The 57,161-nt window shown below is 69.9% G+C and carries 51 protein-coding genes, 1 tRNA gene and 3 pseudogenes (1 of these 55 cut by a window edge); 24 read left to right on the top strand and 31 right to left on the bottom strand.

What is annotated here, in order from left to right; all coding sequences use genetic code 11:
* The 3 genes and pseudogenes from M878_RS67925 to fxlM form a co-directional block, all read left to right on the top strand.
* Positions 1-701 (top strand): annotated as a pseudogene (locus tag M878_RS67925) (lantibiotic dehydratase) (it extends 2,350 nt beyond the left edge of the window).
* On the top strand, positions 701-1,876 hold the full coding sequence (locus tag M878_RS67920; protein ID WP_063750654.1) for a lanthionine synthetase C family protein: 1,176 nt from the start codon (positions 701-703) through the stop codon (positions 1,874-1,876). The pseudogene M878_RS67925 and the gene M878_RS67920 overlap by 1 nt, the downstream one beginning before the upstream one ends.
* 87 nt (positions 1,877-1,963) lie before the next feature.
* Entirely contained in the window at positions 1,964-3,187 is a 1,224-nt protein-coding gene (fxlM, locus tag M878_RS67915; protein ID WP_023547806.1) for a methyltransferase, FxLD system, read from the top strand.
* Positions 3,188-3,654: 467 nt separating this feature from the next.
* Here fxlM and haaN read toward each other — a convergent pair whose 3' ends face one another.
* The 4 genes from haaN to haaT form a co-directional block, all read right to left on the bottom strand.
* On the bottom strand, positions 3,655-4,134 hold the full coding sequence (gene haaN / locus M878_RS67910; RefSeq protein ID WP_023547805.1) for a cyclophane-containing RiPP N-acetyltransferase HaaN: 480 nt from the start codon (positions 4,132-4,134) through the stop codon (positions 3,655-3,657).
* Positions 4,135-4,226: 92 nt separating this feature from the next.
* Complete coding sequence (locus tag M878_RS67905) at positions 4,227-5,387, bottom strand: FxsB family cyclophane-forming radical SAM/SPASM peptide maturase (RefSeq protein WP_023547804.1); 1,161 nt, start codon at positions 5,385-5,387, stop codon at positions 4,227-4,229.
* A gap of 13 nt (positions 5,388-5,400) precedes the next feature.
* Positions 5,401-5,604, bottom strand: a complete 204-nt coding sequence (gene haaA / locus M878_RS67900) for a HaaA family cyclophane-containing RiPP peptide (RefSeq protein ID WP_023547803.1) — start codon at positions 5,602-5,604, stop codon at positions 5,401-5,403.
* A gap of 127 nt (positions 5,605-5,731) precedes the next feature.
* Positions 5,732-8,497 carry a cyclophane-containing RiPP biosynthesis TPR protein HaaT gene (gene haaT / locus M878_RS67895; RefSeq protein ID WP_023547802.1) on the bottom strand — a complete coding sequence of 922 codons (2,766 nt, stop codon included), beginning with the start codon at positions 8,495-8,497 and terminating at the stop codon, positions 5,732-5,734.
* A gap of 234 nt (positions 8,498-8,731) precedes the next feature.
* Between haaT and M878_RS98390 the strand changes: the two genes are divergently transcribed.
* Together M878_RS98390 and M878_RS000000101845 are read left to right on the top strand one after the other, a co-directional pair.
* Entirely contained in the window at positions 8,732-8,923 is a 192-nt protein-coding gene (locus M878_RS98390) for a hypothetical protein (RefSeq protein WP_023547801.1), read from the top strand.
* Positions 8,924-8,937: 14 nt separating this feature from the next.
* Positions 8,938-9,069: pseudogene (locus tag M878_RS000000101845) on the top strand (DUF317 domain-containing protein); the annotation flags it as partial.
* A gap of 133 nt (positions 9,070-9,202) precedes the next feature.
* Here M878_RS000000101845 and M878_RS67885 read toward each other — a convergent pair.
* The 6 genes and pseudogenes from M878_RS67885 to M878_RS67865 all read right to left on the bottom strand — a co-directional run bounded on the left by M878_RS67885 (position 9,203) and on the right by M878_RS67865 (position 15,257).
* Positions 9,203-9,589, bottom strand: coding sequence for a hypothetical protein (locus tag M878_RS67885; protein ID WP_023547800.1), 387 nt, complete (start codon positions 9,587-9,589; stop codon positions 9,203-9,205).
* Positions 9,590-9,694: 105 nt separating this feature from the next.
* Complete coding sequence (locus tag M878_RS67880) at positions 9,695-11,431, bottom strand: relaxase/mobilization nuclease domain-containing protein (RefSeq protein ID WP_023547799.1); 1,737 nt, start codon at positions 11,429-11,431, stop codon at positions 9,695-9,697.
* Complete coding sequence (locus M878_RS67875) at positions 11,428-12,054, bottom strand: mobilization protein (RefSeq protein WP_245238123.1); 627 nt, start codon at positions 12,052-12,054, stop codon at positions 11,428-11,430. Before M878_RS67875 ends, M878_RS67880 begins: the two co-directional genes overlap by 4 nt.
* Positions 12,055-12,101: 47 nt before the next feature.
* Complete coding sequence (locus M878_RS67870; protein WP_031225203.1) at positions 12,102-13,391, bottom strand: hypothetical protein; 1,290 nt, start codon at positions 13,389-13,391, stop codon at positions 12,102-12,104.
* A gap of 229 nt (positions 13,392-13,620) precedes the next feature.
* A complete protein-coding gene (locus M878_RS48160; RefSeq protein WP_031225202.1) occupies positions 13,621-14,319 on the bottom strand; it encodes an ATP-binding protein in 699 nt (232 codons plus the stop codon).
* Positions 14,316-15,257 (bottom strand): annotated as a pseudogene (locus M878_RS67865) (hypothetical protein). Before M878_RS67865 ends, M878_RS48160 begins: the two are co-directional and overlap by 4 nt.
* Positions 15,258-15,761: 504 nt before the next feature.
* Here M878_RS67865 and M878_RS67860 point away from each other — a divergent pair.
* The 7 genes from M878_RS67860 (at position 15,762) to M878_RS67835 (ending at position 21,758) form a co-directional block, all read left to right on the top strand.
* On the top strand, positions 15,762-16,019 hold the full coding sequence (locus tag M878_RS67860; protein WP_031225201.1) for a helix-turn-helix domain-containing protein: 258 nt from the start codon (positions 15,762-15,764) through the stop codon (positions 16,017-16,019).
* 72 nt (positions 16,020-16,091) lie between these two features.
* A complete protein-coding gene (locus tag M878_RS99950; protein ID WP_078630311.1) occupies positions 16,092-16,469 on the top strand; it encodes a helix-turn-helix domain-containing protein in 378 nt (125 codons plus the stop codon).
* Between the two features lie 39 nt (positions 16,470-16,508).
* Positions 16,509-18,026 carry a LacI family DNA-binding transcriptional regulator gene (locus M878_RS67855; RefSeq protein WP_023547792.1) on the top strand — a complete coding sequence of 506 codons (1,518 nt, stop codon included), beginning with the start codon at positions 16,509-16,511 and terminating at the stop codon, positions 18,024-18,026.
* Between the two features lie 119 nt (positions 18,027-18,145).
* Complete coding sequence (locus tag M878_RS67850; RefSeq protein ID WP_023547791.1) at positions 18,146-18,787, top strand: DUF433 domain-containing protein; 642 nt, start codon at positions 18,146-18,148, stop codon at positions 18,785-18,787.
* Positions 18,784-19,236: a DUF5615 family PIN-like protein gene (locus tag M878_RS67845; protein ID WP_031225200.1), complete on the top strand. Its 453-nt coding sequence runs from the start codon at positions 18,784-18,786 to the stop codon at positions 19,234-19,236. The genes M878_RS67850 and M878_RS67845 overlap by 4 nt, the downstream gene beginning before the upstream one ends.
* Before the next feature lie 125 nt (positions 19,237-19,361).
* Entirely contained in the window at positions 19,362-20,504 is a 1,143-nt protein-coding gene (locus tag M878_RS67840; RefSeq protein ID WP_031225199.1) for a hypothetical protein, read from the top strand.
* Positions 20,505-20,759: 255 nt separating this feature from the next.
* Positions 20,760-21,758: a DUF4238 domain-containing protein gene (locus M878_RS67835; RefSeq protein ID WP_023547788.1), complete on the top strand. Its 999-nt coding sequence runs from the start codon at positions 20,760-20,762 to the stop codon at positions 21,756-21,758.
* Positions 21,759-21,966: 208 nt separating this feature from the next.
* Here the strand turns inward: M878_RS67835 and M878_RS67830 are convergent, their stop codons facing one another.
* The 5 genes from M878_RS67830 to M878_RS67810 form a co-directional block, all read right to left on the bottom strand.
* Entirely contained in the window at positions 21,967-22,752 is a 786-nt protein-coding gene (locus tag M878_RS67830; RefSeq protein ID WP_023547787.1) for a hypothetical protein, read from the bottom strand.
* Positions 22,753-22,871: 119 nt separating this feature from the next.
* Complete coding sequence (locus tag M878_RS67825) at positions 22,872-23,561, bottom strand: DUF488 family protein, N3 subclade (protein ID WP_023547786.1); 690 nt, start codon at positions 23,559-23,561, stop codon at positions 22,872-22,874.
* Positions 23,562-23,804: 243 nt separating this feature from the next.
* Positions 23,805-23,878 (bottom strand) — tRNA-Pro (locus tag M878_RS67820).
* Positions 23,879-23,944: 66 nt separating this feature from the next.
* The gene (locus tag M878_RS67815) at positions 23,945-24,706 is read right to left on the bottom strand and encodes a Pr6Pr family membrane protein (protein WP_023547785.1); all 762 of its coding nucleotides are present in this window, start codon (positions 24,704-24,706) and stop codon (positions 23,945-23,947) included.
* 79 nt (positions 24,707-24,785) lie between these two features.
* Positions 24,786-25,709: a metallophosphoesterase gene (locus M878_RS67810; protein WP_031225197.1), complete on the bottom strand. Its 924-nt coding sequence runs from the start codon at positions 25,707-25,709 to the stop codon at positions 24,786-24,788.
* A 150-nt stretch (positions 25,710-25,859) separates the two neighbouring features.
* Between M878_RS67810 and M878_RS67805 the strand changes: the two genes are divergently transcribed.
* Positions 25,860-26,327, top strand: a complete 468-nt coding sequence (locus tag M878_RS67805) for a GatB/YqeY domain-containing protein (protein WP_023547783.1) — start codon at positions 25,860-25,862, stop codon at positions 26,325-26,327.
* Positions 26,328-26,539: 212 nt separating this feature from the next.
* Here M878_RS67805 and M878_RS67800 read toward each other — a convergent pair whose 3' ends face one another.
* The gene (locus M878_RS67800; RefSeq protein ID WP_023547782.1) at positions 26,540-28,858 is read right to left on the bottom strand and encodes a transglycosylase domain-containing protein; all 2,319 of its coding nucleotides are present in this window, start codon (positions 28,856-28,858) and stop codon (positions 26,540-26,542) included.
* Positions 28,859-29,376: 518 nt separating this feature from the next.
* Between M878_RS67800 and wblA the strand changes: the two genes are divergently transcribed.
* Positions 29,377-29,715 carry a transcriptional regulator WblA gene (gene wblA, locus M878_RS67795; protein WP_023547781.1) on the top strand — a complete coding sequence of 113 codons (339 nt, stop codon included), beginning with the start codon at positions 29,377-29,379 and terminating at the stop codon, positions 29,713-29,715.
* Positions 29,716-30,019: 304 nt separating this feature from the next.
* Here the strand turns inward: wblA and bagB are convergent, their stop codons facing one another.
* Together bagB and bagA are read right to left on the bottom strand one after the other, a co-directional pair.
* Positions 30,020-31,480, bottom strand: coding sequence for an ATPase BagB (bagB, locus tag M878_RS67790; protein ID WP_023547780.1), 1,461 nt, complete (start codon positions 31,478-31,480; stop codon positions 30,020-30,022).
* The gene (gene bagA / locus M878_RS67785; RefSeq protein ID WP_023547779.1) at positions 31,477-32,454 is read right to left on the bottom strand and encodes an ATPase BagA; all 978 of its coding nucleotides are present in this window, start codon (positions 32,452-32,454) and stop codon (positions 31,477-31,479) included. The genes bagB and bagA overlap by 4 nt, the downstream gene beginning before the upstream one ends.
* Positions 32,455-32,597: 143 nt before the next feature.
* Between bagA and sp36 the strand changes: the two genes are divergently transcribed.
* The 4 genes from sp36 to M878_RS67770 all read left to right on the top strand — a co-directional run bounded on the left by sp36 (position 32,598) and on the right by M878_RS67770 (position 35,182).
* Positions 32,598-32,759, top strand: a complete 162-nt coding sequence (gene sp36, locus M878_RS96450; RefSeq protein ID WP_003975360.1) for a Sp36 family protein — start codon at positions 32,598-32,600, stop codon at positions 32,757-32,759.
* Positions 32,756-33,220 (top strand): RidA family protein, encoded by a 465-nt coding sequence (locus M878_RS67780; protein WP_023547778.1) that lies wholly within the window; start codon positions 32,756-32,758, stop codon positions 33,218-33,220. The genes sp36 and M878_RS67780 overlap by 4 nt, the downstream gene beginning before the upstream one ends.
* 136 nt (positions 33,221-33,356) lie before the next feature.
* Complete coding sequence (locus M878_RS67775) at positions 33,357-34,346, top strand: NUDIX hydrolase (RefSeq protein WP_023547777.1); 990 nt, start codon at positions 33,357-33,359, stop codon at positions 34,344-34,346.
* Complete coding sequence (locus M878_RS67770; protein ID WP_023547776.1) at positions 34,343-35,182, top strand: MBL fold metallo-hydrolase; 840 nt, start codon at positions 34,343-34,345, stop codon at positions 35,180-35,182. Before M878_RS67775 ends, M878_RS67770 begins: the two co-directional genes overlap by 4 nt.
* Before the next feature lie 3 nt (positions 35,183-35,185).
* Here the strand turns inward: M878_RS67770 and M878_RS67765 are convergent, their stop codons facing one another.
* The 5 genes from M878_RS67765 to M878_RS67745 form a co-directional block, all read right to left on the bottom strand.
* A complete protein-coding gene (locus M878_RS67765; protein WP_023547775.1) occupies positions 35,186-35,671 on the bottom strand; it encodes an SRPBCC family protein in 486 nt (161 codons plus the stop codon).
* Between the two features lie 14 nt (positions 35,672-35,685).
* The gene (locus tag M878_RS67760) at positions 35,686-36,573 is read right to left on the bottom strand and encodes an RNA polymerase sigma-70 factor (RefSeq protein WP_023547774.1); all 888 of its coding nucleotides are present in this window, start codon (positions 36,571-36,573) and stop codon (positions 35,686-35,688) included.
* A 116-nt stretch (positions 36,574-36,689) separates the two neighbouring features.
* A complete protein-coding gene (locus M878_RS67755) occupies positions 36,690-38,126 on the bottom strand; it encodes an alpha/beta hydrolase (protein WP_023547773.1) in 1,437 nt (478 codons plus the stop codon).
* A 162-nt stretch (positions 38,127-38,288) separates the two neighbouring features.
* Positions 38,289-39,113, bottom strand: coding sequence for a nucleotidyltransferase (locus M878_RS67750; protein WP_023547772.1), 825 nt, complete (start codon positions 39,111-39,113; stop codon positions 38,289-38,291).
* Between the two features lie 87 nt (positions 39,114-39,200).
* On the bottom strand, positions 39,201-39,875 hold the full coding sequence (locus tag M878_RS67745; RefSeq protein WP_023547771.1) for a Crp/Fnr family transcriptional regulator: 675 nt from the start codon (positions 39,873-39,875) through the stop codon (positions 39,201-39,203).
* A 336-nt stretch (positions 39,876-40,211) separates the two neighbouring features.
* Here M878_RS67745 and nth point away from each other — a divergent pair, with 336 nt between their 5' ends.
* The 3 genes from nth to M878_RS67730 all read left to right on the top strand — a co-directional run bounded on the left by nth (position 40,212) and on the right by M878_RS67730 (position 43,233).
* Complete coding sequence (nth, locus tag M878_RS67740) at positions 40,212-41,189, top strand: endonuclease III (RefSeq protein WP_023547770.1); 978 nt, start codon at positions 40,212-40,214, stop codon at positions 41,187-41,189.
* Between the two features lie 54 nt (positions 41,190-41,243).
* Positions 41,244-41,939: an NUDIX hydrolase gene (locus M878_RS67735; protein WP_031225193.1), complete on the top strand. Its 696-nt coding sequence runs from the start codon at positions 41,244-41,246 to the stop codon at positions 41,937-41,939.
* 94 nt (positions 41,940-42,033) lie between these two features.
* The gene (locus tag M878_RS67730; RefSeq protein WP_023547768.1) at positions 42,034-43,233 is read left to right on the top strand and encodes a MarP family serine protease; all 1,200 of its coding nucleotides are present in this window, start codon (positions 42,034-42,036) and stop codon (positions 43,231-43,233) included.
* 37 nt (positions 43,234-43,270) lie between these two features.
* On the opposite strand, the gene M878_RS99945 is transcribed toward M878_RS67730, so the two are convergent.
* From M878_RS99945 to M878_RS67705, 6 genes are all read right to left on the bottom strand, one after another.
* Positions 43,271-43,450, bottom strand: a complete 180-nt coding sequence (locus M878_RS99945; protein WP_078630310.1) for a hypothetical protein — start codon at positions 43,448-43,450, stop codon at positions 43,271-43,273.
* Between the two features lie 138 nt (positions 43,451-43,588).
* A complete protein-coding gene (locus M878_RS67725; protein WP_031225192.1) occupies positions 43,589-44,524 on the bottom strand; it encodes an alpha/beta fold hydrolase in 936 nt (311 codons plus the stop codon).
* Complete coding sequence (locus M878_RS67720) at positions 44,521-45,009, bottom strand: phage holin family protein (protein WP_023547766.1); 489 nt, start codon at positions 45,007-45,009, stop codon at positions 44,521-44,523. The genes M878_RS67725 and M878_RS67720 overlap by 4 nt, the downstream gene beginning before the upstream one ends.
* Positions 45,010-45,113: 104 nt before the next feature.
* Positions 45,114-46,547, bottom strand: coding sequence for a Na+/H+ antiporter NhaA (gene nhaA, locus M878_RS67715; protein WP_023547765.1), 1,434 nt, complete (start codon positions 46,545-46,547; stop codon positions 45,114-45,116).
* 219 nt (positions 46,548-46,766) lie between these two features.
* The gene (gene acs, locus M878_RS67710; RefSeq protein ID WP_023547764.1) at positions 46,767-48,722 is read right to left on the bottom strand and encodes an acetate--CoA ligase; all 1,956 of its coding nucleotides are present in this window, start codon (positions 48,720-48,722) and stop codon (positions 46,767-46,769) included.
* Positions 48,723-48,853: 131 nt separating this feature from the next.
* Positions 48,854-51,187, bottom strand: a complete 2,334-nt coding sequence (locus M878_RS67705; protein WP_023547763.1) for a SulP family inorganic anion transporter — start codon at positions 51,185-51,187, stop codon at positions 48,854-48,856.
* 280 nt (positions 51,188-51,467) lie between these two features.
* On the opposite strand from M878_RS67705, the gene M878_RS67700 reads away from it, so the two are divergent.
* Entirely contained in the window at positions 51,468-52,733 is a 1,266-nt protein-coding gene (locus M878_RS67700) for a polysaccharide deacetylase family protein (protein ID WP_023547762.1), read from the top strand.
* A 72-nt stretch (positions 52,734-52,805) separates the two neighbouring features.
* Here the strand turns inward: M878_RS67700 and M878_RS67695 are convergent, their stop codons facing one another.
* On the bottom strand, positions 52,806-53,798 hold the full coding sequence (locus M878_RS67695) for an ATP-binding protein (RefSeq protein ID WP_023547761.1): 993 nt from the start codon (positions 53,796-53,798) through the stop codon (positions 52,806-52,808).
* A 101-nt stretch (positions 53,799-53,899) separates the two neighbouring features.
* Here M878_RS67695 and M878_RS67690 point away from each other — a divergent pair, with 101 nt between their 5' ends.
* A complete protein-coding gene (locus M878_RS67690; RefSeq protein WP_023547760.1) occupies positions 53,900-54,724 on the top strand; it encodes a Fic family protein in 825 nt (274 codons plus the stop codon).
* A gap of 369 nt (positions 54,725-55,093) precedes the next feature.
* Here M878_RS67690 and M878_RS67685 read toward each other — a convergent pair whose 3' ends face one another.
* Positions 55,094-55,924, bottom strand: a complete 831-nt coding sequence (locus M878_RS67685; RefSeq protein ID WP_023547759.1) for an HAD family hydrolase — start codon at positions 55,922-55,924, stop codon at positions 55,094-55,096.
* Positions 55,925-56,517: 593 nt separating this feature from the next.
* Between M878_RS67685 and ssd the strand changes: the two genes are divergently transcribed.
* Positions 56,518-57,161: septum site-determining protein Ssd (gene ssd, locus M878_RS67680; protein ID WP_023547758.1), on the top strand; the 644-nt coding region annotated here is incomplete at its 3' end.

Here is a 57,161-nt window from a genome sequence, read left to right as displayed (position 1 = left end):
AACTCCCAGGTACACCCGAGTGGTGGTTCGTCCGCTACCGCACCCCGCACGACCTCGACCACGTCCGCTTGCGCATCCGCACCCGCAGTCCCGGACAGTACGCCGCCTGCGCCGAGCTCGTCGCCGGATGGGCCGCCGGGCTGCGCCGCTAGGGGCTCAGCAGCAGGCTCGTGTTCGACACATACACCCCGGAGATCGGCCGCTACGGCCCAGGCGCCGCCCTACGCTGTGCTGAGGCGGTGTTCACGGCCGACTCGGCCTACGCCCTCGCTGCCCTGCAGGGCCCCGGAGTCGACGGCGTCGACGGACGCGCGCTGGCCGCGGTCGGCATGGTGGACATCGCCTGCGGCTTACTCGGCCCCGACGAGGGAATGCGGTGGCTGGCGAACCGCCCCGCAGCTCCGGCTCGCGTCGAGCGAGGCATCAGCGACCAGGCCATCGAACTCGTTCGCCGCGCTACGCCTCGTGCCCGGGGCTGGGGCGAAGAGCTCGCCCAAGCGTGGCACCGTCGCGCCGTGGCCCTGGCGCTGTATCGCGAGGGCCTCGCCGAGAGCATGGACCTCGACTCCGTCCTGGAATCCTTGCTGCACATGCACGACAACCGCCTGCGTGGCCTGGACCGGGAGGACGAGAGGATCTGCCGCCGCCTTGCCCGTCAGTCCGCCGTCGCATGGGCCGCCTGGCCGGGGGAGAGCCGCTGATGAACTACGACGCGCCACCCACACCCACCGGGCCCGGCTGGGGGCAGTCGCTGCACTCCGGCGCGGCGGGAGTCGCGCTGCTGCACGCAGTCAGGGCGCACACCGGTGAAGACGACCGGGACGCGCTCCGGCCGTGGGCCGCCGCCATGCTCAAGGGCCCGATCCAGGCCGCCGCCGAAGCATGCGGTCTGTACGAGGGTGCCCCGGCCGTCGCGTACGTCCTCAGCTTCACGCACACGAACACCGCTACTCGCGCCCTGGCGACCCTGGACACACACATCGCCGACGTCACACGCCAACGACTCAAGCGTGCATATGCCCGCATCGATCGCGGCGCGTTGCCCACCCTGGGCGAGTTCGACCTCATCAGCGGACTGACCGGGCTGGGCGTGTACCACCTGCACCGTGGCCACAAGACGGAACTTCAGGACGTCCTCGCCTATCTGGTGCGGCTGACGGAACCGATCACCTTCGAAGCGCAACGTCTGCCCGGCTGGTGGACGGGAGACAGCCCCGATCTGCGACCGACGCCGCGATGGCCCGGCGGACACGGCAACTTCGGCCTCGCCCACGGCATCACCGGACCGCTGGCGCTGCTGGCCACGGCCCTGCGACACGGCAAGACGGTGCCCGGACAGACGCAAGCCATCACCCAGATCTGCGACTGGCTCGACCGGTGGCGCAACGGCACCGGCTCGCGCGCCTGGTGGCCGGACCTGATCACCCGAGCCGAACACCGACGCGGCGAACTCCAGCGCCCAGGACCGAGACGCCCGTCCTGGTGCTACGGCACCCCCGGCATCGCCCGCGCCCAGCAACTCGCCGGCATTGCCCTCGGCGACCGTGACCGGCAACGCCAAGCCGAGCAGGCCCTGGCCGGATGCCTGGCCGACGACCAACAGCTCGCCCAGCTCACCGACGCATCCCTTTGCCACGGCTGGGCGGGGCTCATACAGACCGTCTCCCGTGCCGCTGCCGACGCCCTCGACGACGAACTCGCGTCGCATCTACGCCGCCTGAACGTCCGGCTCAACAAGCACCTGGACCACCACGGACTACCGGACGGCGCCGGCCTGATGGACGGCACGGCAGGCATCCACCTGGTCCGTCTCACCGACCCCGTCAACACGGCGATCACCGCCCCCTGGGACCGCTGCCTGCTCCTGACAGGGTGACGCCGCGAACCGCATCCGCACACCAGAACAAATGAGAACGATCTACCCCTGTCGTACGCACAGCCGGGCACCTTCCGAAAGGACGCGATGAACACCACCACTGGCGCCTCCCCCGAGGACCTGCGCAACCGCCTGGTCGACGCCATCCTGAAAGAGGACCTCTCCGGCCTCCGCGACGCACACGTCGAAAGCACCATGCGGACCGTACCCCGCCACGCCTTCCTCCCCGACGCACCCATCGAGGAGGCGTACGCCAACAAGAGCGTGACGATCAAGGAGAACCCCGACGAGGACGCACTCCCGCTGAGCTGCGCCTCCCAGCCCGACATCGTGCACTTCATGCTGGTCCAGCTCGCTGTCCGCGAAGGCGACAACGTCTTCGAGATCGGGGCCGGCACCGGCTACAACGCCGCCCTGCTCAAGCACCTCACCGGGAAGTCCGGACAGGTCACCACATGCGACATCGACCCCGACGTGACCGCCTACGCCCGCCGGACGCTGGACGCGAACGGATACGAAGACGTTCGCGTCGTCACGAGGGACGGCGCCCTCGGCGCCCCGGAGTTCAGCCCGTACGACCGAATGATCGCCACGGTTGGCATGTGGGACCTCCCCGGCGCCTGGTGGGACCAGCTCGCCGTCGGCGGACGCCTCGTGGTCCCGCTGCGATGGCGCGGGCTCTCCAGGGCCGTGGCCTTCCAACGCGAGGAGGGGCGGATGCGGTCCGACTCCGTCAAGATGTGCGGCTTCCTCCCGGTGATCGGCCAGGACGGAGAGCGGAACGATTACATCGACGACGACCGGCTCGTCAGGCTCTACTGGGACGAGGACCAGTCCATCGCCCCGGAACTTCTTCGCGACGCGCTCACCCGACCGAAGTCGGTCGTCTGGACCGATGTGACGGTCGGCCCCGTCGAGTCGTTCGACGGCGTCTGGCTGCGGTTGAGCGCCACCGAGCGAGTGACCTGCCGCATCACCGCGAAGCCCGCAGCGGTGGAGGCCGGCCTCCACCGGCCCGCCTCACCCGCGCTGAGCCCCGCCCTCGTCGAGGGGGACTCCATCGCATACCTCACTCTGGAGCGGACCGCCGAAGACCCGGGGGCAGAACCCCGGTTCCGGCTCGGAGCCGTCGGCTACGGCCCCGCCGGCGCCGATCTCGCCGAGCGGATCTGCGCGCAGATCCGCGCCTGGAGCCCGGCCCGAACCGCCGAACCCCTGGTAACGGCCTACCCCGCGGACACACCGGACAGCGACCTCGCCGACGGAGCCGTGATCGACCGGCCCTCCGTGCGGCTCGTCATCGCCTACTGATCCCGACGCAGGCGGGCGTGGCCGTTGGCAGGTGCGGCCGCGCCCACCGAAACGAGAACAGCGCGGCGTCGGAGCACGGTGGTCAGCCCTGCGCGAGGTTCGCCTAACAGTCGGTGCACCGCCGCACAGCCCGTCGCCTCGGATTGCCCGCGGTGGCGGTCGCCGGAGAAGCACTGCTCAACCGCTCCCAGAGCCCAGGTGGAGGATTCGGGATCCACCCCCACCGCGGGGGTCGTACATCGTCCTCGGTCATGTGGTCGCACCAGCCGGGCCTGTGCGCGCACTGCGTCGGGGAGATCAGGATCGTGTCATCCGGGTGAGTACGCCACCTCCTCTTCACGAACGTGCCTACCGAACGCGGGGGCGCCGACGCCGACGAGCCCGGCGGACACTCGCATCCGAGCCCGATGACTATCTTGCCGCCGCACTCGTCGCAGCGCTCTACTTCCACTGGCCTCGTACCACCCTCACGCCGTGCCGGAGTCGACCCGGTAGACGATCTTCCCTTCGGACTCGGTGAACCCGCGCGACTCGTAGAAGGCCCGTGCGCCTGGGTTGTCGCGGTCAGCCATCCATTCCACCCGGCTGCACCCGGGGCGCGCGGCGGCCAAGGCGCGGAGTTCGTCCATGAGGCGAGCACCGATGCCCTGCCGACGCAGGGTGTCGCGGACGTAGAGCTCCTTCAGGAACAGGGAGTGCGAGGAACCGGCGGCCGGCCAGAGGAAGGAATAGGCGGCGAGGCCCAAAATGTCCCCGGTCTCGTCCTCGACGAGCAGGGCGGAAGCCAGCGGTGGCACGCCGAAGAGGGCTTCTTCCACCTGGAGGCGGCGCTCCTCGATCGGCTGGATATCTGTGTCGGTCGCCCCGTAGAACCGCTCGATCTCCTCGATCAGTTCGGCCACGGCCGGGACGTCCCGCTTCTCCGCGGGACGGATCGTCACGGTCATCGGCGCCTCCTGTCCTTCCTCGATTGCTTCGGTCGCTGCTGCACTCGTTCGTTCCAACGCGTGATCCCCTCCTGGCGGTACGGCACACGCGTCTACGGCGACGAGGCGGCCTGCGCATACGGGTTCCAGCCGTGCTGCCGCAGGGAGCCCTGGACGTGTCGGATGAGGTACTCCAGGTCCGCGCAGTAGACAGACGGATTCTGGTAGCCCTGGGCTTCGCTGAAGCGGTGTGGGAGGTAGCCACCGCCGCACACGTCCACAAGTGGGCAGGCGCGGCACTGCTCGGCGAGCGCTTCCTTGCCGTGTTGCCGGTGCAGCAGCTTTGGATGGGACAGAGCTTCGTCGAAGGAGTGGCGGAGGACGTCGAGCCCGAGCCAGGTGGCACCCTCCTCGACCGACCGCAGGGTGTCCACGGCCTCGATGGAGCCGTCGGACTCGATCACGACGCTTGTCGGCGGGGCCAGGCCGAGCGTCTCCACCGAGCCGCGCACGCCAGAGCTGAGGGCCACGATGTCCTCCAGCATCCGGACGCTGTGCCGGTACTCGGGCCGGTCGAGCCAGGCGTCGTACACCCTGCTCATCCACAGCCCGTACTCGGGCACGCTCGGGTCGGAGCGGTGCGGCGGGTCGTCGTGGGTCGCGTGCGGCAGGCCGAAGTCGATCACCGGCGGTTCGAACGCCGCCAGGTAGTCGTGGACCTCCACGGGGTCGTTGGCCAGGTCCACGACGGCGAGCAGCCCCGCGAACAGGTGTGGCCGCGACCGCAGGAGTTCGATGCCGCGCACGGCGGAGGCGGCGCTCGACCGCCCGGCGTGCGTCAGCCGGTGCCGGTCATTGGCAAGCGGCGGCCCGTCGAGGCTGACGCCGACCGCAACCTCGTACCGTTCGAAGAGGTCCAGCCACGCATCGGACAGAAGAGTCCCGTTGGTCTGGAGCTCGAAAAGGACCCGGGTCCCGGCCGGCACGCTGTCCCGGACGGCCTGGAACAGACCGGCCATGTGCCCGACGCCGACGAGAAGCGGCTCCCCGCCATGCAGGACGACGTGGATGGCCCGAAGGCGGTGTGCGGAGGCGTGCTCACCTATCCGCCGGGCCGCAGCCCGGGCCACAGCGAGGTCCATTCGGGCGGGCAGGCGCCGCGCCGCCTGGTCCCTGGAGTTGAAGACGAAGCAGTAGTCGCAGTCGATGTTGCAGCGGTTGGCGACCTTGAGGATGAACGTCCGGAAAGGAACGGGGCCTTCGGGTTCTGTCATCGAGCGGACGTGCTCACAGCGGCCAGGGCCAGATGAGCGAGGCCGCGTGGGCACCGTCACCGACCCGGCCCGTCGCGCCCTCCTCGGCCTCCAGCCGCTGCCGGACGCGGGCGGTCACGCGGTCCAGGACGGCGGTGCCGGCCGCCGTCGGCTCCGCGGACGCCGGGCCGACGGGCGTGATGGTGCGTGGCTCGGTGACGGACGTGGGTGACGGCATCCAACGCTCCTCGTGAGGTACGTGCCGGAGGTGGCACGGTGCGACGGGGGTGAAGCGACAGATTAGCCGGAAACGTAGCATCCTCAACCACCCACCTGGCACAGGAAATTCGGCCACATGGTCGGCGTCAGCCGGACCGCGACACCAGCAACCGTTCGATGTCGTCCACGGCCGCGCTCACTCCCAAACGCCGGTACACGGTCACGGCGGCTCGCAGCGAGCTCACGCCGTGACCAGGCCCGTCAACCGTCCAGTCGCAGCGGCCGATGCCCTCCAGCGCCCTCGCCTCCTCCAGCGGGCAGCGGATGTCCCGCGCGAGCGTGAGCGCCTGACCAAAGTGCCGACGGGCGGCTGTCGGTTCATCGGAGGTGAGCAGCAGCATCCCCCAGTGGCTCAGTGCCTCCGCCTCGCCGCACCGGTCGCCCAGGCCCCTCAGGATCTCCAAACCGCGTTGGAACGCCTCGATCGCGCCGTCGCGCTCACCGACGATGCCGCGCGCCACGCCCAGCTCGCTCAGAGAGGCGGCCTCACCCCCTCGGCTGCCGAGCTCGCGGTAGGCGCCCAGGGCCTCCTCCAGAAGCCGGATCGCCTCTGCCGCATCCCCGGTCACACGCTCCACGACGCCAAGGTGACGGATGCTGTTCGCGCGGCCGAACCGTTCACCGAGCTCGGTGAAGTGCGTCAGGGCCTGGCTGTGTGCCGTCCGCGCTGCCTCGATGTCTCCGGTCAGCCGTCGGACGACGCCCAACTCGTTCAGCGCGTAAGCCTGGTGCACACGGTCGTCCAGCTCCAGGTAGATGTCGAACGCTTCCTGGTGATGCCGCGCGGCCAGGTCGTACGCGCCCATGAGGCTGTGCACGACGCCCAGGTCGCGCAGGGAGTTCGCCTCTCCGTATCGGTCACCGAGTTCTCGGTAGATCGACAGGGCCTCGGTCTGGGCCTCCACCGCGGCGTCGAACCGGCTCATCTGCCGGTGTGTCATGCCGAGATCCGCGAGCGCATTCGCCTGCCCGAGCCGGTACCCCAGCTCTCGATAGAGGGCGAGGGCCTCGGTCTGGGCGCGGGCCGCGTCCTCGTTGTCCGCGGTCAGGTACCAGACGATGCCGAGCTGGTTCAGTGCCTCGGCCTTGCCACGCCGATCGTCGACCGCTTCGTACGCCGTCACGGCGTCGTTGAGGGCCTCGATCGCCTGTGGGTAGGCGGCCATGAAACGGCGTACGACACCCAGCTCGGCGAGGGCATCACCCCGCGCCCGCTGGTCGCCGGTATGGCGGGCGGCTTCGGCGGCGGTCCGATGGAGCGCGACGGCCTGGTCCCAGGGGCCGGCCTGGCGCAGGAAGGGCGCCATGGCTGCGGCGAGTCGGGCCACGAGGGCGTACAGGGCAAGGCCGTTCGCCCGACGGACGCAGGCCAGGATGGTGGCCCGCTCGGTCTCCAGCCAGCTCAGGGCATCCGTCCGCGACTCCAGGACCGGGGTCTCCACCCGCGAGGCACCGTCCGGCGCCGGTGGCACCGCGGCTCCGCTGCGCACGATGTGCTCGTTCGCGACGGCGAGAGCGGCCAGGTAGTAGGTGCACACACGCTGGACGGCCTGTGCGTGGTCCATGCTGTCTCCCTCAGCGGCGAGACCGCGAGCGTAGTCGCGCAAGAGATCGTGCAGCCGGTAGCGACTCCCCGGGTGCTCGTCGATCAGGTGGTCGTCGTAGAGCGCCTCAAGGTGCAGACGAGCCACCACGACCGAGACCTCACCAAGTGCCGCACCGACGTGCGCGTCGAGATCGGTGCCCGGAAAGAAGCCGAGCTGTCGAAAGAAGCGCTGCCGTTCCGGTGCGAGATCCCGGTAGGAGAGACCGAACGTCGCGGTGACGGCGCGTTCCCCGGCGCGCAGCTCTCCCAGGCGGTCCTGTGCCGTCACCAGCCGCCCGCGCAGGTCCTCGGCGGTCCAGGACGGATGGTGCCGCAGCCGTGCCGCGAGAAGCGACACCCCCAGCGGCAGACACCCGCACAGCCGCACCAACTCGTCCACCACATCCCGGTCGAGAGCGTCGGCCGGCCGCCCACTGAGCCGTACGAAGAGTTCGACCGCGTGATCCGGCGGCAGTGCGTCCACCGACATGACCACCTCCTCGTTCGCCACCAGCCGCTTGCGACTGGTCACCAACACCAGACACCCGCTCCCACCGGGGAGCAGTGGCTCCAACTGTCGGTAGCTGGCCGCGTTGTCGAGAATCAGCAGCGCCTTCTTGCCCGCGAGCCTGCTCCGCCACATGGCGGCCCGAGCCTCCGTGACCGCTCCGACGCCGTCACCGACGGGAATCTGCTGCGTCGGCACGCCGGCGGCCGTGAGAAGCGAGGCGAGCGCCTCGCTGGCCTGTACCGGAGTACGCCCCGGCGTGTACCCGTTGAGGTTCACGAAGAGCTGTCCGTCGGGGAACCGCTCGGAGAGCAGGTGGCCGGCGTGCACAGCGAAGGTGGTCTTCCCGACGCCGGGCATGCCGTCGATCACGTGAACGGGCACCCCCTCGCCACGCTCCTGTGAGGCCCGCACCGAGCCCACCAGCCGCTCCAGCTCCGCGGCACGGTCGGTGAACGCGGCGGTGTCGCGTGGCAACGAACGCAGCACCTGGGCGGCCCCTGGCCCTGCTCCATCCTCCGGTCGCCCTGGCGGGCTGGGAGGCCGCGTCTCGGAGAGCCCGGCGAGCAGGGCCGTCAGCCCAGCCATTGCCACGCCCAACACGACGAACGAGAACCAGGCGTGCTCCTGTAACCACCCCAGCCAGCCGGGCCACCGCGACTTGTTGGACACGGCGTTCGTGACGAGTCCGACCAGCAGCGTGGTCACAGCGCCGCCTCCGGCGACGACGGCGATCGCGATCCCGCGCCGGAGTCTCATGCGGAGGCCCCAGCAGCCGAGGGAACGGCCGATTCCTGCCTGGTGCCGCTAATGACGCACCACGCACTGCCAACCGACCTGGTCACGAAGGCAACCCCCGAGTAGAACGCCCCAACTTCCCTAACGGAACAGTCCTCGTAGACCTTGGTCAAGGGCGCGTCTGAGCCACGGCGTGCACCAGCTTCCGCAAGGCGCGGTGGCCGCTTCCCCACCGGCCCAACGTGGGTACGGCAGGTGACGGCGGCCCCCGACCTGGGCGACGAGCGGTGGAGTCAGCTGCTCACCTACTCCGTTCGTGGGCAGCGCAGCATCGTCAAGCAGACGGCGATCCGCACCGGCAAGGTCCTGGTGATCGTCTCCGGCTCGCCGGGGCTCGTGGACGCCAACCTGGCCAAGGCGCTCGACAAGACCCAGGCCGCCTTCTGATCACCCTGCCAGTCTCGTTCAGCGGCAGCGTGCCGCACGACCTCGTCGCCGCGTTCGCCGACTCCCTCAGTGGCAGCGCACCGGTGCTGCGTCGGGTGCTGTCGGAGAGCACACACGACCGACTCTTGCGCGCTCCAGCTGGCTGAGGGCTTCTCACGCTGGGAAGCCGGGCCTCCCGTTGGGGAGGCCCGGCTTCGTGCCTGGGTGCCGGAGATTCCGGGATCTGCCCCCTGGCCCGGTCACTTCCTCACATTGGTCGTGGCGGGACGCGGGCCGTCGTCAGAAGGTGTTCGGGGTGAAGGGCCGAAGCGGGTGGATCATGAGGCCAAGCAGCCGGTCGAACTCGATGCGGTCGTTCTCGCTCATGAGCTGGACGGCGTTGCCGAGGTTCTTCTCGGTGAGCTGTTCCATGAACGGGGCGAGGAAACGCTGGAAGGCTTCCGACGCTTCCTCCCATGTACGCCGGTACTCCCTGTACCGCGCGAGCTGTTCGCTCACCTCTTCGAATTCGACGCGGGTGGCGGTGAAGGTGAGGGCCTGTTCCTCCTTGCTGAACGGGCGTCCGTCGCGGTGGCTCCAGGTGTTGGTGTCAGGCCGGTACTTGAAGTCCGCGTCGCACAGGAGGGCGACGATGTCGAGTCGGGGTCGGATGTCGGTTTCGGGCATAGGTGCTCCTATACGGGAGTCGGGTGGGTGCAGGCATCAATGGTCCGGAGGATCGCCGGTTTGCCCAACCGGCGATCGTCGGCTATGTTTCGCCGTTTTTCCCGGTCAGCGCTGGTGGCGGGAGTCGTTCACTGCGCTGGTCGCCGCCGGTGTGGTGGGCGCCGGGGAGGGTGTGCGCCGGTTGCCGCGGGCGGATGAGTCGCGGGGGCTTTCGGGCAGGGCGGGCAGGTGGGCGCTGCGGCGCAGGCGCCATACGAGGACGTCGCTGATGGAGTCGGCAGTGTCGAGCTCGCGCCGCTGGGCGGCTTCGGTGAGCAGGGCGGCCGGGTCGTGGCCGGCTCTCTGGGCGTCGTCGAGGGTGGCGGCCAGGGCGGGCCAGTCGGCCTCGGCCAAGACCTGTTCGGCCTGCTCCGGCAGCACTTGGTGGAGAAGGCCGGCCTGCCGCTGCCGGACACGCGGTGCCAGACGATGGCCTCGCTGGCGGAGGATGGCCATGGACCCGGCCGCAGCGGCTTCGTAGGCGGCGCGAAGGTGTTCAGCGGCTTCCCGGGCTGCGGCGGCCTGCTGGCTGTGGTGCTTCCTGGCGTGCCAGTTCGCCGCGGCGATCGCGAGGAAGAAGGCCATGTCGATGAGCATGGCGGTGGTGGCGCCATCCTCGCCGCGGCCGAGGGCGGGCCCACTGTGGACGAGATCGCGGGCGGCCTGACGCAGAGCGTGGTCGTGCCCCCGTACGGCCTTGATGTGGGAGCGGCTGGCCCGCTCGAACGCGAAGGCTGCCTTGCGGAGTTCAGCGCGGGTGTGCGCGGCGGAGGTCTTGGCGAGCGCGTCCAGGATCTCCCCTGCAGCGGCGATCTGGGCCGCTGCTGTGCCGTCGTCGCCGTGGTCGATGATCAGCAGGGCCTGCCACGTGGCGTCGGTGGCCCGGCGCCGAGCGAACGCGGGACCTGTCACGGCCGGCAGGGCGGGCTGCTCCGGCCCAGAGCCGTCCGCCGAGGCGGCAGCCTCTGCGGAAAGGGCCCAGCGTTCGCGGATGCGGGGCAGGGACAGGTCGGGTGCGAGTGTGGAACCGGCGTAGAAGACCGGCTCATCGTCCTTGTTGCGGTCGTCGGGGAGGGCGACCTTGTAGCCGAGCAGATCACCGGAGGGCGCGACGCGCTTGCGGATCAGCAGACCGGCGGCGGCCAGGCGGTCGAAGAACTCCTCCTCGCTGGCGGCGCCGGCCACCGCGCGCCGTACGGTCTCCCGCAGCTCCTCCCGCGCGGGGCGCTCCCTGCCCTGCCGTTCGGCCTTGTGCCGCTCGGCACTGGTGGCCCGCTTGGCAGCGGTTCCGTCACCGGGCGCGATCTGGTGCAGGCCGAGTTCCTTTTCAATCAGGCGGCACTCGGCCTGGGCGCGTTTGCCGGAGCGGTGGTGATCGGGGCGGCGGCCGTCCTCGCGGACCAGGGTGGCGATGATGTGGATGTGGTCATCGGCGTGGCGGACGGCGGCCCAGCGGCAGCCGGCGCCGTCACCGGGATCGATGCCGGTGGCGGCGACCATGCGGCGGGCGATGTCACCCCACTGCTCGTCGGACAGGATCGGGTCGTCGGGGGCGGCGCGTACGGAGCAGTGCCAGACGTGCTGGGCGGGGCGCTGGTCCGCAGCGAGCAGGGACAGGGGCTGGTCGAGGAGGTGCTGGAGGTCCTTCTTCGTGACCGAAGGGTCGCGGCCGGGGTCGGGGGCCATGCCGTCGAAGGACGCGACCAGGTGCGGGTCGATGTGCTCCTCGTGGGTGCCCTTGCCGTACAGGTAGTGCAGGAGCCCGAGGGTGTTGCTGCCCTGCTCGTGGATCCGGGGGATCAAGCCGCCTGGTCCTCCTGTCGGTTGGTGATCCTGTCGGCCGCTCGCTGGACGGCCTGTGCGGCGCGTTGCAGGTCGGCGAGGGCAGCGGCGAAGTGCAGTGCGTCGGCACCGGAGTTGAGTGCCTTGACGGCCTGGTTGACGTTGCTGCCGGCCCAGCCGAGCTGACGGCGCACGCCGAACAGGGCCGTCAGGATGTCCCGTTCGGTCGCGATGGCCGCGGCGGTGCGGGACTGGTCGCGGGCGGCGGCCAGGGCGGAGTGGGCCAGGAACCCGGCCACGCTCATGTCGACGTGGTCGGCGCCGGACTGGATGATGGCGAGTTCTTGTTCATTGAGGCGGACGCTGTGGGCGGGGCGCTGCTTTTTGTCGCGCGGACGTGACTTCCCCTTCCTGGCCTCGCCCTTCGGGCTGGCCTTGCCTGGCTGCGGTCCGTCCTCGGTCGCAGCTTTCCCGTCCGGCGCCCCCTGGTGCCGGACGGACCCCGCCACCCCCAGGGCGGGGTCGGGTTCGGGCGCTCCCCCTGCGGGGGAGTGTCCGGACCTCCAACTTGCTCCGCCTGGGGCAGGGGTGATCGGCAGGGAGTCCTCGTGGGTGGTGGGGTCTGGGTGGTGCGGAGAGTACATGGGGCCTTCCGTGAGGGGCGTGGTGGGGAGCGTTGGTGCTGAGGGGATCACCGAGGTGCAGCGTCGGCTTCGGCCTTGACCTGGCCCTTGAAGTCACGGACGACTCGTCCGACGTCATCACTGGAAATGGTGTAGTCATCGACGCGCAGGGCGTCCTCCACCCGGTCGCGTCCGACGCTGCCGGTCTCCTCGTACATGCGGCGGGTGTACTTGAGGATGACCTCGTCGGAGGCGCGGGGTTTGCCGTCGTTGCGCTTCTTCCGGGCAGCCGGTTTCCGCTCGCGCCTGCCCGGAGCGCTGCCCGAGGTGTTGCCCGTGAGCGGCGGGCTGTCTTCGGTGTCTGCCCGGGCGGGCAGCCCTGGCGCCGAACGGGCAGGCCGCAGGCGGGCAGCCGGAGGCACCTCGTCGTCGCCCGGGTCTGCTGGGTGCGGGCGGGCAGCGTCCTGCTCTGCCCGTGGCACTGACGCCGGGCGGGCGGAGCCCTGGCGGCTCTGCCCGGATTCGCGGGCGGTATACGAGGCCGGGGCCTGCCAGCGCGGCGGCAGTATGAGGGAGGCGAGGCCGAGGGCCTGCCTGCGCGTGGCGAGCTTGCGCAGCAGCAGCTCGTCCTGGAGCGGATCGCCGTCGACATCGGCCCGCTCCAGAGCCTGGTGCAGGCGCTCTGTCAGGCGTCGTCGCCGCCGTTTGCCGCGCTTCTTGTCGGTCATCGACTCGGCGCGCAGGATCAGGGCGACGGCTTCGGTCAGCGCGCGCTCGCGGATGAGTCGGGCGGCATCGGCGTCCTGGTCGGCGATGCCGAGTCGGGCGAGCAGGCGTTCACGTGCCTGGCGGACGAGGATGGCGGCCAGGCTGCGTGAGGTGGCGTCGGGGGTGCGATGGCGCAGTTCGATGCCCATGGCCAGGTGCCAGAGAATCGCGGCCAGGACGGGGCCGACAAAGGCTCGTACTGTGCCGCCGAGCAGCCCGGACTCGGCGTAGGCGGGCAGGATCTGGACGGCGGTGATGACCCAGGTGAGGGTTCCGGGCGTACCGGGCGCCTGCTTCGGGCCGTTGAGGTTCTGGCGTGCCATCAGCGCGGTGGCGAACAGGGCGAGCTCGGCGGCGGCGAACATCGCGACACGCTCGGTGGTGCCGCCCATGTCGAGGTAGTCGGCGGCGAACCGCCAGCTGGTGTCCGCGCTGTAGGTGGTGCAGCCGATCGCGGCCATGGCCGCGACGGGCACGGCGATGGTCCCGCGCCAGCGGTTGGTGGCGGACGGCCGGCGGTGCTGCTGGCGGATCGTCCATCCAGCGAACAGGGCGGATAGCACGAGCAGGACGAGGAGCACCACAGTCATCGTGGAGGAGGTGGCCCAGTCCGGCAGGAGCGGGGTGCCGCTGCTCTGGGCAGCGAGGGGCGCGAAGAGGAGTGGAAGCAGGGTGGGTCTCCAAGGTGTAGAGGGAAGAGGAGGGCGAACGCGGCGGAGTGCTGAGTGCCCCTGCGCGATGAGTCTGCGCGGGCCAGGGCAGGTGTGAGCGCGAGCGGTGCAGCGAGGCAGGGCAGGGGAAGGCGGCTGGGGTGGCCGGTTAGGCGGTGGCCGCGGTGTGGCGTCGCCGGTCGGGGCCGGTGAGGACGACGCGTTCGGTCATCTCGGCGAGGCGCGAGGCGACGCGGTCGCCGAGGGTGGCGCGGAGCTCTGCGGTAGGGAGGTTGGTGGTGATGAGGGTGGGGAGCATGTGCTCGTACCGGTGGTTGATCAGCCGGTAGGTCAGCTCCTCAGTCCACTCGCTGGTCTTGGCTGCACCGAGGTCGTCCAGGAGCAGCAGCGGGCAGCGGGCCAGTGTCTGTAGGTCGCGTTCGGCGTCGTGGCCGGTACGAGGACGGATGCGCGCGTGAAGGTCGGCGGTGGTGGTCGCTTCCCAGCGCAGGCGGACGCCACGGCTGAGGAGGCCGCAGACGGCGCCGTACGCCTGATATGTCTTGCCGGTGCCGGTGGGGCCGGCGATCAGCAGCGACGGGCCTTCTGCGATACCGGGTCCACCGGGGCCGGGGCGTCCAGCGCGGGCGATCTCGTCAGCCCAGGCGCTGACCTGCGGCTGGTCAGCCATGGCGCGGCGGTAGCGGGCGGGGATACGGGCGTCCGCCAGCTCAAGGGCCGTGACAGGCTCCGCCGGTGGTTCCTCGCCTGTGACACCAGGGTCGATGCCGCGGCTGGCCAAGATGCCGTTGAGCCGGTCGGCGAGCGGGCCGACCCGGTGGGGCTCTCGGGTGAGGGTGGCGGTCAGAGGTCACCTCCGAAGGCGGCTTCGACATCGGTCGGATTTGTCCACGCCCTGTGGATAACCGGCGCGGTTGGCGTGGCGGAGGTCGCGTTCATGGCCTCGTGGACGAGGCTCGGCAGGGTGCTGGGGTGCAGCCCCTTGGTCCGGTGCCGTTCGAGTCCGGCCCGGATATGGGCGGGGGCGATGCCCTCGTCGACGAGCTTGCGCACCTCCCGGCCGAGGTGGCCCAGGACGTCCTTGGGCGGGCGGTGGGCGCAGGCGGCGGCGTACTCGGCGATGAGCTGCTGGGCCGAGACGGTGTCGGGTGCGGGGGCGCTCGCGCCCCCCGAAGGGGTATCTCCTAGATCCATGATCCTAGGTCCTAGATCCGAACCGTGAGGCGTCACGGCTGCCGCACTGAGTCCTCCCCGCCCCCTCACGGAGGGCTCCGTGAAGCCGATCTGACCTGCGGCTTCGTCATCAGCGCTGGGATTCACCGCAGGCTCGCGCACTTGCCCGGATCATTCACGGAGGGCTCCGTGAGGCTGCGGTGCGGGCTCCGTGATGCTGGCCCGCGCAGTCGGCGCGGCGACGCCTGGCGCGGTGCCGACCGGTGTGTCGTGGTGGGGGCAGGAGGGGAGGCGGCTCTTGCTGGGTCGGTTGATCTTCTGGTGCTGGTGCCAGGTGACGATGTGCAGGTACCGCTTGTCATCCGGCCCCTTGTAGCGGCAGATCAGCCCGGCGTCGGCGAGCTGGGCGAGGTCCGTCTCGACATCGGATGGCGTGTGTTCCGGGCGCAGGACCCACAACTGGCCCGCGATGATCGCGGCGTGGTCGCGATGGCGGCCCTGGTCGTCGGCTTGGGTGAGCAGGCCGAGGAAGGTGCGTTCCGCGGTCAGGGAGACGGTGGCCAGGGACTCGGAGACGAAGGCTTCGGGCTTGATGGTGCGGATTCGTGCCAAGAGCGGGGCGGTCCTCACTCGGCGGCCTGTGGGCGGACACCACGGCTCACCGTCGGTCGGGGCGGGATTCGAACGGAGGGGTCGGGCTGTTGGCGCGGGGTGCGCCGCGAGTCGACTGCGTTTTCCGGAGGTGTCGTCAACATAGCCACACCCGGGCCGCGCAAGTCCAGCCCGATCCGGCGCAATCTCTCACGGCAGAAAGGCCGCAGGAAATCAGGCTGGTAGAGGGCGGGACCAAAACCGTAGGGCACGATCGCCGGTTGACCAAATAGTTGCCCTGCCGACCGAGCCAGAAGCATCACATCGGGAAGCCATTGACGCGCTGGCGACGGCGAAGCTACAACACAACACCCCACGTCAGAAGCGCTTCGAGGTGTCTGTGTGAGGTAGCGCGACATCAGATTGAGGGACTGGAAATTCCCCCTGCTCGCTGACCAGGCGGGCGCAACATAGCCGACGATCACCGGTTAACCAAACCGGGGAATGCACGCTACAACTGGATCTATGGCAGCACGTTCTCTGGAAATGGGTCCGGCAGGAATACGGACCGCCCACACCATCGAAATCCTCCGCACCGAACGCGGTCTCGCCCAGCGTCAGTTGGCCGACCGCGTCACGGCCCTCGGCCGTCCGATGTCCAACACGATGCTGTCTCGAATCGAACGTGCCCAGCGGCGTTGCGACGTCGACGACCTCGTCGCGATCGCCGAAGCACTCCTCGTCTCACCCCTCGTGCTGCTGGAGGGACCGAGCACCGCCTGAGACGGGCCACCCGCCGCCGCTGATCGAGCATCCTCCACCGAGAAGGACCCACCCCTCTTGCCCCACCCCTCGATGCCCCCTGCCCTCGCACGCCTTCCGCACCGAACGGATGGCGAAGCCGCCCTGCCCCGTCTCTACCGCCCCGAGGAGATCGCCGAGACCCTCGGCTGCTCGGCCTGGTGGGTCAAGGACCGCGCACGCCGGCGCCTGATACCGCACACACGAGTCGGCCGCGCCTACCGCTTCACCGCAGACCACCTCGCCGAGATCATCCGCATCCACGAGGAGCCGGCGCCACAGCGAGCCCAGGGGGAGCCGTCACCGGCCAGTCCGCCGGAGTCGGCTATGACGCCGTCGCGTCCGACTCGGCAGACGCGGCCCTCCACGTCCTCCGCCCCACGTCTCAGGGCTCGACCGCCCCGCAGGTCCCAGTACGGCACTGCTGCGTAGCTGTACCCGGCACATCCGAGAAAGGAGGGGATGCGAGGCGTGGGCTTCGCCGAGAAGCGCGGCAGTTACTGGCGCGGTAGATACAAGGTCAGCGAGGGCAAGTACGGCACCGTCGTCGACCCGACGGGCGCGGTGGTCAAGTTCGCCACCAAGCGGGAGGCCAAGCAGGCCGCGGACGAGGAAGAGGCCAAGGTCCGGCGCGGCACCTGGCGCGACCCGGCGGCCGGACAGGAGACCTTCGGCGAGTACGCCAGCCGCTGGTACGACGCCCAGGACCTGGCCGCGTCCACCATGCAGAACTACCGCCGCCACATCGAGGAGCACCTGCTCCCCGAGTTCGAGGACAAGGCCCTCGCCGGCATCCTCCGCACGGACGTGGACACCTGGGAGAAGCGGGAGAAGGCCGCCTATGCGGCATCCAGTGTCAAGACGTGGCGCTCGACGCTCCACCTCATACTGGAAGACGCCGTGGACGAGGGCCTCATCGCGTCCAACCCCGCAGCGAAGCGGCGCGGACGCGGCAAACGCGCCGGCCGCTCCCGCGACCGCGGGCCCGAGAAGGTGATCACCGACCCGCTCGGTCTGCTCCTCATCGCCGAACGCGCAGCCCTGCTGTCCGGCCGCGACGACGAGTTCGTCGCCGTGATCCTCAAGGGCTACACAGGGATGCGGTGGGGCGAAATCGTCGGTCTGGAGACCGAGTTCGCCCGGCCCGGCGCCATACGCGTGGAACACCAGCTGTACGAACTGGACTCGGGCGAGCTGATCCGCTGCCCGCCCAAGGACGACAGCTACCGCACCATCGACGCGACGGACTGGCTGTCGGCCCTGGTCGCCGACCACATCGCCCGTACGAAACGGACGCCGTGCCCCTGCCACGGCAAGCGCTACGTCTTCCGCGGCCAGGGCACCGCACGCACCGGCGGACACACCGGTGCCAAGCTGGTGGACGTCGCCCGCCGCGCGGGCGTCTCCACCGGCACTGTGTCCAACGTCCTCAACCACCCCGAACGCGTACGGGAGGACACCCGCGCCCGCGTCGAACTCGCCATCACCGAGCTGAACTTCATCCGCGGCGGCACCCCGACGGAGAACGCCGCCCACTGGCGCCGCAACGGCTTCGCCACCTGGCTGTTTGCGCCCGCCACCTCCGGCTGGTACCCGAAGAAAGCACCTCAGGAGGCCCGCCCGGCCCCGCTGCTTGGCGAGCCCTGGCCAGGTGTCCCAGTGCGTGGCCGCAACGCCCAAGGCCGGGCCGACGCCTGCTGGCTGCCCATCGCCAGAGGGCTCACCCCGCATGGCCTGCGCCACTCCCACCGTACGCACATGGAGGATCTCGGCACCGAGAAGGTGCTGATGGACGAGCGCATGGGCCATATTGACGGCTCGGTCTCGGCGCGGTACGCCCACGTGACCCCTGGCATGCGTGAGCGTCTCAAGGTCGGCCTGACCGAGCAGTGGGAAGCAGCGCTCGACGTCCGTCGGAACCTGCACCCGCGCTCGCCGGTCGCCGTACTCGATCGGCTGCTGCGCGCTCGTGCCACGACGATGGCCTGATGGTCGGGAGACGGGCTCCGATTACCCCGAACGGAGTCCGTCTTTTCCGATCTCGGCGGAAGGCACGAGAATGGAGTACGGTCACCAAAGATCCGATGGGGGCGGAGAGGAGGAACGCGGTGTCGTATGAGCCCAAGCTCGCCGCGGCCCTTTCCGGTGCCACGCTGCGGCAGCTCTCCCACTGGCGCCGCGCTTCTGGCAAGCAGGGCGCGCTCCTCGTGCCGGAGATCTCCGACTCGCGCCCGATCCTGTACTCCTTCCGTGACGTGGTGGCTCTGCGGGCCTGCGTGAAGCTCCGCAAGGAGACGTCCCTGCAGAAGATCCGCAGGGCAGTGGACACGCTCCGGGAGGACCTGGGGGAGCGAGAGCACCTGTCCGCCTACGCTCTCGTCGCGGGACCGGACACGATCTACCTTGCGGAGCCCGAGCAGGCGGTCGATCTGATCAGGGGCGGGAACGTGGTCATCCACCAGTTGGTGGATGTGCTTGCTCCCTTCTACAAGGACGGCCGGTACATCCCTGACCTGCTGAAGCCACGCGACAACGTCGCCGTCGACTCCGCTGTGCGTGGCGGTGAGCCGGTCATCGAAGGAACCCGGATTCCCGCCGCAGAGGTAGCGGCCTTGGTCAGGGACGGTGTGCCCCCGGACCGGGTCAGCGACTTCTACCCAGGGGTCAGCGCGGCAGCCGCACGCGACGCGGTCGATTTCAGCGACTACGTGGACAGCTACGTCGATGGCTCTCGGCAGGTTGTCGCTTGAAGCTGCTGCTCGATGAGAACGTCCCCAGGCCCATGGTCGAGATCGTGCGCATTCTTCTGACCGCGCACGACGTGGTGCACGTCCACGAGCTGAACGGTTGGGCCGGCACGAAGGACATCGAGCTGTACGCGAAGGCCAGGTCGGAGGGCTTCCAGGCGATCATCACCAATGACGCCAAGCAACTGAACCGGCCCATGGAAGTCGAGGCGATCGCGCGGTCGGGACTCCACCGCATCCAGTACCGCCAGAACAACAAGCACGGCGGCTTGGTCGGCCTCGGCACCGCCATCGCCACCGTATGTGCGGCGCTTCCTCACGCCTTGGCCGAGCTGGAGGAGGCGGACAGCCAGCGACTCGTCTCTCTCACGGCCGTCGATCCCTCCCGACGCAGCCGATTGCAGGTCACAGACCCTGCTGTGGAGCCGCCGAAACACTGGCCAGGTCGCTGAACACGACGTCTACGACGGCTGCGCCGCCGACATCAACCGGGCCGCCGCTCAGGCTCGACGCGTAGTGCTCGTGATTGAGCGGATTCCTCCCCGTCGTGCGGCATATCCCTGCCAGGATCGGACGCGTGACATACGTAGTGACCGTGGACGCCCACATTCCGGAGGGCACTCCGGAGATGGACCCACTTCAACGCGCTGGCGCCGTGGCGCTCATGGAGGATGGCTTCGACTCGGTCGAGGCCATCGAGGGACCCGACGGCATGGAAGTCGATCTCCTCGACAGCATCGTGGCCGTCTACCCGGGCGGAGCGCTTCTGAAGGTGTTCGTGGATGCTCCGGCTCTGGAATTCGCCGAGGAGGCTGTGCGGTCGGTCGTGGGTGAACTGCTGGAACGGTCCGAGCTGTTGGCTGACTGGCAGATCGAGCGATGCGAGGTCGAACTGCACCCGAAGCTCGCCCAGGAGAGTCTCGCCGCCGCCGACGGTCCCGATGCCCCGCCCGATGATCCAGCTGACCGTAAGGCCCGGCATACCGAGCGTCCCACGGTCGAGGACGACAGCGAGGGCTATGACGCCGAGGCGGAAGCTGAGGCAGTACGCGATCAGATGCTGGCACTGGCAGACGAGCTACGCTCCTTCCCGCCCGTGATGTTCGGCGTCCTGGACGACGAAGACGACGAGAAAGAAGACGGTGACATCGAGTTCGCCGTCTCGCCGGAGGACGCCAAACTTGCTGCTGGTGCCTTGGTGTACGCGACGGAAATCTTGGTGGACGAGCTGTTCCAAGACGTGCAGACCCTGACGGAGGAGGACACCACCGCTGCGGAATGCGATGGTCCCCTGTGGCACTTCGAGGACCTTCCCGAGCGATACGCCCTCCAGTACGACGCCCGTTTCGCCCGCCGCTTCCTGGTGACGGTGATCGCCATGACCACCCGCTTCACGGACGGCAGCTTCCAGCGGTTGAGCTGCGTCGCCGAGGAACTCGCGCTGAAGCTGCTGCTGAATGAGACGAACGTGACCCTGGAGACTTTCGGGCTGCTCGACGACGGCGTCTCGGCCGCGCTCGACTCGTTCGCCGACAACGTCTACGAGGACATGGATCACGAGTGGCTCTACGACGACTCCATGGACGGTATCGACGAGAGCGCCGTCGGAGCGGCTCTCGGCGTCGCATCGATGGCGTTCAAGGCGTGGTTCACTCCGTTCAACGAGGGCAGGTACGTCCATCCGTCCGCGGCGGACGAACCCGAGGGGGCGGCGCAGTGAGGTGTGTCCCGTCGTCTCGCGGGCTTCACCCGTAGCGGCTCGTGGGCCGTTGTGGAGATCGGCTCCGCGGCCAGCGACGGATTTGAGGGCAGTGGTGGGTCATTGAGGCCAACCACTGCCTTGGGCGCGCTCCGCTCCCCACAGTCTTCGGCCTCAGGCACCCAGGCGAGTCAGTAGCGGCGGCGAGGCTGTCGGCCGGCCGCCGAGCCGGAAAACGGCCACGCCAATGTCAGTGCCTGCCCGTATCGTCACGGCATGAGCAAGTCCTCCGGGAAGTCGAAGCTGAAGCGCCGCCACCACACCGTCCCGCGCCTCCTTCTTCGACGGTTCGCCGACGGCGAGCGTCTCATCCGTGTACCCCTCGACGGAGGCGAGCTGCGCCTGTGCGGGATCGCCGACGTCACCGTCCACCGCGACTTCTACTCGATGCGAGACGCGTCGGGCGAGCTCGACGACACCGTGGAAGACCTGCTCGCCGAGTTGGAGGGGAAGGCGGCGAAGGTCATCCGCAAGGTCATCAACGGGATGTGGCCCCTGCCCATCGAGGATCGGGCGATAGTCGCCGAGTGGATCGCGGCGCAGCACGCGCGGATCCCAGCGGCTCGTGCAGCACACAACGAGATGGCGGATCAGCTCGGCAAGATCTTGATCGCCATGGGAGGAAAACCTGGGATCCGTCGACGCCTCGAAGAGGACGCCACAGGGCCCGTCTCGGACGAGGAGGTGGAGGCGCTGTGGGAGGAGATGACGGACTTCGACAGCTACTACACCGAGATGTCGGTCAACGACCACATGGTGTCGATGGGCCAGTCCATGAAGACAGCCTACGAGGTGTTCATGCAGCGCTCATGGGGCCTGTGCCGGTTCCAGCGCCGTACGCTTCTGATTCCGGATCACCCGGTGACGCTGATGGGTGACGCGACGATGCCGAGTTGGCGCGGCGTCGGCATAGGCAATGCGGCCGCGATCATCATGCCGATCGATCGGCGAGCGGCCATCATCATGGCGTCACCCGGACCGGATTTCGAATTTCCGGCGACCACGAAGGTGGCCAAGGAGCTGAACCACCGGCTCGCGTGGAACGCGCGCAAGGAGTTGTTTCACCACCCGGACGACAACCCCCTGGATGGGATCGAACTGCCGCCGGTGCGAGAACGCGAGATGGAGATCAGCCAACTGCCAGAGAGCTTCCTGTTGCCGGATGGCCCTGCTAGCGCCTCCGAGGAGGCTGTTGCTGAGGGGCCCGCTGCTTGAACCGCGATCACGCGGAAGACCTCGGACTCGGGAATGTGTAGCAACGAGACCACTGCCGGTGATGCAGGGGTTGGACCATATCGTGCAAGGTCATCGGCGCAGTGCCCTCGGTGGGCGTCGGGTGCGTTGAAACTGGGTGCGGCACTAGGAACGGCGGCGGGGTCCCCGATGCGGCCGGCCTCGGAGACCCCGCCCTGCGTACTCACCCTCACAGGTCGAACAGACTCTCCTGGAAGTTCTCGACGACATCCCGTCGCGGGTAGAATAGGCCCAACAGCAGAAAGGTCTTGGGGCGGGCTGCGACGTTTCCGACGAAGCAGTGCACGGCCTTCTCCGGAGAGACCATCCGGTCGAACCAGCGCTCGCGGAGTTTCTCCTCCACGTCGTCCTTCCCGTACTTGCGAAGGAACTTGCGGTACGACTCGCCCGCCTCCCAGTCTCTCAGCCCCATATCGTGACCGCCGCACTCCTGATCCGCACATCGGAAGCTGTACCGGAACTCAAGCGGCACCCACTCCAGTTGGCGAAGGTCCTGCGCGAGTAGATCCAACTGATTGGCCAGGGCGGCCTTCGAAGCGGGCCAGGGCTCGGCAGGAGCGAAGCGGAAGCCAATGAACTCCGCTGGGCGGAAGACGCCGAGCGACGTACCTCGCACCTCCTGGTCCCGCTTTATGGAGCACAGGGACGGCGCCACGAGGGGCCGAACATGCGATAAGCGTTCGCGCCAGCCGTCCGCTGTCCCGAGGCGCTCGATGACCTTGAGGGTCTGCAGATTGGGGCGCAAGCTCTCGGGACGGCGGTCCCCATGGTGCCGCTGCACGTCGACCTCGACGATCGAGTACCTGGCGAACTGGCTTTCTTCGTTCAGCAGCCGGAACGGAACCGGGAAGAGCCGCACATGCTGGGGCGCCCCCTGGTCGAGCCGTATGCCCGCCACGCAGCTCGTCTCGTGGTACTTCGCGGACAGTTCCGGATAGGTCTTGACCGTGATCATGATCCGTGCGCGCTGCCAATTCCCCGATCCCATGGTTGCCCCCTCCACTGATCTCCCGATCCGATTGGAGGAGAGGCATGCGCTACCGGCAAGGGCGCGTACAGGAGCGAGGGATGAAGTCAGGCCAGGGGAATGACGGGCACCGCGGCCCGTTTGCGGACCGTGTCCAGAACGACTTGCCGGTGGCAGCGGCTCTCGTCCTTCTCGAAGCACAGGACCGCGACCCGGGACTGCCGGGCATGCTCCGCGAGACGCTCAAGATCGGTCTGCGCCTCCTCGGACCGCAGCACCCCACGGAACCGAGCCCGGCCCACGTTGAGCCGGCCGTCCCAGAACGGCGCCCGATTGTCCTTCGGATTGCCCAGGCCACGCAGGTGCGTGTACTCGATGCCGGCTTCGGCCAGAGCCTCCCCGAGGCGGGTCTTGCTGAAGCCCTTCTTGCGGCTGATCGGAGTGAGTCGTACATCTGCCACGACACTGATGCGGCTGTCGACGAGCGAGGCCACGAACGAGTCGATGTCCCGGCCTTCGTACCCGGCGGACCAGAGACCGGGCGTGACGGGCGGGACCTTGACCGCCCGGAACAGATCATCGAGGGAGACGGCAAGAGCCTCGGCCACCGCGCCGACGGTGAAGAAACCTGGCTGGATCGCTCCCTCGCTCTCCAGGCGGGCCAGCGTCCCGACGGCGATGCCTGCTTCCTTGGCCAGCCGTTCGCGTGTCCACCCGAGGTCTTCCCGTAACGCACGTACCCGCTGGGCGAGCGCACGGGCGTGGTCGTGGGGAGGCGCTGAGCGATGACCTGCCATATGCGGTGTTCCTAACGACCGTTGGGGCGGCCCGCCGCGGTGTTCCTGGTCAGCTACGAGCCCTGGATTCGCGAACGCGCAGGTCCGAGGGCGCGCGAGCACCGCTCTTCCTGCGGCACTGGAGACTGCTCCTGGGAGAAGCCGACCAAGATCTTCTCCCAGATTTCCCCCAAGCGATCTCCAGGAACCACTCAGGGGCCCGACCCGCACTGCGGATCAGGCCCCTGACCTGGTACTTCACTGTCGGGGTGGCGGGATTTGAACCCACGACCTCTTCGTCCCGAACGAAGCGCGCTGCCAAGCTGCGCTACACCCCGATGTCGCTGCTTCTCGCGGCGACGACGTTTACTTTAGCCCACCGGTGGCTGTAGACGAAATCCGGTTTAGACGCGGCGGCGGACCGGGGTGGGGCGGGTGTGGTCGATGGCCACCAGGAAGACGGCCAGGGCGTAGATCGCGAGGCCCAGGAGGAGGGCGTTGGCCAGGGTGCCGCGGTAGCCGTGGGCGGCCGCGTCCAGGAAGGGGTAGAGGTAGCGGGCCGGATCAGAGGGGGCGAGGACTGCCGCTCTGCCCAGGGAGAAGGCCAGGTAGGCCAGGGGGTAGAGGAGCCAGGTGGCCGCCTGGCGCAGGTGCAGGCGAGCCGCGGGCGTGAGCAGCAGCCAGTCCAGCAAGGCCGCCGCCGGCGTGATCGTGTGCAGGATCTGGAGGGTCGCCCATTGGCCGTGCCAGCGCACCGGGGCCGTCGTCGCGCCGGTCATGGAGAACGGCGGCGTCGTGTGGGCCAGGAGCAGGTGGTAGACGAGCGCCGTGATCACGACGTAGAGGACTGTGGCGCCTGTCACGGTGGACGACAACGGGCGGCGGGCCCGCCGCGCCCTCGACGCCGACAGGAGCATGACGATCGCCAGCAGGATGTTCGCCTGGACGCTGAAGTAGCTCAGGGTGCGGGCCGGGGTACCGAGGAGGAGCTCCAGGGCTACGCCGGCTGCCGCCACCACGGCGGTCAGGAGGCGGAAGAGTGCGACCGCGGGGCGGCGCACCGGCGCCACCACCGCCGTGGCCGGGACCGGGGCGGGCAGCAGCAGGGGCGTGGTGGCCGGGACCGCGGGCAGGTCCGGGATCTCCCTGGGTATCGGGGCGGTCATGCCCTCACGCTAGGAGCGGGTGAGGGGGTACGGCCATGTGGCGTAGCCCGGGTGGGTTACATCCGGAAAGCCGCCGGTCCTACCGCCCCGCCAACGTCAGCAGTGTCGCTTCCGGTGGGCACGCGAAGCGGACCGGGGTGTAGCGGTTGGTGCCGCAGCCTGCTGAGACGTGGAGGTAGGAGGTGTGGCCGTCCGCCGTGTGGGTGGAGAGGCCCTTCACCCGGTCCGTGTCCAGGTCGCAGTTGGTGACGAGGGCGCCGTAGAAGGGGATGCACAGCTGGCCGCCGTGGGTGTGGCCGGCCAGGATCAGGGGGTAGTCGTCCGCCGTGAAGGAGTCCAGGACACGCAGGTACGGGGCGTGGACCACGCCCATCGAGAAGTCGTAGGTGCCTGAGGGGCCGCCCGCCACCTGGGTGTAGCGATCGCGCCTGATATGGGGGTCGTCGAGGCCGGTCAGCTCGATCGAGACGCCCTCGACCTTCAGGACACCCCGTGTGTTCGTCAGGTTCAGCCAGCCCGCCGTGTCGAAGCCGTCGCGCAGGTCTTCCCACGGGTTGTGGATGGCGCCGACGGCCGGCGCGTTGCCGTTCAGGCCGTGGCGGCCGTTCGCCTTCTCCATCAAGTAGCGGGCGGGGTTGCGGAGTTTGGGGCCGTAGTAGTCGTTGGAGCCGAACACGTACGCGCCCGGGAACTCCATCAGCGGGCCGAGTGCGTCCAGGACCTCCGGCACGCCCTCCGGGTCGGACAGGTTGTCGCCCGTGTTGATCACGAAGTCCGGGCGCAGGCCCGCCAGCGACTGCAGCCACCGCTGCTTCTTGCGCTGGCCGCTCACCATGTGGATGTCGGAGACCTGCAGCACGCGCAGCGGGCGCATGCCCGGCGGGAGGACCGGGACCGTCACTCGTCGGAGGCGGAAGGAGCGGGCCTCGAAACCCGCCGCGTACGCCAGACCGGCGGCGCCTGCCGCCATGATTCCCAGAGGTACTCCGTATCGCGCGCGCATACGTCCATCGTGTCAGACCCCGGATGTACGACGTGACCACCTGGCCACCCCCAGACGTTCGGCCTCCCAGACGCCCGGCCCCCTCGAATCGGCGGGCGTTCGCCTAAATCGGCGGGCGTTCGGCTTGGTGCACCTGCGACAATCGATCCCATGACCACCACGCTCAAGTCGAAGCTGCAGGACGACCTCAACGCCGCGATCAAGGGGCGCGACGAGCTCCGCTCCTCGACGCTCCGGCTGACGCTCGCCGCGATCACCAAGGAGGAGGTCGCGGGCAAGGAGAAGCGGGAGCTCTCCGACGACGAGGTCCTCAAGGTCATCACTCGCGAGGCGAAGAAGCGCCGGGAGGCCGCTGAGGCCTTCGCGCAGGGTGGCCGGGCCGAGTCGGCCGAGCGGGAGAAGGCGGAGGGTGAGGTGCTCGCCGAGTACCTGCCGAAGCCGCTGTCCGACGACGAGCTGAACGCGATCGTCGCCCAGGCCGTGGAAGAGGCGAAGGCGGCCGGCGCCGAGGGGCCGCGGGCCATGGGTGCCGTCATGAAGATCGTGAACCCGAAGGTGGCCGGCCAGGCCGAGGGCGGCCGCGTCGCCGCCGCGGTGAAGAAGCTGCTCCAGGGCTGAGCCCGAGCCGGGGCTGAGCCCGAGCCCGGGCTGAGCCCGACCGCTGTGCCCGACCCCGGGCTGTCCCAAGCCCGGGCTAAGGCGCCCGTACATGCCAACGTACGGCGCACCTCACATGCCATTCATACGGCATGCCATACATACGGCGGCGGGGCCGCACCCCCTTTACCTCAGGGTGCGGCCCCGCCGCCGTACTCGTATGACGGACGGGACTACCCCCGCCAGCCCCCGTTCCCGTTCCCTCTGATCCCGCCGTTCCCCTGCCCCTGGATGAAGTTGCCCGGGAGGGAAATCGTCGGTGCCGGGAAGGCACCGCCGCCGGTCGTGTCACCCGTGGTGCCGTCCGTTCCCCCGCCCGTCAGACCGCCGATCAGGCCGCCGATCCCGCCCGTGCTGTCCCCGTTCTTGCCCCCGTCCGCCCCCCGGTGTCCTTTTCCCTGGCCATCCCCCTTCTTGTTGTCGTCGGGGATGTCGATCAGGTGGAAGTTCTGCGCCGGCTTGCCCTCCAGTGCGCCGGTCATCATGTCGCGCCAGATCGGGCCGGGCACCTCACCACCGAACACCTTCTCGTGCAGGACGCCGCCGATGGTGATGTTGGTCATCTGGCGCCTGTGCTGCGGGTCGCCGACCCAGACCGCGCCCGCCATGTTCGGGGTGTAGCCGACGAACCAGGCGGCGTAACGTTCGTCCGTCGTACCCGTCTTGCCCGCGCTCGGGCGGCTGCCGAGACCGGCCTCCTGGCCCGTACCGTCCTCGACCACGCCCTTGAGGAGTGTGCTGATGGTGTCCGCGGTCTTCTCGGACATCGCGCGCGAGCAGGTCGACTTCGGCACGTCCAGCGAGTTCTGCTCGCTGCCGACCTTCTGGGTGATCGACTCGATGGCGACCGGGGTGCAGTACATGCCGCGCGAGGCGAAGGTGGCGTACGCGTTCGCCATCGTCAGCGGTGACACCTCCTGGGTGCCGAGCGCGATGGACGGGGCCTGGTCCAGCGCGCGGCCGTCGGCGCGCTGCACGCCCATCTTCTTCGCCATCTGGGTGACGGGGCAGATGCCGATGTCGCTTATCAACTGCACGTAGTAGGTGTTGACCGACTTGGCGGTCGCTTCCTTCATGCCGTACGGGCCGTGCTCGGACTCGTTCTCGTTCGCCAGCTTGGCCGGGTTGGCGGGGTCGTTGCGCCAGACCTTGCCGTCACACGCCTGCACCGGACTCGGGTACGTCATCTGGTACGGCGACGGGTACTGCTGGGTCGGGGGCTTGCCGCCCTCGATCGCGGCCGCCGCGACGATCGGCTTGAACGTCGAACCGCCCTGGTACCCCGCGCCGCCGCCCATGTCCGAGTTGGCGGAGAGGTTGATCTGCGTCTCGTTCTTGCCGAAGCCGTACGGGCGGGACTGGCCCATGGCGAGGATCTTGCCGGTGCCCGGCTCGACGATGGTCGCGGCCGTCGCCACCGGGTCGGACTCGTAGACGTGGTCCTTTATGGAGGCCTGTACGGATTCCTGCGCCTGCGGGTCGAGGGTCGTACGGATCGTCAGACCGCCCTGGTTCCACAGCTTCGCCCGGGCCTGCTGGGTCTTGCCGAAGACCGGGTCGTTCAGGACGACGTCGCGGACGTAGTCACAGAAGAAGCCGGCGCCCTTGACCGCGGTGATGCAGCCGTTCTTCGGCTGGCTCGGGTTCAGTCCGAGCGGCGCCTTCTTGGCCTCGTCGGCTTCCTGCTGGGAGATGTCGCCGACCTCCGCCATCCGCTGCAGCACGATATTGCGCCGCCTGGTGGCCTCTGCCTCGTCGTTGACGGGGTCGTAGCGGCTCGGGGACTGCACGATGCCGGCCAGCAGCGCTGATTCCTGGAGGTTCAGGTCCTTGGCGTGCTTGGAGAAGTACCGCTGGGAGGCGGCCTCGACGCCGTAGGCCTGCTCGCCGAAGAACGTGATGTTCAGGTAGTTCTCGAGGATCTTCTTCTTGCCGAGCTTCTCCTCGATCTGGATCGCGTACTTCAGCTCTTTGATCTTGCGGCCGAGGGTCTGCTGGGTGGCCTCGGCGACCTTCGTCGGGTCGTCGCCGGCCTCCTCGACGAAGTAGTTCTTCACCAGCTGCTGGGTGAGGGTGGAGGCGCCCTGGGCGACGCCGCCCTGCTGCGCGTTCTTGTTCAGGGCGCGCAGCACGCCCTTGAGGTCGATCGCGCCGTGCTGGTAGAAGCGCGCGTCCTCGATCGCGACGATCGCCTTCTGCATGTACGGCGAGATGTCCTTGAGGTCCACCACCGTACGGTCACGGGAGTAGACACTCGCGATCTGCTGGCCCCGGTTGTCCAGGATCGTCGTGCGCTGACTGAGCTGGGGACTCTTCAGATTGGCCGGGATCTCGTCGAAGCTCTGCACCGATCCCTTGGCCGCGAGGCCCAGCGCGCCGACCGCGGGCAGCGCGATGCCCGCCATCACGGCTCCGGCGAGCACACTGACACCGAGGAACTTGGCGGCCTGCTGCGTGGGCGACAGACCACCACCCGAGCGCTTCTTTGGCATGGGGGCAGCCTAATCCGTACTCCTGAGCGTTCCGAGGGAGCGGCTGCCCTCGGGATGTTCGGGTGCCGGATCGTGACGGCAGCGCGACCTGACCTGCCTACGTTTCCATTTCCCGGACACGCGCGCAGGCCTTGGCCTAAGCTGCTCTCAACTGTCACAGCAGTGCGGCTACGTATCAATACGTCCGGCGATCCCGAATCGTTCCGGGTGTACCCCCGTTTTCTTACGCGGGAACGTGACCGTTCGTGAGGTGGAGGTGTCCGAATCCGCCTCCTGTGTCACCCGGCGTCCGTTGTGGCGCATCACAGCTGTCCCGGATTGCCGGGATGGTCGCGTATGTCGTCAGCTCACTCCCGCGGGTGATCTGCCGCTTACCCATAGTCCGTTCGGGCCATTCAAGATTGGGCCCGAAGGGGGTGTTGCGCTGTGCCCACCTTCCGTAACGTCCTCAACTGGCGGCGGTGAATATGCCGCTGCCGCCGTGGGGGAGCCTCGATTCGGGAGAGGACGGCGCCGGTATGGGCTGGGTAACCGACTGGAGTGCGCAGGCTGCCTGCCGCACTACCGATCCGGATGAACTGTTCGTTCAAGGAGCAGCGCAGAACAGGGCCAAGGCGGTGTGCACCGGATGTCCGGTACGCACCGAGTGCCTGGCCGATGCGCTGGACAACCGCGTCGAATTCGGCGTGTGGGGAGGCATGACGGAGCGGGAGCGCCGCGCACTGCTGCGTCGGCGGCCCACCGTGACCTCCTGGCGCAGGCTGCTGGAGACAGCCCGCTTGGAGTACGAGCGTGGCGTGGGCATCGTGCCCCTCGACAGCGACGAGGTGTACGAGCACTACGCGGCGGTGAGCTGAGGGCATCCTCTCTCTGCCGAGTGGGAACACGCACGCCCGGAGAACGGGAAGCGAGGGCGTGCGCGGAGCGCCGATCCGGCCTACGCCGGGGGAAGCCGCGATCGGCCTTGCGGCCCTGCCGGTGGACGACGGAGACGTCGCGGGCTTGTGCAGGCCTGCCGCCGTGTCCGCGCGAGCACCTTTGCATCCGCGTGTGTCTCATGCGCCGTCCCATATGCATGTGACGCACGTGCCGTACGCGCGTGTGCCACCCACGTACGTACGACGGTCACTTACGTGGGTACGACCGCCACCCGCATGTGCTTCACAGTCGCGTCTGCTCTGTCCGCCACACCGGCTCCGTCCGTTCCGCCGCGCCCGCTGCCAGCAGGGCGCCGATGTCGCGCAGGCCCGTGAGGTCGTGGACGTCGCCGGGCAGTGCGGGCACTTCGACCACCGCCACCTCGGGGTGACGGGCGGTGAAACGGTCACGCGTGCGCTGCTCGCGCGAGAGCAACTGCATGCGATCGGCGTGCAGTCGCAGCAGTCCCGCGGTGAGCCGGTCGACAGGGCGCTCCGTGTCGGCGGGGGAGCCTTCCTCGGAAGCAGGGGCGTCGGTTGCGGCCGCGGATGCGGGAGATCGCGAACTGCCGTATGAGTCGGGAGAGTTACGAAGTCCAGCTTTCCCGCCCCCCTGATCCACAATGCGGGGGTCCTCAAGATTTTCGGCGGCGGCGAGCGCCCGCTCGGCCGAGAGCCGGCCCGCGTCGCTGCCATGGACCCGGTTCAGCACCAGGCCCACCAGCGGCATCTTCTCCGCAGCCAGCCGCTCCACGAAGTACGCCGCCTCACGCAGCGCGTCCGGCTCCGGGGCCGCGACCACCAAAAACGCCGTCCCGGGGTCCTGGAGCAGCTTGTACGTGGCGTCCGCGCGCGTCCGGAACCCGCCGAAGGTGGTGTCCATCGCGGCCACGAAGGTCTGGACGTCCTTCAGCAGCTGGCCGCCCAGCAGTTTGCCCAGCGTGCCGGTCATCATCGACATGCCGACGTTGAGGAAGGCCATGCCCGCGCGTCCGCCGAGCTTGGCGGGGGCCGTCAGCAGGCGGATGAGGCGGCCGTCGAGGAAGGAGCCCAGCCTCTTCGGTGCGTCGAGGAAGTCCAGCGCCGAGCGGGACGGCGGGGTGTCGACCACGATCAGGTCCCACTCGTCCTTTGCGCGCAGCTGGCCCAGCTTCTCCATCGCCATGTACTCCTGCGTGCCCGCGAAGCCCGCCGAGAGCGATTGGTAGAAGGGGTTGGCCAGGATCGCGGCCGCCCGCTCGGGGTCCGCGTGCGCCTCCACGACCTCGTCGAAGGTGCGCTTCATGTCGAGCATCATGGCGTGCAGTTCGCCCTCCCGTCGCCCGCCACCGCCCTCGTCCGAATCGCTGCGCGATGCCCCTCTTTGATCCTCGGTGCCCTTCACCCGCCGGGGCACGTTGTCGAGGGAGTCGATGCCCATCGACTGGGCCAGTCGCCTGGCCGGGTCGATGGTGAGGACGACCACCTTGCGGCCCCGCTCGGCCGCTCTGAGGCCGAGGGCCGCCGCGGTCGTCGTCTTGCCGACCCCGCCCGAACCGCAGCACACCACGATCCGGGTCTTCGGGTCGTCCAGCAGCGGATCGACGTCCAGCACGCGTGCGGGGGAGAGGTGCCGGCCCTGCTCGCGGGCTTCGGCGGACTCGCGCCCCTCGGCGGACTCGCGCCGCTCGGCTGGCTCCCGTGCCTCGGCCGGGTCCGGACTCATGACACCCCCTGCTTACGCAGCTCGGTGGCGAGTTCGTACAAACCCGCCAGGTCCATGCCCTCGGCGAGCAGCGGCAGTTCGCCCAGCGGGAGGCCCAGCTCGCCGAGGACCGCGCGCTGCTCCTGCTCCAGCGCGTACCGCTCGGCGTACTCCGATGCTTGCCGCAGCAGTGGATCCACCAGCTTCTCCGCGTTCCCGCCGCGCCGGGCCCCGCCCAGCCCGGCCGCCGACAACGCCTGTGCAACCGATGAACGCTCCACGGTCCGTACGAGTTCCAGGTCGGCCGCGTCCAACACCTGCGGCCGGACCATGTTCACGATGACCCGGCCCACCGGAAGCCGTGCGGCGTGGAGTTCGGCGATGCCGTCGGCGGTCTCCTGGACCGGCATCTCCTCCAGCAGCGTCACCAGGTGCACCGCCGTCTCCGGCGACTTCAGCACCCGCATCACCGCCTGCGCCTGATTGTGTATGGGGCCGATCTTCGCGAGGCCCGCCACCTCGTCGTTCACATTCAAGAAGCGGGTGATGCGGCCGGTCGGCGGGGCGTCCATGACGACGTAGTCATAGGCGAATCGCCCCTTCTTGTCCTTGCGGCGCACGGCTTCGCACGCCTTGCCGGTCAGCAGGACGTCCCTGATACCGGGTGCGACGGTGGTGGCGAAGTCGATCGCGCCGAGCTTCTTCAGGGCGCGGCCCGCGCCGCCGAGCTTGTAGAACATCTGGAGGTAGTCCAGAAGGGCCAGTTCGGCGTCTATGGCCAGGGCGTACACCTCGCCGCCCCCGGGAGCGACCGCGATCTTCCGCTCCTCATACGGCAACGCCTCCGTCTCGAAGAGCTGGGCGATGCCCTGCCGGCCCTCGACCTCCACGAGAAGCGTCCGCTTCCCCTCGGTCGCGAGGGCCAGCGCCAGTGCGGCGGCGACCGTCGTCTTTCCGGTCCCGCCCTTGCCGCTGACGACCTGGAGCCTGCTCACGTCTTCGAGACTAACCAGTCCGGCCGACGGGCACGCCGGGGGCTGTGGATAACGGTCGTCACACTCGGGCCGCCCGCCCCGGGGACGGCGCCGGCCGCGGTCGGCCGCGTTCCCCGGCGGTCACAGCGGCTACAGTCGGCCCCATGACCAAGTGGGAATACGCAACCGTGCCGCTGCTCGTCCATGCCACGAAGCAGATTCTGGACACCTGGGGCGAGGACGGCTGGGAGCTCGTCCAGGTCGTGCCCGGGCCCAACAACCCCGAGCAGCTCGTGGCCTACCTGAAGCGGGAGAAGCAGGCATGAGCGCGGTCGAGGCCAAGCTGGCCGAACTGGGCCTGACCCTGCCGGAGGTCGTACCGCCGCTGGCCGCGTACCAGCCGGCCGTCCAGTCCGGCGTGTACGTCTACACCGCCGGCCAGCTGCCGATGATCGAGGGCAAGCTGCCGGTCACCGGCAAGGTGGGTGCCGAGGTCACGCCGGAGGAGGCCAAGGACCTGGCCCGCACCTGCGCGCTGAACGCGCTGGCCGCCGTGAAGTCCGTCGCCGGTGATCTGGACCGCATCGCGCGCGTGGTGAAGGTCGTCGGCTTCGTCGCCTCCGCGTCCGACTTCACCGGTCAGCCCGGTGTCGTCAACGGCGCCAGCGAACTGCTCGGCGAGGTCCTCGGCGACAAGGGCGTGCACGCCCGCAGCGCGGTCGGCGTCGCGGTGCTGCCGCTGGACGCGCCGGTCGAGGTCGAGATCCAGGTCGAGCTCGCACCGTGACCCGGCGGAACGTTCGCCCCGCAGCCCTGCGGAACCCGCTGAGGTAACCGGGCGGAACCCGCTGTCGTAACCCGGCGAAACCCGCTGACCTCGGGCACCTCTCGAACATTCGCTCTGCACGGGATAGCCTCCGGCCATGGCGAACGGTCAGTGGTATCCCCCGGAGTGGCCGGACCGCATCCGCGCGCTCGCGGACGGCACCCTCACCCCGGTGTCCCCGAGACGCGCGGCCACGGTCCTGCTCCTGAAGGACACCGAGCCCGGCCCGGTCGTCCACATGCTGCGCAGACGCGCCTCCATGGCCTTCGCCGGAGGCGCGTACGCGTATCCGGGGGGCGGTGTCGACCCGCGCGACGACGACCGTCTGGTGCGCTGGGCGGGCCCCACGCGCGAGTGGTGGGCCGAGCGGCTCGGCGTCGACGAGCCGGGCGCCCAGGCGATCGTCTGCGCGGCCGTACGGGAGACGTACGAGGAGGCGGGCGTGCTGCTCGCCGGGCCCGACGCGGACTCGGTCGTCGGCGACACCACCGGGGATGACTGGGAGGCGGACCGGTCCGCGCTGGTCGCGCGCGAGCTGTCCTTCGCCGAGTTCCTCGACCTGCGCGGCCTGGTGCTGCGCTCGGACCTGCTGGGCGCCTGGACCCGCTGGATCACCCCGGAGTTCGAGGCCCGCCGCTACGACACCTGGTTCTTCGTGGCCGCCCTGCCGCAGGGCCAGCGCACCCGGAACGCCTCCACGGAGGCCGACCGCACGGTGTGGATCCGCCCCGCCGAGGCCGCCGCGGGCTACGACAAGGGCGACCTGCTGATGATGCCGCCCACCATCGCCACGCTCCGCCAGCTGACTCCGTACGCCTCCGCGGCCGAGGCGCTCACGGCCGCACCCGGGCGCGACATGACCCCCGTGATGGCCGGTGCCCGCCTCGTGGACGGCGCGATCGTGCTGTCCTGGCCGGGACACGACGAGTTCACCAAGCACATCCCGACGGCCGAGACCAACGCCGCGACCAACGCCGCGACCAACGCCGCGACGAACGCCGCGACGAACGCCGAGGCGGACGTTCCGGCGACGGCCGAGCCGAGCGCGCGGACGACGGCCGAGACGAAGGGCGGAGGCCCCGCATGACCGACGCAAGCGCCCTGCCGGGCCAGCCCCGCGGCCAGGTGCTCTCCGGCCCCGCCACCGAACGGGCCGTCAACGTCCTCGCGCCCAACGCCTCCGCGATGACCCTGGACGGCACCAACACCTGGATCGTCGCCGAGCCCGGCTCCGAGGCCGCCGTGGTGATCGACCCGGGCCCGTTGGACGACGGCCATCTGGCCACTGTCGTGGACATGGCCGAGAAGGCCGGCAAGCGCATAGCCCTGACCCTGCTCACCCACGGCCACCCCGACCACGCCGCGGGCGCCGCCCGTTTCGCGGAACTGACCGGCACGCGCGTGCGTGCCCTCGACCCGGCCCTGCGCCTGGGCGACGAGGGCCTGGCCGCCGGGGACGTCATCACCGTCGGCGGCCTGGAGCTGAGGGTCGTGCCGACCCCCGGGCACACCGCGGACTCGCTGTGCTTCCATCTCCCGGCCGACCGGGCCGTGCTGACCGGCGACACCATCCTCGGGCGTGGTACGACGGTCGTGGCGCATCCCGACGGCCGTCTGGGCGACTATCTGGACTCGCTGCGGCGGCTGCGCTCGCTGACGGTCGACGACGGCGTGCACACGGTCCTGCCGGGGCACGGGCCGGTCCTGGAGGACGCCCAGGGCGCCGTCGAGTTCTACCTCGCCCACCGCGCCCACCGGCTCGCCCAGGTGGAGACGGCGGTCGAGGACGGCTACCGCAGCCCGGCCGAGGTCGTCGCCCACGTGTACGCCGACGTGGACCGCTCCCTGTGGCCGGCGGCGGAACTGTCCGTACGGGCCCAGCTGGACTATCTGAGCGAGCACGGGCTGATCCAGCCGATGTGACGTCTACCGGGTCGTCGGAGTCCGCCTCGCCGGAGTCGTCGCGGCCGGACCCGTCAGCGCCTTCTCGGCCGCCTCCAGGATGTTGCCGAAGGTGCGGGTGATGACCGGGCGGGCCAGGAACCGGGTGAGAAAGCCGCCGAGCAGCGGGAGGGGGATCTCCGCCCGGGTCGTCCAGCGGACGAGCGTTCCGGCGTCCGTCTCGGTGAACGTCATACGGCCCAGCTCGTGCCGGGCCGGCGGCACGCTGCGCTCCACGACGTACTCCGTGGCGTACGGCGGTTCGTAGGCGCTGATGCGCTCCCGGAACCAGCCGATCAGCCAGAGGTGGCTGCGGATCGCGCCGACGCCGTAGGGCGCGCCCTCGCCGTGCCGGGCCAGCCGGCAGCGCAGCACCAGGGGCGAGGCGGTGTAGTGGGTGGTGGTCGTGAGCCAGGCGAACACGTCGTCGATCGGGGCGTCGATGACGCGTTCCACGGTCATGGTCTCCATGTCTGTCGGCCTCCTCAGCCGAGTGCTCCTCTGTCGAGTGGGCGCACCACGTCGGCGCGGTCCAGCTTGTCGGGGTTGCGCATGCCGTAGAGGCCGGTGATCCGTCCGTCGCGGATCTCGAACGCCACCAGCCAGTCCAGCGCGCCGCCGGTGAGGAACCGGGCCGCGGGCATGCCGTTGTAGCGGGCGGGTTCGATCCGGGCCGTCGTCGCGCTGGTGCGGTACACGCCGAGCACGAACCGGGCGACGTCGTCGCGCCCGACGACCGGGCGACGGGCGGCGGTGACCTTCCCGCCGCCGTCGGAGATCACCACGACGTCGGGTGCGAGCAGATCCATCAGCGCCTGCATGTCCCCGTCCGCCGCCGACCGCATGAACCGCTCGACGATCTTCCCGGTGGCAGCGGAGTCGGGCTCGAAGCGGCGGCGGCGCGCGTGGACGTGCCCACGCGCGCGGTGCGCGATCTGCCGGACGGTGACCTCGGCCTTGCCGACTGCGGCGGCGATCTCACCGTGGGTGTAGCCGAACACGTCGTGCAGCACGAACACCGCGCGCTCGGTCGGGTTCAGCGTCTCCAGGACCAGCATCATGGCCATCGACACCGACTCGGCCAGGACCACGTCGTCGCCGACCTCAGGGGCGGTGCGGATCGGCTCGGGCAGCCACGAGCCGACGTACTCCTCACGCCGGGACTTGGCCGCTCGCAGGTGGTTGAGCGCCTGCCGGGTCACCACCCGTACCAGGTACGCGCGCGCGTGCCCGACGCCGGCCGGATCGACCTCCCGCCAGCGCAGGTAGCTCTCCTGCAGCACGTCCTCGGCGTCGGCGGCGCTGCCCAGCATCTCGTAGGCGACGGTGAACAGCAGCGGGCGGTGCTCGGTGAAGGCATCCTCGGCGGCCATGATCCGGCTCGGCTCCTCTCTTCGGACGGCACTGAGACACTTCGGCTCGGAAAACCGTGACAGCCCACTGCTGTGACTTGCATCACAGCTCGCGTCACAGCACGTCGGCCCCGGGGCTACGGCGCAGGCGACGCGGGGCAGGTGGCGTTCTCGGCCGGAAGCTTCCCCGTGAGCAGGTAGCCGTTGCCGGCGCGGTCCATGCAGGTGTTCCCGTCGAACAGGTACTGGCCGTGGTTGCCGCCGCCCGCTACGACGAGGCGGGAACCGGACAGCGCCTGCTGCATGCGCCGCGCGCCCACGACCGGGGTCGCCGGGTCGTCCTTGGCCTGCAGCAGCAGGACCGGCGGCACCTTCACCGAGCCGATCTTCACGGGCTTGGCCGTCGGGGCCTTCCAGTACGCGCAGGGCGCGCTGTACCAGGTGTTCAGCCAGGCGAACAGGGGCGCCTTGGGGGCGGCCGCCGCCGTGTCCCGGTGCCAGGTCGCCCAGTCGCGCGGCCAGGCGTCGTCCGCGCAGTTGTAGGCGAGCTGGGCCGGGTCCACGCCGCCGAGGGCCAGCTGGTCGGTCGCGCCGAGCAGCGTGCTCGCATTCCCGCGCCGGTAGTCCGAGACGGCCTGGGCCACATCGCCCCAGACCTGATCGGTGTACATGGCGGAGGCCAGCAGATCGTCCAGCTCGGCGCTGCCCGCGCGGCCTGCGGCGGGGTGGGCGGCCAGCTTCGTACGGACGGCGTCCCACGCGGCCGACACCTTCGCCTGGCTGCCGCCCAGGTGGTAGGTCGCGTCCTTCTCGGCCGCCCAGGCGAAGAACTGTCCGGCCCGGTGCTGCAGCGCCGGATCCTGCTCGTACTGCGAGCCGTAGGTGGTGACCGCCGGATCGACGACGCTGTCCAGAATCATGCGGCCGGTGTGCCCGGGGAACAGCGTCGCGTACGTCGCGCCGAGCCGCGTCCCGTACGAATAGCCGAGGTAGTCCAGCTTGTCGCGGTGGAACGCGGCACGGATCCGGTCCATGTCGCGGGCCGCGTTCTCGGTGGTGATGTACGGCAGCAGGTCCTTCACATGCGTGGAGCACTGCTCGGCGACCTCGCGGGCGACCGTGCGCCGCGCCTGCTCCTGAGCCGCGGTCGCGGGCGCGTACGGCGCGGCCGGATGCTTGATCAGCTTGCTCGTGTCGCCACAGGAGACGGGGGTGCTGGCGCCGACGCCGCGCGGATCGAAGCTGACCACGTTGTACGCCGAGCCGACGTCCTCGGGCAGCGAGCTCCACACCAACTTGGCCGTGCCGATGCCCGGTTCGCCCGGCCCGCCGGGGTTGACCACGAGGGTGCGCGGGGCGTGCAGATCGCCGGCCATCGACAGGGTGAGCTTGATCTGCCGGCCGTTCGGCCTGGCGTGGTCGAGGGGCACCTTGAGGGTGGCGCAGTACGTGCCGCGCGGCGCGTCGGAGCCCGCGGGGCAGGTGGACCAGTGCAGGGCCGCGGGGCCGGTGACCGGGGCGGCCGGCGCCGCCTGCGGTCCGGCCAGGGCCACGAGCCCGAGGGCGGCGGTCACGGCCGCGCCACGCCGGACGAGGGGAGAGGGTGGGCGGGTCAACGTCGGCTGCCTTCCGGTCGGTTCGCTGCTGCCGGAGGCAAGAGGGGGCGGGGGCGGGAGGGTTGCCCGGTGACGGGGGTGTGTTCCGGCCGACTTCGCAGGCAGCTTTCCGGCGTCCGGTCAGTCCTCCGGGCGCGGTGTCTTCACGCCGTGCACGCGCGCGTACTCGTCGGCGAGCCAGGGGCCCAGGTCGTCGACGTACGACCGCAGGATGTCCGGGTCATCGGTGGGCTCGTAGCCGTACTCCGCCGCCGTACGCATCTGAACCGCCCGCTCCGGGTAGTACGCGCCGAACACCTCGGCCATTTCGCGCAGATCGCTCGTCCAGCCGTTCCAGCGAGGCATGACGAGGGTGAAGCCGGTGCGGACCAGATGCCGGGACATGAAGCGCACAAGCGGCCGCCGGGCCTCCTCGGTGTCCTCCGCGCCCGCGATCCGCTCCCGCCAGCGGGGCAGCCACCGCGCCAGGTCGCCGTTGGTCTCGCGAGCGAGCAGGGAGTCGGGGCGGTACCGCGGCAGATACTCGGCGAGGTCCTCGCCGAGCAGCGGGGTGCACATGCAGGCCACGAACCAGCCCAGGTCGTACCGCTCCAGCTCGCTCAGCAGCCGGTCCCGGCTGTAGAGCAGCGTGCCGACGCCGTCGATCTGCGGGAACTCCTTGTCGACGGCCTCGCCGAGCGCGCGTACGGCCTCCCGGCCGGCGTCGGTCGGCTCGTCCAGGAGCGCGATCAGCAGGTCCAGGTCGCTCTGTCCCACGCGCGCGGTGCCACGCGGGATCGACCCGTAGAGGTAGGCGCTGTGCAGCCGGGACCCGAAGAGACCCAGCACCCGGTCACGCGCGGAGGCCACGACCGGGCGGAAAACGGCGGGCACGCGCGCGAGGGAGCCTTCGCGCGCGATGAAGCCCTGGTCGTCGAGGCCGTGCGGGACAGGGGGTTCGGGCATGCGCTCACTGTGCCCTGTGTGATGCGGAAAGGCGGCGCATTTTGGGCGCCGGTCAGCATCAAACAGCCCGTACGGCCAAGACCGGCGTCAGCGGGACCGCTTCGCCAGCCTCTCCACGTCCAGCAGGATCACGGCCCGCGCTTCCAGGCGGAGCCACCCGCGCTGGGCGAAGTCCGCCAGCGCCTTGTTCACGGTCTCGCGCGAGGCGCCGACCAGCTGGGCCAGCTCCTCCTGCGTGAGGTCGTGGACGACGTGGATGCCCTCCTCGGACTGCACGCCGAAGCGGCGCGAGAGGTCCAGCAGGGCGCGCGCCACACGGCCGGGGACGTCGGAGAAGACCAGGTCGGACATGGCGTCGTTGGTCTTGCGCAGACGGCGGGCGACGGCGCGCAGCAAGGCGCCGGCCACCTCGGGGCGGGCGTTCAGCCAGGGCTGGAGGTCGCCGTGACCGAGACCGAGCAGCTTGACCTCGGTCAGCGCGGTCGCGGTGGCCGTACGCGGGCCGGGGTCGAAGAGCGAAAGCTCGCCGATCAGCTCGCTGGGGCCGACGACGGCGAGCATGTTCTCGCGGCCGTCGGGGGAGGTGCGATGCAGCTTGACCTTGCCCTCGGTGACGACATACAGCCGGTCCCCGGGGTCGCCCTCGTGGAAGAGGGAGTCGCCGCGTGCGAGGGTCACCTCGCTCATGGAGGCGCGAAGCTCCGCGGCCTGCTCGTCGTCGAGAGCCGCGAAGAGCGGGTTGCGCCGCAGAACGTCGTCCACTGAGTTCTCTCCTTGTCGACCTGCTCAGGGGATCATGCTCCCCCGTGTGCCAGGGGACCGTGCTCCCCATTTTGCCGGACGGTCCAAACAGTGTGATCTGTCACAAGGATGCCGCACACGTGTCCCGAGGTAAGCGCCAGGGGTCCAATCGGGGGCCGATCTTCGAGGTCCGAGGCGGATGTCGGTGCCGGGCTTTAGGCTGGCCGGGTGTCCAAATCGCCGGTGAGAGCACAGGACAAGGGGGTTTAGCGGGTGGTTGTACGTCGTGATTCCGCTGTGGGCGAACAGGGCTCCGGCGATGCTAAGAAAACCGGAAAAACGGCAAAAAAGGTCGCCGTGAAGAAGACCGCGCCGGCCAAGAAGGCCGCCGCGGAGAAGTCGGCCGGCAAGACGGCGCCGGCCAAGAAGGCCGCCTCGAAGAAAACCGTGCCGGCCAAGAAGGCTGCGAAGAAGGCGGCGCCCGCGAAGACCGCCGGGAAGGCCGCGAAGAAGGCGGCGCCCGCGAAGACCGCCGGGAAGGTCGCCGTGAAGCCTCCGGCGCAGGAATCCCCTGCCGCCCTGGTCCGCCGCGCCCGCCGTATCAACCGCGAGCTCGCCGAGGTGTATCCGTACGCCCACCCGGAGCTGGACTTCGAGAACCCCTTCGAGCTGCTGGTAGCCACCGTGCTGTCGGCCCAGACCACCGACCTGCGCGTCAACCAGACGACCCCGGCGCTCTTCGCGAAGTACCCGACCCCCGAGGACCTGGCAGCCGCCGATCCGGAGGAGGTCGAGGAGATCCTGCGCCCCTGCGGGTTCTTCCGGGCCAAGACCAAGTCGGTCATGGGGCTCTCCAAGGCCCTGGCCGAGGACTTCGGCGGCGAGGTGCCGGGGAAGCTCGAAGACCTGGTAAAACTGCCGGGCGTCGGCCGCAAGACCGCCTTCGTCGTCCTCGGCAACGCCTTCGGCCGGCCCGGGATCACCGTGGACACCCACTTCCAGCGGCTGGTCCGGCGCTGGCAGTGGACCGACGAGACCGACCCCGACAAGATCGAGGCCGCCGTCGGCGCGCTGTTCCCGAAGACCGAGTGGACCGACCTGTCCCACCATGTGGTCTGGCACGGCCGCCGGATCTGCCACGCCCGCAAGCCCGCCTGCGGCGCCTGCCCCATCGCCCCGCTCTGCCCGGCCTACGGCGAGGGCGAGACCGACCCCGAGAAGGCCAAGAAGCTCCTGAAGTACGAGAAGGGCGGCTTCCCCGGCCAGCGGCTCAAGCCCCCGCAGGCCTATCTCGACGCGGGCGGCAAGCCGGCCCCGCCCCTGGGGGCCGCGTGACGGAACGATACCGGGGCCCTCGGGCGTTGGACGGACAGAGCGACGGGGGTTGTGATGGCGAGGGCCAGTGAGACGCGGGGCGGCGCGGTGACGCTCAGCAAGGAGGGGCTGCCGGACTGGCTGGCGGCCGTGGTGCGGGCCGCCGAGACGATCGAGCCGCTCCAGCTGAGCCGCTTCCTGCCACCGGAGAACGGCTCGGGGCGGCAGTCGGCCGTGCTGATCCTGTTCGGCGAGGGCGAGCGCGGCCCCGAGCTGCTGCTGATGGAGCGTGCGGGCTCCCTGCGCTCGCATGCCGGGCAGCCGTCCTTCCCGGGCGGCGCGCTCGACCCCGAGGACGGCGACCCGCACGCGGACGGACCGCTCAGAGCCGCGCTGCGCGAGGCCGAGGAGGAGACCGGCCTCGATCCGTCCGGCGTCCAGCTCTTCGGCGTGCTGCCCGCGCTGTACATCCCGGTGAGCGGCTTCGTCGTCACGCCCGTGCTCGGCTGGTGGCGCAAGCCCAGCCCGGTCGGCGTCGTCGATCCGAACGAGACGGCCCGGGTCTTCACGGTCCCCGTGGCGGATCTCACGGACCCCGCCAACCGCGCCACCACCGTCCATCCCAGCGGACACCGAGGCCCGGGATTCCTGGTCGAATCGGCCCTGGTGTGGGGTTTCACGGCCGGGGTGATCGACCGCCTGCTGCACTTCGCGGGCTGGGAGCGCCCCTGGGACAGGGGGAAGCAGGTCCCACTCGACTGGCGGTCATGACAGGGTGTCGTCCGTGCGGTGTTATTCCGGGGGCAACCCCCGGACCCCCGGCCGGGCCGCGGGGAGCGGAGCGGAATAGGCGAGGCCTGAAGCAGTGAACGTGCTGGACATCCTGTTGCTGGTCGCGGCCGTGTGGTTCGCGGTCGTCGGCTACCGCCAGGGCTTCGTCGTCGGCATCCTGTCGGTGATCGGGTTCCTGGGCGGCGGTCTTGTCGCCGTGTACGCGCTGCCCGTGATCTGGGACGCCGTGACCGACAACGCGGACGTCGGCACCACCGCCGCCGTGGTCGCCGTGGTCGTCGTCATCGTCTGTGCCTCCGTGGGCCAGGCCCTGACCACCCACCTCGGCAACAAGCTGCGCCGGTACATCACCTGGTCCCCGGCCCGCGCCCTGGACGCCACCGGCGGCGCTCTGGTCAACGTCGTCGCGATGCTCCTGGTGGCCTGGCTGATCGGCTCCGCCCTCGCGGGTACGACGCTGCCGACGCTCGGCAGGGAGGTCCGCGGCTCCAAGGTGCTCCTCGGCGTCTCCCGGGCGCTGCCCGCGCAGGCCGACACCTGGTTCGCCGACTTCTCCTCCGTCCTCGCGCAGAACGGCTTCCCGCAGGTCTTCAGCCCGTTCGCCAACGAGCCGATCAAGGACGTCCAGCCGCCCGACCCTGCGCTCGCGAACAGCCCGGTCACCCTGCGCGCCGAGCGCTCCATCGTCAAGGTGACCGGCACCGCGCAGAGCTGCGGCAAGGTCCTGGAGGGCACCGGCTTCGTCTTCGCCGACCGCCGGGTCATGACCAACGCGCATGTCGTCGGCGGCGTCGACTCGCCCACCGTCCAGATAGGCGGCGAGGGCCGCAAGTACGACGCCAAGGTCGTCCTGTACGACTGGAAGCGCGACATCGCCGTACTCGACGTGCCCGGTCTGAAGGCGCACGCCCTCAGGTTCTCCGCGCGGGACGCGGCCGGCGGGGACGGCGCGATCGTCGCGGGCTTCCCGGAGAACGGCTCGTACGACGTGCGTGCCGCCCGGGTGCGCGGGCGCATCACGGCGAACGGCCCGGACATCTACCACCGCGGCACCGTCCGCCGCGACGTCTACTCGCTGTACGCCACGGTCCGCCAGGGCAACTCGGGCGGCCCGTTGCTCACCCCCGACGGCCGGGTGTACGGCGTGGTGTTCGCCAAGTCCCTGGACGACGCTGAGACCGGCTACGCCCTCACGGCGGACGAGATCCAGCCCGACATCCAGCAGGGACGTACGGCGAACGAGCAGGTGGGTACGGACAACTGCGCCCTGTGACCCTCAGGAGGGTGTGCGTGTGCCCTTCCTGAGGGGTTCAGCCGCGTGGGTGACGCAGCCGCACCGAGACCCAGCGGGCCCGGCGGCGCAGGATGCGTGGAATCCCCACGCGGAGGTCCCCTTGCGCGAGTTGCGGGTTGCCTCGCTGAGGCGTGCTCAGACCTGCGGTCGAGCGGCGGTTGCGGGGTGCGTCACTGTAGTCGTGCGTCCAGCCCATACCCCGACGTGTGCCCCTGCCCGAAGGTCGATAACCGCCTGAGCGCCGCTCAATTGGCCTATGCGGCAGGCATGTGGCCGTTCGAGGGACAAGTGTTCACGATCCGGATACTCCACGCACCCGGACCTGACCGTACGGTCACCGATCCGGCTCGGGATCCTTCAGCCAGTTGACCAGTTCCGTGGAGAACGCCGTCGGGTCCTCCTCGTGCGGGAAGTGCCCGAGACCGTCGAACAGGCGCCAGCGGTAAGGCGCTTCGACGTACTCGCCCGAACCGGCCGCGCTGCGCGTGCGCGTCACCGGGTCCAGCGAGCCGTGCAGATGCAGCGTCGGCACCCGCACCGGCCGCTTCATCCGCCGGTTGAACTGGATGCCGTCCGGGCGGGCCAGCGAGCGCACCAGCCAGCGGTACGGCTCGATCGCGCAGTGCGCGGTCGACGGGATGCACATGGCCCGCTGGTACGTCTCCACCGCTTCGTCCTCCGGCAGCCGCGGCCCGGACCACTCCCGGATGAGCCGGCCCACCAACGCCCCGCCGTCTGCGGTGAGTTGACGCTCCGGAAGCCAGGGCCGCTGAAAGCCCCAGATGTAGGAGTTGGCTGCCGTCTGGCGTGCGTCCCGCAGCATCGCCGCGCGCCAGCGCCGCGGATGCGGCATCGACACCACGGCGAGGCGGCGTACGAGCTTGGGCCGCATCGCCGCCGCCGTCCACGCCAGATAGCCGCCCAGGTCGTGGCCGACCAGCGCCGCGTCCGGCTCGCCGAGCGAGCGGATCACGCCGGTGACGTCGAGGGCGAGGTTGGCGGGGTCGTACCCGCGGGGCGTGCGGTCGCTGCCGCCGACGCCCCGCAGGTCCATCGCCACCGCCCGGTAGCCCGCGTCCGCGAGCGCGACCAGCTGGTGCCGCCAGGTCCACCAGAACTGCGGGAAGCCGTGCAGCAGCAGCACCAGGGGGCCGTCGCCGAGTTCGGCGATGTGGAAGCGCGCGCCGTTGGCGGCGACGTCCCTGTGGGTCACCTTTTTCCCGTGGGGAACGTCCATCCGTACCAAGGCCGAGGGGGCGGGGTCCGTCATGACTGTGAGCGTGCCACAGCCTCGATGGCCGCGGGGGTCCGGTCCTCGGGCAGCTCCGCGCGCGGGTGCGGCTTGGCGTTCTGCAGGACGCCCGCCGTCTCCTTCATCGACGCGGCCACCTTCTGCGGGCCGTGGCTCTTCTTGGCCTTCTTCGCGAAGACCACGCCGATGATCCCGAGGAGGATGGCGACGAGCACGTTGGCCGCGAAGGACAGTACGAAGCAGATCGCCAGGTTCCAGTGGCTCCAGGTCCGGATGCCGTAGGCGAGGGCGAAGTTGAGCATCGGCAGGGAGAAGAGGAGCACCGCGGCCGCCACCGTGAAGGCGCCGCCGCTGACCGCGCCGCGCTTCACGTCCTGCTTCAGCTGGGCCTTGGCCAGGGCGATCTCGTCGTGCACCAGCGCCGACATTTCGGTCGTCGCCGAGGCGAACAGCTGGCCGATGCTGCGTTCGGCGCCGACCGGGCTGCCGTCGGGTGCGCTCATCGCGTTCTCCCTCAGATGTCTCTCGTGCCGCGGGCGTACCTGCCGTCGTAGGCGGCCGGCCGGCCCGCTCGTGTGGCCGTCTTGTTTTGTACCGTCTCGTCAGATCATGCCGGACGGTCGCCCTCCTCGCCTGCCCCGCCCGGTACTTCCGCAAGCCCGTGGCGCGCCGCGGCCGCCCGCTCGGCCGCGATCCGCCGGTGTTCGGCGGCCTTGCGCTCATGGATCTCGGCCATGCGCAGGTGATAGGCCGGGTCGTCCTGCTCGTAGATGTCCGGGATGCCGTCGAGGTCGTCGTCGCGGTCCTCCTCCGCGCACAGCCTGCGGTACTTGGCGTTGCGTATCTTCAGCAGGACCGTCGCGCACACCGCCGCTATGAGCGATCCGGCGAGGACGGCGGCCTTGACCTCGTCGGTGAGGGCGGCGTCCCCCGCGAAGGCGAGTTCGCCGATGAGGAGGGAGACGGTGAAGCCGATGCCGGCGAGGGAGGCCACCGCGAAGACGTCGGCCCAGGCGAGATCCTCGCTGAGGGAGGCGCGGGTGAAGCGGACGGTGAGCCAGGTGCCGCCGAAGATGCCGAGCGCCTTGCCGACGACGAGCCCCAGCACCACACCGAGCGTCTCCGGCTTGGTGAACACGTCCCCGAGCGCTCCGCCGGAGATCTTCACCCCGGCGCTGAACAGCGCGAACAACGGCACGGCGAGCCCGGCGGACAGAGGCCGCACCAGGTGCTCGATGTGCTCGCCCGGCGAGCGCTGCTCACCCTCACGGGTGGTGCAGCGCAGCATCAGGCCCATCGCCACGCCGGCGATGGTGGCGTGCACGCCGCTGTTGTACATCAGCGCCCAGATCACGGCGGCCAGTGGCACATACACGTACCAGCCGCGCACGCCCTTGCGCAGCAGCAGCCAGAAGACCACCAGTCCGGCGACGGCGCCGCCGAGCGCGGCGAAGTTCAGCCGGTCGGTGAAGAAGATCGCGATGATCAGGATCGCGAAGAGATCGTCGACGACCGCGAGGGTGAGCAGGAAGGCGCGCAGCGAGCTGGGCAGGGAGGTGCCGATGACCGCGAGGACGGCGAGCGCGAAGGCGATGTCGGTGGCGGTGGGCACCGCCCAGCCCTGTGTCGAGCCGTGCCCGGTGAGGTTGGTGAGGGTGTAGACGAGCGCCGGTACGGCCATGCCGCACAGCGCGGCCACCACGGGCAGTACGGCCGCCCTGGGGTCGCGCAGGTCTCCGGCGACCAGCTCGCGCTTCAGCTCGATGCCGGCGACGAAGAAGAACACCGCGAGCAGGCCGTCGGCGGCCCAGTGGGCGACTGAGAGATTCAGGCCGAGGGCGCCTGGGCCCAGGTGGAAGTCGCTGACCGATTCGTAGCTGTGCCGCAGGGCGGGGATGTTCGCCCAGATCAGCGCCGCTACGGCGGCGAGGAGGAGCAGGATGCCGCCGACGGTCTCGGTGCGCAGCGCGCCCGCGACGATGGCGCGCTCGGGCAGGGAGAGGCGTCCGAGGGCCTTGCGGGGCGTGCGGGGCGCGGTCATGGAGATCTCCGGTGGGTAGGCAGGACGGCTCACATGCCGACCAGACTTCCCGGCGCACCCTTGTCGCGTTCTTGACGCTTTACTTAGCTTACCTAAAGTTGCGTGAGGGCTCAAAGGGTGCGGCGACCCGGAGGGTGCGGTCCGGGACCGGTGATCTTCACCGTAGACGCAAAAGGGGCACCCGGCCTGTCGGCCGGGCGCCCCCAAGGCTGATGCCGGTCAGTCCTCGCTCGGCGCCGCCGGCAGCTTGGCCTGGATGAGGTCCATGACCGTGGAGTCCGTCAGCGTGGTGACGTCACCGAGCTGACGGTTCTCGGCCACGTCCCGCAGCAGGCGGCGCATGATCTTGCCGGAGCGGGTCTTGGGCAGCTCGGCCACCGGCAGGATCCGCTTGGGCTTGGCGATCGGGCCGAGCGTGGCGCCCACGTGGTCGCGCAGCTCGCCGACGAGCCCCTCGGTCTCCGCGGCCGTACCGCGCAGGATCACGAACGCGACGATCGCCTGGCCGGTGGTCTCGTCGGCAGCCCCGACGACGGCCGCCTCGGCGACCGCCGAGTGGGACACGAGCGCCGACTCCACCTCGGTGGTGGAGATGTTGTGGCCCGACACGAGCATCACGTCATCGACCCGGCCGAGGAGCCAGATGTCGCCGTCGTCGTCCTTCTTCGCGCCGTCGCCGGCGAAGTACTTGCCCTCGAAACGGGACCAGTAGGTGTCGATGAACCGCTGGTCGTCGCCCCAGATGGTGCGCAGCATCGACGGCCACGGCTCGGTCAGCACCAGATAGCCACCGCCGCCGTTGGGCACCTCGTGCGCCTCGTCGTCGACGACGGTCGCCGAGATGCCGGGCAGCGGGGTCTGCGCGGAACCGGGCTTGGCGTCGGTGACACCCGGCAGCGGAGAGATCATCATGGCGCCGGTCTCGGTCTGCCACCAGGTGTCCACGACGGGAGTCCGGTCCGCGCCGATGTTCTTGCGGTACCAGATCCACGCCTCGGGGTTGATCGGCTCGCCGACCGACCCCAGGACCCGCAGGCTGCTGAGGTCGAACTTGGCGGGGATGTCATCGCCCCACTTCATGAACGTCCGGATCGCCGTCGGCGCGGTGTAGAGGATCGAGACCTTGTACTTCTGCACGATCTCCCAGAACCGGCCCTGGTGCGGGGTGTCCGGCGTGCCCTCGTACATGACCTGCGTCGCGCCGTTGGCCAGCGGGCCGTACACGATGTACGAGTGCCCGGTGACCCAGCCGACGTCGGCCGTGCACCAGTACACGTCCGTCTCCGGCTTGAGGTCGAACACCGCCCAGTGCGTGTAGGCCGCCTGGGTGAGATAGCCGCCGGAGGTGTGCAGGATGCCCTTCGGCTTACCGGTGGTGCCGGAGGTGTAGAGGATGAACAGCGGGTGCTCCGCCTCGAACGCCTCCGGGGTGTGCTCGGCCGGCTGACGCTCGACCAGGTCGTGCCACCAGTGGTCCCGCTCGTCGTTCCAGGCCACGTCCTGGCCGGTACGGCGCACCACCAGAACGTGCTCGACGTTGTCGACCTTGCCGATCGCCTCGTCCACGGCCGGCTTGAGCGCGGAGGGCTTGCCGCGCCGGTAGCCGCCGTCGGAGGTGATGACGACCTTGGCGTCCGCGTCCTGGATGCGGGTCGCGAGCGCGTCCGCCGAGAAGCCGCCGAAGACCACCGAGTGGGCGGCGCCGATCCGGGCCGAGGCCAGCATCGCGATCGCGGTCTCGGGGATCATCGGCATGTAGATGGCCACCCGGTCGCCGTTGCGGACACCCAGCTCCAGCAGGGCGTTGGCCGCCTTGGAGACCTCGTCCTTCAGCTCCGCGTAGGTGATCGAGCGGCTGTCGCCGGGCTCACCCTCGAAGTGGATGGCGACCCGGTCCCCGAGACCGGCCTCCACATGCCGGTCCACGCAGTTGTACGCGACGTTCAGCTCGCCGTCCTTGAACCACTTCGCGAACGGCGGGTTCGACCAGTCCAGCGTCTCGGTAGGCTCCTTGGCCCAGGTCAGCCGACGGGCCTGCTCGGCCCAGAAGCCGAGCCTGTCAGCCTTGGCCTGTGCATACGCCTCCGCGGTGACGTTGGCATGCGCGGCCAGGTCGGCGGGGGGCGCGAACCTGCGTTCTTCCTTGAGCAGGTTGGCCAGGCTCTCGTTGCTCACGACATCTCCCTCTCGAAGGGTGTCCGTTGTGTCCCAGGCCACAGCTCATCAGACGCGGGGGTCCGATGACAAGGGCCGACGGGAAAATTGGTTTAGACCTGTCCTGGTGTCCCTGCCGAAGTGCCGTTATCTCACGTCGGACTGTGCGCCTCCCTTGTGACCACCCCTTCCGTGACCTTTCCCGTGACGCCCTCGAACAGGCCGTCCTCTTCGCTCCCCGCCAGCAGATACGCCTGCGTCTCGCCCACGTGGAAGTACATCCCATGCAGCTCCAGCTCGCCCCGGGCCAGCGCCCGGGCCACCGGGCCGTGCGCCCGCAGATGCTCCAGCTGCTGGAGCACGTTGACCAGACACAGCCGCTCCACCGCGTCCGCCGCAGGCCGGCCGGCGAGCCGGGGCCAGGCGCGGCGGTCCTCGGCCATCCGCGCCAGACTCGGCAGCCCGTGCCGGAGCCAGCGCCGCAGCGGGGTGGTGCCACCCGCCCCGCTCGCGGTCAACAGCGCCTGCATCGCCCCGCATCCCGAGTGCCCGCACACGGTGATGGAGCGCACCCCGAGCACCTCCACGGCGTACTCGACGGCGGCCGCCACCGAGTCGTCGCCGTTTTCCTCGCCCGGCGCCGGCACCAGGTTGCCGACGTTGCGGACGACGAACAGGTCGCCGGGACCACTGGCGGTGATCATCGACGTGACGAGCCGGGAGTCGGCACAGGTGAGGAAGAGCTGCGCGGGCCGCTGCCCCTCCCTGGCGAGCCGCGCCAGCTCCGACCGCACCAGCGGCGCGGTGTTGCGCTGGAACGAGCCGATCCCACGGGCGAGTTCCCGCCCCGCACCCCGGCCCGCCGGGGCGGCGGCGGTTTCCGGGAAGCAGGACCGGTGAGCGCGCCAGGGTGTCCAGGGCCGGCAGCGGCACCGGGCGGACGGGGGCGGCCCGGCGGTCCGGATTCCGCCGCGCCGGCCCGACAGCTCGGCCGTACCGCCGCGCGCGGTGTGGGCGCATGTCCAGTCCTGCAGTGACTCGTACGCCGCGTGGTCCATGAACGACCCGTTCAACTCCACGACGACGTGGGCGTCTTGGGGTACGAGATGCAGGGCTCGGCTGAGCCGGGGTACCGCGAGGAACGTCAACTGACCTCGGATCCGTACGTGATGGACTCCTCCCTTCTCTTCGTGGGTGATGCGGGTGCGGGCAAGGCGGTGCAGGGCTAGGGCGACCGCCACGGCGACGCCGAGGAGCACGCCCTCAAGGACGCCGAGGACCACCACGCCGAGTGCGGTCGCGGCGTAGACCGGCACTTCGCGGTGGCGCGTCACCGTGCGGATGTGGTGCAGGGACACCATCTGGATGCCGACGGCCATCACCAGGGCGGCGAGGGAGGCGAGCGGGATCTCCTCCAGGATCGGGGCCATCAGCAGCGCGGCGACTACTACGAGAACGGCGTGCAGCATCGCGGAGTTCCGGCTCAGGGCACCGGAGTTCACATTCGCGGTACTGCGCACGGCCACGCCGGCGACCGGCAGTCCGCCGAGCGCCCCGGAGACGATGTTGGCGGCGCCCTGACCCAGCAGCTCCCGGTCGAGGTCGGAGCGGCCGACGAGGCAGGCGGGGCCAGGGCGGGTCGCCACCAGCTTGTCCACGGCCACCGCGCCGAGCAGCGACTGCACGCTGCACACCAGGGTGGTGGTGAGCACGGCGGCGGCGAGGCCGAGCGCAGGACCCTCAGGCAGTCCGGCCAGGGCGTGGCTGCGCCAGGACGGCAGCTCGACCCGGGGCAGGGCGAGCCCGGCGAGGGCCGCCGTCGCGGTCGCCCCGGCCACGGCCACGAGCGCGGCCGGCACTCTCCGCAGCAGTCGGCCGGGGCGACCGGGCAGACGGGGCCAGGTCAGCAGCAGGGCGAGCGTCAGCGCGCTCATCGAGACGGCGGCCGGATGCAGACGGGCCAACTGGGCGGGCAGCGCACGCAGGTTGGCGAGGACGGAGCTGTCCGGGCTGCCGCCGAGGACGATGTGCAGCTGGGCGACGGCGATGGTGATGCCGATCCCGGCGAGCATGCCGTGCACCACGGCGGGGCTGACCGCGAGCGCGCCGCGCGCCACCCGCAGACAGCCGAGACCGAGCTGGGCGAGTCCGGCGAGGACGGTGATGCCGCAGGTCGCCCGCCAGCCGTAGCGGTGGATCAGGTCGGCGGTGACCACGGTGAGCCCGGCGGCGGGACCGCTGACCTGGAGCGGGCAGCCGCCGAGCCGGCCGGCGACGAGTCCGCCCACGGCGGCGGCGACGAGACCGGCCTGGAGCGGAGCGCCGGTGGCCAGGGCGATACCGAGGGACAGGGGCAGGGCGATCAGGAAGACCGCGACGGACGCGGACAGGTCGGCGCCCGCCACGAGGAAGCGGGGCCGGCGGCCCGGCGGCGGGGCGTGCGGCGGATGCGGGTGCTGGGGGTGCGGGGGTGCGCAGGCTGACATGGTCCCGTCTCCTCCGGGGCGGCACGGTCACGGACTGGGCGGGATGGATCAACGCCGGTAAACGAATCGTAATGACACGTAAAGGCAATACATTGCTTTTCGGGGCAAATGGTCCAATCGATCGCTCGCATGAGTGAACTAATCATTTGATCGGCTTGTCGTACTAATTCCTTCTCGCGACCGTGCGACCTTGGCGGCGCTGCCGGTGTAGTCCCGGCATATCGCCAGAAAACAGCCCACGCCAGCGTTCGCCTGAGAGAAGGAAGAAGGTGGGCGGAGCATGACCGCCACCCAGAGGATCGCCGTCGGCGTCGTGGTCGCAGCGGCCTGTGCCTCGTCGCTCGCCGGTTGCGCGACCGGCCCCCACAGTTCGAAGAAAGGGGTGTCCGGCCCGCGGAAGGGGGCCCGGGCGCCCCAGAGTGTGCTCCGGCTGATCGGTGACGGATCCACCGCGTACACCGGTTCGCAGCCGCATCTGCCCAGGCCCGAGCGGCTGAAGCCGGGTCAGAAGCCGCCGCAGTTCGTGGTGTTCTCCTGGGACGGCGCGGGCGAGGACAGCCAGAAGCTGTTCTCGCACTTCCGCAAGGTCTCCAGGGAGAACCGCGCGACCATGACGTACTTCCTCAGCGGCGTGTACATGCTGCCGGAGGAGAAGCGTGAGCAGTACAAGCCGCCGCAGCACTCGCCGGGCAGTTCCGACATCGGCTTCAACGACGAGAAGGGGATCGCCAACACCGTCAAACAGGCCCGGCTCGCCTGGCTGGAGGGCAACGAGATCGGCACGCACTTCAACGGCCATTTCTGCGGGCCCGACGGCGGGGTCGGCACCTGGTCGGTGGACGAGTGGAAGAGCGAGATCGCCCAGGCGAAGCAGTTCGTCAAGTCCTGGAAGACCAACACCGGCATGAAGAAGTCGGCTCCGCTTCCCTTCGACTACGACAAGGAGCTGATCGGCGCCCGCACCCCCTGCCTGGAGGGCCAGCAGAACTTCATGAAGGCCGCGAGCCAGTTGGGCTTCCGCTACGACTCCAGCGGGGTCAACGAGCAGGTCTGGCCCAAGAAGAAGGAGGGATTGTGGGACCTGTCGATGCAGCTGGTGCCCTTCCCCGGGCACACCTTTGAGCAGCTGACCATGGACTACAACTTCATGGTCAACCAGTCCGGCACCGAGACTCAGGGCGACCCGGACAAGTTCGACTACTGGGGCGACCAGATGCGCGACGGCCTCGTCAAGGGCTTCTACCGGGCCTACGACGGCAACCGTGCACCGCTGATCATCGGCAACCACTTCGAGTCGTGGAACGGCGGCACCTACATGCGGGCCGTCGAGGACACGGTCAAGGAGGTGTGCAACAAGCCCGACGTGCGCTGTGTGTCCTTCCACCAGCTGGCCGACTGGCTGGACGCCCAGGACCCGAAGGTCCTGGAGAAGCTGCGCACCCTGCAGGTGGGCGAGGCCCCCCGACAGGGCTGGGCGTCCTTCCTGTCCGGCAGCCCGGCCCCGGCGCCGAAGGGCGTGCCTGGGGCGCCGGCGGTCGAGCAGTAGACGTCAAGCGGTCAGGGGCAAGCCGTAAGGACGAGTCGTGTGGGGCAAGCGGCAGGTGTCACGCGGGATGTGTCACGCAGGAGCTGTCACACCCGCACCGATGTCTTCGCTGAGCACGAAGCCGGGGTCGACCTGTGCGGCCAGGTCGGCTCCGGTGCGCTCATTGCCCCACGCCTCGGCGTTCTTCAGGTGGAAGTGCACCATCTGGCGGGTGTAGCGCTCCCAGTCCCGCAGCTCGTACGTGGCGTCCGCGGTGGCCCGCAGAGTGTGCAGGGCACGGGCGTTGGACTCCTCCAGGAGGTCGAACCGGGGAGGCCGGCCCTTCTCCATGGCACGCACCCAGTCCGAGCGGCCGAAGGTCACGAGCAGGTCGTCCCCGACCTCCGCGCGCAGGAAGTCGCTGTCGTCCTGGTCCTGGATCTTGTTGCCGACGACCTTCAGGGCGACGCCGAAGTCGCGGGCGTACTCCTTGTACTGGCGATAGACGGAGACCCCCTTCCGGGTCGGCTCGGCGACGAGGAACGTCATGTCGAAGCGGGTGAACATGCCGGAGGCGAAGGAGTCCGAACCCGCGGTCATGTCGACCACGACGTACTCGTCGGGGCCGTCGACGAGGTGGTTCAGGAACAGCTCCACCGCTCCCGTCTTGGAGTGGTAGCAGGCGACCCCCAGGTCGGCGTCCGTGAAGGGGCCCGTGACCATCAAACGGACGGCGCCGCCGTCGAGTTCCACCGGCCGCGCGCAGGCGTCGTAGACCGGATTGGGCTCCCGGACCCGGACCAGCCGTGAGCCCGCACCGGGCGGGGTCGTCTTGATCATCGTGGCGGCGGAGCGGACGCGCGGGTTGGAGCCCCGCAGATAGTCCTTGATCAGGGGTAGCCGCTCGCCCATGGCGGGCAGTGCGGCCGCCTCCGCCTCGTCGAGGCCGAGCGCGGGACCGAGGTGCTGGTTGATGTCCGCGTCGATGGCGACCACCGGGGCGCCGACGGCGGCGAGGTGGCGGATGAAGAGGGAGGAGAGGGTGGTCTTGCCGCTGCCGCCCTTCCCGACGAAAGCAATTTTCATGTTCACCAAGAGTAGTGAGGTGATGGCTGCATGTGTCAGGGGGAAGTGAAGAAGACCACTCCTTCGAGGGGTGGGCCATCGGGGTGCGTAGGGTCGTACTCATGAGTACGACAGGCGCGAACGCCGACCCGCTCGCGGCCCTGGGCTCGCTGCCCGGTGTGGCCGGCTCCGTGGAGTCCGTGCGCAAGGCCGTGGACCGGGTCTACGGGCACCGGATCATGCGGCGCCGTAGCACCGAGATCACCGCCGAGGCGGCCCTGCGCGGCGCCCGCGGCTCCGCGGCGCTGTCCGGCGCCGACTGGGCCCTGGAGGAGGTCCGGCGGCGCACCGACTTCGGCGCCGACGACGAGTCGCGCGTCATGGGCGCCGCCCTCAGGCTCTCGGCGGAGGCGGGACAACTGCTGTCCGTCTGGCGGCAGTCGCCCCTGCGGGTGCTGGCCCGGCTGCACCTGGTGGCCGCGGCCGACAAGGCCGACGAGGTCGGCAGGCCGCGCCAGGCCGGCGAAACGGTGGACGAGCCGCTGATCGAGCTGCCGCTGCCTGACGCCGGGGAGGTCTCCGGGCGACTGGAGGGGCTCGCGGACCTGATCATCGCTGGGACGTCCGCGCCCGCGCTGGTGACGGCCGCCGTGGTGCACGGCGAACTGCTCGCGCTGCGGCCCTTCGTGTCCCACAACGGCCTGGTCGCGCGCGCGGCCGAGCGGATCGTGCTGATCGGCAGCGGCCTGGACCCGAAGGCGATCTGCCCGGCCGAGGTCGGCCACGCCGAACTGGGCCGCGCCTCCTATCTGGCGGCGCTGGACGGATACGTCTCCGGCACCCCCGAGGGCATGGCGGCCTGGATCGCCCACTGCGGCAGGGCGATCGAACTGGGCGCGCGCGAGTCGACGGCCGTGTGCGAGGCGCTGCAGCGCGGTGCGGCCTGAGGAAACGTCCCTACACGGGTTGCGGCGGTACGAGGACTCGTACCGCCGCTGGCATGCTCACCGCGTTACCAAGCGTCCTCGATATCTGCCCATCAGGTCGGGGAGCTTTGCCCGTCACCTGGTGCGGCTGGCCCGTAATCGACGGGTCGACGTCGCGTGGGTGCCCGGTGTTCATGCGGGGTCCGTGGGCCGAGTGCGTAGTGGCAGGTGATCCTCGCGGATGTCCTTTGGTCTCGCGGGCCTAAGGTCTTTGTACCGCGAGCCGGGAGGAAGCGAAACCCCTGCCTACGGTTCTTTACTTTCAGGTTCAAACGGGGGTGAAACGGGCGCCGTTCGGGTGGCACGCCGGTGTCAGGTGGTGCTCCGGTGTCAGGCGGTGCTCCGGCGGCGGCTGGCGTACCAGACGAGACCGGCGGTCGCGGCCGCTGCTCCTATGGCCGCTGCCGCGACCAGCGCGGGCCGGGGCGGGACGGAGAACGTGGGCAGCCGTTTCTTGAGCGGGACCGGTCGGCGGAACTCCAGAATCGGCCAGCCGCGCGCGGCTGCCTCGCGGCGCAGCGCGCGGTCGGGGTTCACCGCGTGCGGATACCCGACCGCCTGGAGCATCGGCAGATCGGTCGCGGAGTCGCTGTAGGCGTAGCAGCCGTCGAGGTCGTAGCCCTCGGACGCAGCGAGTTCCCGGATCGCCTCGGCCTTGGTCGGGCCGTAGGCGTAGTACTCCACCTCCCCAGTGAAGCAGCCGTCCTCGCCGACGACCATGCGTGTGGCCACCACCCGGTCCGCGCCCAGCAGTTCGCCGACCGGCTCCACCACCTCGGCGCCCGAGGTGGACACGATCACCACGTCCCGGCCGGCCGTGTGGTGCTCCTCGATGAGGGAGGCGGCCTCGTCGTAGATGATCGGGTCGATCAGGTCGTGCAGGGTCTCGGCGACGATCTCCCGTACCTGCTGCACGTTCCAGCCGCGGCACAGGTCGGACAGATACTCGCGCATGCGCTCCATCTGGTCGTGATCCAGGCCGCCGGCCAGGAAGACGAACTGGGCATATGCGGTGCGCAGTGCGGCCCTGCGGTTGATCAGCCCACCTTGGTAGAAGGACTTGCTGAAGGTGAGAGTGCTCGACTTCGCAATGACCGTCTTGTCCAGGTCAAAGAAGGCTGCTGCGCGGGGCAAGGAGTGGTTTTCCACGCCCCCGAGCATAGGCGCCCACCATTCGGCGTAAGAGTGGGGCGCGTGGGTTTGCCTGAGAGGGCTCTCGGGTACACCATGGAAGTCACGGATCGTTCGCGACCGTGCTAACCCGGTCCGACTCCTCCCCCCCGAGTCGGCCGTGGGGACGACCCCCGCTCTCCCCCCCGGCGGGGGTCGTCGCATGTCCGGGCACGTTTTCTCCCTGTCTTTCCTTTCTTCCTGCGGCCGTGGGTCCGGCATCGAGTCATCGCGGTCTCCGCTCCGCACGCCCATGATCCGTCACTCCCGGTAATCATCGCGCCGCTCTGTGGAAGTCGCACTGGGATCGGTACAGAGGTCACCGGTTTGGGTGACAGCGATATTCACAGCCGCTGAGTTGTCCACAGTTTTCCACCAAGATCCACATGATTTCGCGGATCGCTGCACCGTGATTCCAGCGCGCTCGGGCCGCGGCGAGTTCATGGCCGGTTCCGATTGTCGGAGCGCGTTTGGCCGGTTTCTGTCGGCCGTTCATATGGGGGGCCGCTTGGCGGTTCTTCACACCTTTGGGAATCGCGTGGCCGCAGGGGCTGCGCGGCCCGTGCAGCGAGGGGGGAACACCCGTGACCGGAACCGTCACTCACGACCCGCCGCCCGGCACCGGAGACCGACCGGACCGGCCGCTCATCGTCACCGAGGACGCCGAACTCCTGGACGACCTGCTGCGCCTGTGCGCGGCCGCAGGCGCCACACCCGAGGTCCACCACGGCGTACCGGACCACGGCGACGGCTGGGAGACGGCACCGCTGGTGCTGGTCGGCGACGACGCCGCCCGCCGGGTCGGCGCGGCTCCGCGGCGGCGCGGAGTGGTGCTGGTCGGCCGTGACCAGGACGACCCTGGGGTGTGGAGGCGCGCCGTGGAGATCGGCGCGGACCACGTCCTGATGCTGCCCGACGGCGAGCAGTGGCTGGTCGACCGGATCGCCGACGTCGCCGAGGGTGTCGGCCGCCCTGCCCTCACCGTCGGAGTGATCGGCGGCCGGGGCGGGGCCGGCGCCTCCACGCTCGCGTGCGCGCTCGCCGTCACCTCCGCGCGCGAGGGACTGCGCACCCTTCTCGTGGACGCCGATCCGCTCGGCGGCGGACTCGACGTACTCCTCGGTGGCGAGAGTGCCGACGGACTGCGCTGGCCCGCCTTCGCCGCCTCCCGCGGCCGGGTCGGCGGCGGCGCCCTGGAGGAGTCGCTGCCCGAGCTGCATTCCCTGAG

Origin of the sequence: Streptomyces roseochromogenus subsp. oscitans DS 12.976 (assembly GCF_000497445.1) — a bacterium.
Lineage (GTDB): Bacteria > Actinomycetota > Actinomycetes > Streptomycetales > Streptomycetaceae > Streptomyces > Streptomyces oscitans.
Note: the sequence above shows the minus strand (reverse complement) of the source record. Positions and strands in the feature narration are given on the sequence as shown.

Coding starts and splice junctions, on each gene's coding strand:
- M878_RS67920 (WP_063750654.1), top strand. CDS start 701: ATGAACTACGACGCGCCACCCACACCCACCGGGCCCGGCTGGGGGCAG.
- fxlM (WP_023547806.1), top strand. CDS start 1,964: ATGAACACCACCACTGGCGCCTCCCCCGAGGACCTGCGCAACCGCCTG.
- haaN (WP_023547805.1), bottom strand. CDS start 4,134: ATGACCGTGACGATCCGTCCCGCGGAGAAGCGGGACGTCCCGGCCGTG.
- M878_RS67905 (WP_023547804.1), bottom strand. CDS start 5,387: ATGACAGAACCCGAAGGCCCCGTTCCTTTCCGGACGTTCATCCTCAAG.
- haaA (WP_023547803.1), bottom strand. CDS start 5,604: ATGCCGTCACCCACGTCCGTCACCGAGCCACGCACCATCACGCCCGTC.
- haaT (WP_023547802.1), bottom strand. CDS start 8,497: ATGAGACTCCGGCGCGGGATCGCGATCGCCGTCGTCGCCGGAGGCGGC.
- M878_RS67885 (WP_023547800.1), bottom strand. CDS start 9,589: ATGCCCGAAACCGACATCCGACCCCGACTCGACATCGTCGCCCTCCTG.
- M878_RS67875 (WP_245238123.1), bottom strand. CDS start 12,054: ATGTACTCTCCGCACCACCCAGACCCCACCACCCACGAGGACTCCCTG.
- M878_RS67870 (WP_031225203.1), bottom strand. CDS start 13,391: ATGACTGTGGTGCTCCTCGTCCTGCTCGTGCTATCCGCCCTGTTCGCT.
- M878_RS67860 (WP_031225201.1), top strand. CDS start 15,762: ATGGCAGCACGTTCTCTGGAAATGGGTCCGGCAGGAATACGGACCGCC.
- M878_RS99950 (WP_078630311.1), top strand. CDS start 16,092: ATGCCCCCTGCCCTCGCACGCCTTCCGCACCGAACGGATGGCGAAGCC.
- M878_RS67835 (WP_023547788.1), top strand. CDS start 20,760: ATGAGCAAGTCCTCCGGGAAGTCGAAGCTGAAGCGCCGCCACCACACC.
- M878_RS67830 (WP_023547787.1), bottom strand. CDS start 22,752: ATGATCACGGTCAAGACCTATCCGGAACTGTCCGCGAAGTACCACGAG.
- M878_RS67825 (WP_023547786.1), bottom strand. CDS start 23,561: ATGGCAGGTCATCGCTCAGCGCCTCCCCACGACCACGCCCGTGCGCTC.
- M878_RS67815 (WP_023547785.1), bottom strand. CDS start 24,706: ATGACCGCCCCGATACCCAGGGAGATCCCGGACCTGCCCGCGGTCCCG.
- M878_RS67810 (WP_031225197.1), bottom strand. CDS start 25,709: ATGCGCGCGCGATACGGAGTACCTCTGGGAATCATGGCGGCAGGCGCC.
- M878_RS67805 (WP_023547783.1), top strand. CDS start 25,860: ATGACCACCACGCTCAAGTCGAAGCTGCAGGACGACCTCAACGCCGCG.
- M878_RS67800 (WP_023547782.1), bottom strand. CDS start 28,858: ATGCCAAAGAAGCGCTCGGGTGGTGGTCTGTCGCCCACGCAGCAGGCC.
- wblA (WP_023547781.1), top strand. CDS start 29,377: ATGGGCTGGGTAACCGACTGGAGTGCGCAGGCTGCCTGCCGCACTACC.
- bagB (WP_023547780.1), bottom strand. CDS start 31,480: ATGAGTCCGGACCCGGCCGAGGCACGGGAGCCAGCCGAGCGGCGCGAG.
- sp36 (WP_003975360.1), top strand. CDS start 32,598: ATGACCAAGTGGGAATACGCAACCGTGCCGCTGCTCGTCCATGCCACG.
- M878_RS67780 (WP_023547778.1), top strand. CDS start 32,756: ATGAGCGCGGTCGAGGCCAAGCTGGCCGAACTGGGCCTGACCCTGCCG.
- M878_RS67775 (WP_023547777.1), top strand. CDS start 33,357: ATGGCGAACGGTCAGTGGTATCCCCCGGAGTGGCCGGACCGCATCCGC.
- M878_RS67770 (WP_023547776.1), top strand. CDS start 34,343: ATGACCGACGCAAGCGCCCTGCCGGGCCAGCCCCGCGGCCAGGTGCTC.
- M878_RS67765 (WP_023547775.1), bottom strand. CDS start 35,671: ATGGAGACCATGACCGTGGAACGCGTCATCGACGCCCCGATCGACGAC.
- M878_RS67760 (WP_023547774.1), bottom strand. CDS start 36,573: ATGGCCGCCGAGGATGCCTTCACCGAGCACCGCCCGCTGCTGTTCACC.
- M878_RS67750 (WP_023547772.1), bottom strand. CDS start 39,113: ATGCCCGAACCCCCTGTCCCGCACGGCCTCGACGACCAGGGCTTCATC.
- M878_RS67735 (WP_031225193.1), top strand. CDS start 41,244: ATGGCGAGGGCCAGTGAGACGCGGGGCGGCGCGGTGACGCTCAGCAAG.
- M878_RS99945 (WP_078630310.1), bottom strand. CDS start 43,450: ATGGGCTGGACGCACGACTACAGTGACGCACCCCGCAACCGCCGCTCG.
- M878_RS67725 (WP_031225192.1), bottom strand. CDS start 44,524: ATGACGGACCCCGCCCCCTCGGCCTTGGTACGGATGGACGTTCCCCAC.
- M878_RS67720 (WP_023547766.1), bottom strand. CDS start 45,009: ATGAGCGCACCCGACGGCAGCCCGGTCGGCGCCGAACGCAGCATCGGC.
- nhaA (WP_023547765.1), bottom strand. CDS start 46,547: ATGACCGCGCCCCGCACGCCCCGCAAGGCCCTCGGACGCCTCTCCCTG.
- M878_RS67705 (WP_023547763.1), bottom strand. CDS start 51,187: ATGTCAGCCTGCGCACCCCCGCACCCCCAGCACCCGCATCCGCCGCAC.
- M878_RS67700 (WP_023547762.1), top strand. CDS start 51,468: ATGACCGCCACCCAGAGGATCGCCGTCGGCGTCGTGGTCGCAGCGGCC.
- M878_RS67695 (WP_023547761.1), bottom strand. CDS start 53,798: ATGAAAATTGCTTTCGTCGGGAAGGGCGGCAGCGGCAAGACCACCCTC.
- M878_RS67690 (WP_023547760.1), top strand. CDS start 53,900: ATGAGTACGACAGGCGCGAACGCCGACCCGCTCGCGGCCCTGGGCTCG.
- M878_RS67685 (WP_023547759.1), bottom strand. CDS start 55,924: ATGCTCGGGGGCGTGGAAAACCACTCCTTGCCCCGCGCAGCAGCCTTC.